Source organism: Humitalea rosea (assembly GCF_003253705.1).
In the GTDB taxonomy this organism is placed as follows: Bacteria; Pseudomonadota; Alphaproteobacteria; order Acetobacterales; family Acetobacteraceae; genus Humitalea; species Humitalea rosea.
Window position 1 is genome coordinate 1 of sequence record NZ_QKYU01000021.1, and the last position, 54,700, is coordinate 54,700.

At 70.8% G+C, this 54,700-nt stretch carries 56 protein-coding genes and 1 pseudogene (1 of these 57 cut by a window edge); 30 read left to right on the forward strand and 27 right to left on the reverse strand.

The genetic code is table 11. The features are described from left to right. Positions 1-75: 75 nt before the first annotated feature. The 8 genes from fliM (at position 76) to speE (ending at position 7,747) form a co-directional block, all read left to right on the forward strand. The gene (gene fliM, locus C8P66_RS16995; protein ID WP_111399480.1) at positions 76-1,182 is read left to right on the forward strand and encodes a flagellar motor switch protein FliM; all 1,107 of its coding nucleotides are present in this window, start codon (positions 76-78) and stop codon (positions 1,180-1,182) included. Continuing rightward, entirely contained in the window at positions 1,179-1,607 is a 429-nt protein-coding gene (locus C8P66_RS17000) for a DUF6468 domain-containing protein (protein WP_111399481.1), read from the forward strand. The genes fliM and C8P66_RS17000 overlap by 4 nt, the downstream gene beginning before the upstream one ends. Then, positions 1,604-2,212 carry a MotE family protein gene (locus C8P66_RS17005; protein WP_111399482.1) on the forward strand — a complete coding sequence of 203 codons (609 nt, stop codon included), beginning with the start codon at positions 1,604-1,606 and terminating at the stop codon, positions 2,210-2,212. The genes C8P66_RS17000 and C8P66_RS17005 overlap by 4 nt, the downstream gene beginning before the upstream one ends. Positions 2,213-2,312: 100 nt before the next feature. Continuing rightward, positions 2,313-2,693 carry a chemotaxis response regulator CheY gene (locus C8P66_RS17010; protein WP_111399562.1) on the forward strand — a complete coding sequence of 127 codons (381 nt, stop codon included), beginning with the start codon at positions 2,313-2,315 and terminating at the stop codon, positions 2,691-2,693. Further along, entirely contained in the window at positions 2,686-3,291 is a 606-nt protein-coding gene (locus C8P66_RS17015; RefSeq protein ID WP_111399483.1) for a protein phosphatase CheZ, read from the forward strand. Before C8P66_RS17010 ends, C8P66_RS17015 begins: the two co-directional genes overlap by 8 nt. Next, entirely contained in the window at positions 3,291-6,125 is a 2,835-nt protein-coding gene (locus tag C8P66_RS17020; RefSeq protein ID WP_111399484.1) for a hypothetical protein, read from the forward strand. The genes C8P66_RS17015 and C8P66_RS17020 overlap by 1 nt, the downstream gene beginning before the upstream one ends. 223 nt (positions 6,126-6,348) lie before the next feature. Further along, a complete protein-coding gene (gene speD / locus C8P66_RS17025) occupies positions 6,349-6,807 on the forward strand; it encodes an adenosylmethionine decarboxylase (RefSeq protein ID WP_111399485.1) in 459 nt (152 codons plus the stop codon). Positions 6,808-6,880: 73 nt separating this feature from the next. Beyond that, complete coding sequence (speE, locus tag C8P66_RS17030) at positions 6,881-7,747, forward strand: polyamine aminopropyltransferase (protein ID WP_111399486.1); 867 nt, start codon at positions 6,881-6,883, stop codon at positions 7,745-7,747. A 6-nt stretch (positions 7,748-7,753) separates the two neighbouring features. On the opposite strand, the gene C8P66_RS17035 is transcribed toward speE, so the two are convergent. Genes C8P66_RS17035 through C8P66_RS17050 form a run of 4 tightly spaced genes read right to left on the reverse strand, consistent with a single transcriptional unit; the run spans position 7,754 to position 10,497 of the window. Then, positions 7,754-9,139 carry a hypothetical protein gene (locus tag C8P66_RS17035; protein WP_111399487.1) on the reverse strand — a complete coding sequence of 462 codons (1,386 nt, stop codon included), beginning with the start codon at positions 9,137-9,139 and terminating at the stop codon, positions 7,754-7,756. A 55-nt stretch (positions 9,140-9,194) separates the two neighbouring features. After that, positions 9,195-9,929: a flagellar type III secretion system pore protein FliP gene (gene fliP / locus C8P66_RS17040; RefSeq protein WP_111399488.1), complete on the reverse strand. Its 735-nt coding sequence runs from the start codon at positions 9,927-9,929 to the stop codon at positions 9,195-9,197. Further along, on the reverse strand, positions 9,926-10,189 hold the full coding sequence (locus C8P66_RS17045) for a flagellar biosynthetic protein FliO (RefSeq protein WP_245903641.1): 264 nt from the start codon (positions 10,187-10,189) through the stop codon (positions 9,926-9,928). The genes fliP and C8P66_RS17045 overlap by 4 nt, the downstream gene beginning before the upstream one ends. A 32-nt stretch (positions 10,190-10,221) precedes the next feature. Continuing rightward, positions 10,222-10,497 (reverse strand): hypothetical protein, encoded by a 276-nt coding sequence (locus C8P66_RS17050; protein ID WP_146422923.1) that lies wholly within the window; start codon positions 10,495-10,497, stop codon positions 10,222-10,224. Positions 10,498-10,595: 98 nt separating this feature from the next. On the opposite strand from C8P66_RS17050, the gene C8P66_RS17055 reads away from it, so the two are divergent. The 6 genes from C8P66_RS17055 to C8P66_RS17080 are packed head-to-tail and all read left to right on the forward strand — an operon-like array spanning position 10,596 to position 13,883. Then, positions 10,596-10,985: a flagellar basal body protein gene (locus tag C8P66_RS17055; protein ID WP_111399490.1), complete on the forward strand. Its 390-nt coding sequence runs from the start codon at positions 10,596-10,598 to the stop codon at positions 10,983-10,985. 38 nt (positions 10,986-11,023) lie between these two features. Next, positions 11,024-11,431 (forward strand): flagellar basal body rod protein FlgC, encoded by a 408-nt coding sequence (gene flgC, locus C8P66_RS17060; RefSeq protein WP_111399491.1) that lies wholly within the window; start codon positions 11,024-11,026, stop codon positions 11,429-11,431. Next, entirely contained in the window at positions 11,431-11,733 is a 303-nt protein-coding gene (locus C8P66_RS17065; protein ID WP_111399492.1) for a flagellar hook-basal body complex protein FliE, read from the forward strand. Before flgC ends, C8P66_RS17065 begins: the two co-directional genes overlap by 1 nt. Before the next feature lie 33 nt (positions 11,734-11,766). Next, positions 11,767-12,054: a flagellar biosynthetic protein FliQ gene (locus C8P66_RS17070; RefSeq protein ID WP_111399493.1), complete on the forward strand. Its 288-nt coding sequence runs from the start codon at positions 11,767-11,769 to the stop codon at positions 12,052-12,054. Then, complete coding sequence (locus tag C8P66_RS17075) at positions 12,051-12,827, forward strand: flagellar biosynthetic protein FliR (RefSeq protein ID WP_111399494.1); 777 nt, start codon at positions 12,051-12,053, stop codon at positions 12,825-12,827. The genes C8P66_RS17070 and C8P66_RS17075 overlap by 4 nt, the downstream gene beginning before the upstream one ends. A gap of 3 nt (positions 12,828-12,830) precedes the next feature. Beyond that, on the forward strand, positions 12,831-13,883 hold the full coding sequence (locus C8P66_RS17080; RefSeq protein ID WP_111399495.1) for an EscU/YscU/HrcU family type III secretion system export apparatus switch protein: 1,053 nt from the start codon (positions 12,831-12,833) through the stop codon (positions 13,881-13,883). Between the two features lie 10 nt (positions 13,884-13,893). On the opposite strand, the gene C8P66_RS17085 is transcribed toward C8P66_RS17080, so the two are convergent. The 3 genes from C8P66_RS17085 to trxB form a co-directional block, all read right to left on the reverse strand. Beyond that, entirely contained in the window at positions 13,894-14,271 is a 378-nt protein-coding gene (locus tag C8P66_RS17085) for a hypothetical protein (protein ID WP_146422924.1), read from the reverse strand. Positions 14,272-14,589: 318 nt separating this feature from the next. Further along, positions 14,590-15,483, reverse strand: a complete 894-nt coding sequence (locus C8P66_RS17090; protein WP_111399497.1) for a LysR family transcriptional regulator — start codon at positions 15,481-15,483, stop codon at positions 14,590-14,592. Further along, positions 15,483-16,457 (reverse strand): thioredoxin-disulfide reductase, encoded by a 975-nt coding sequence (gene trxB / locus C8P66_RS17095; RefSeq protein ID WP_111399498.1) that lies wholly within the window; start codon positions 16,455-16,457, stop codon positions 15,483-15,485. Before trxB ends, C8P66_RS17090 begins: the two co-directional genes overlap by 1 nt. 179 nt (positions 16,458-16,636) lie before the next feature. On the opposite strand from trxB, the gene C8P66_RS17100 reads away from it, so the two are divergent. Both C8P66_RS17100 and C8P66_RS17105 read left to right on the forward strand, forming a co-directional pair. Further along, complete coding sequence (locus tag C8P66_RS17100; RefSeq protein WP_111399499.1) at positions 16,637-17,110, forward strand: Lrp/AsnC family transcriptional regulator; 474 nt, start codon at positions 16,637-16,639, stop codon at positions 17,108-17,110. A 104-nt stretch (positions 17,111-17,214) separates the two neighbouring features. Continuing rightward, the gene (locus tag C8P66_RS17105; protein WP_111399500.1) at positions 17,215-18,204 is read left to right on the forward strand and encodes a hypothetical protein; all 990 of its coding nucleotides are present in this window, start codon (positions 17,215-17,217) and stop codon (positions 18,202-18,204) included. Between the two features lie 9 nt (positions 18,205-18,213). Here C8P66_RS17105 and C8P66_RS17110 read toward each other — a convergent pair whose 3' ends face one another. Next, positions 18,214-19,413: an MFS transporter gene (locus C8P66_RS17110; RefSeq protein ID WP_158537285.1), complete on the reverse strand. Its 1,200-nt coding sequence runs from the start codon at positions 19,411-19,413 to the stop codon at positions 18,214-18,216. A 175-nt stretch (positions 19,414-19,588) separates the two neighbouring features. Between C8P66_RS17110 and ada the strand changes: the two genes are divergently transcribed. Together ada and C8P66_RS17120 are read left to right on the forward strand one after the other, a co-directional pair. Next, positions 19,589-20,659, forward strand: coding sequence for a bifunctional DNA-binding transcriptional regulator/O6-methylguanine-DNA methyltransferase Ada (gene ada, locus C8P66_RS17115; protein ID WP_245903642.1), 1,071 nt, complete (start codon positions 19,589-19,591; stop codon positions 20,657-20,659). Beyond that, positions 20,656-21,348, forward strand: a complete 693-nt coding sequence (locus tag C8P66_RS17120) for a 2OG-Fe(II) oxygenase (protein WP_111399502.1) — start codon at positions 20,656-20,658, stop codon at positions 21,346-21,348. The genes ada and C8P66_RS17120 overlap by 4 nt, the downstream gene beginning before the upstream one ends. Before the next feature lie 75 nt (positions 21,349-21,423). Here the strand turns inward: C8P66_RS17120 and C8P66_RS17125 are convergent, their stop codons facing one another. The 8 genes from C8P66_RS17125 to carA all read right to left on the reverse strand — a co-directional run bounded on the left by C8P66_RS17125 (position 21,424) and on the right by carA (position 29,839). Further along, positions 21,424-22,644 carry a threonine ammonia-lyase gene (locus C8P66_RS17125; protein WP_111399503.1) on the reverse strand — a complete coding sequence of 407 codons (1,221 nt, stop codon included), beginning with the start codon at positions 22,642-22,644 and terminating at the stop codon, positions 21,424-21,426. 2 nt (positions 22,645-22,646) lie between these two features. Beyond that, positions 22,647-23,120, reverse strand: coding sequence for a transcription elongation factor GreA (gene greA, locus C8P66_RS17130; protein WP_111399504.1), 474 nt, complete (start codon positions 23,118-23,120; stop codon positions 22,647-22,649). Between the two features lie 78 nt (positions 23,121-23,198). Then, positions 23,199-26,441, reverse strand: coding sequence for a carbamoyl-phosphate synthase large subunit (gene carB, locus C8P66_RS17135; protein ID WP_111399505.1), 3,243 nt, complete (start codon positions 26,439-26,441; stop codon positions 23,199-23,201). Between the two features lie 12 nt (positions 26,442-26,453). Next, positions 26,454-26,738 carry a hypothetical protein gene (locus C8P66_RS17140; protein WP_111399506.1) on the reverse strand — a complete coding sequence of 95 codons (285 nt, stop codon included), beginning with the start codon at positions 26,736-26,738 and terminating at the stop codon, positions 26,454-26,456. A gap of 4 nt (positions 26,739-26,742) precedes the next feature. Next, complete coding sequence (locus C8P66_RS17145; protein ID WP_111399507.1) at positions 26,743-27,042, reverse strand: hypothetical protein; 300 nt, start codon at positions 27,040-27,042, stop codon at positions 26,743-26,745. A 3-nt stretch (positions 27,043-27,045) separates the two neighbouring features. Further along, on the reverse strand, positions 27,046-27,678 hold the full coding sequence (locus C8P66_RS17150; RefSeq protein WP_111399508.1) for a LysE family translocator: 633 nt from the start codon (positions 27,676-27,678) through the stop codon (positions 27,046-27,048). After that, positions 27,678-28,427, reverse strand: a complete 750-nt coding sequence (locus C8P66_RS17155; protein ID WP_111399509.1) for an SDR family NAD(P)-dependent oxidoreductase — start codon at positions 28,425-28,427, stop codon at positions 27,678-27,680. The genes C8P66_RS17150 and C8P66_RS17155 overlap by 1 nt, the downstream gene beginning before the upstream one ends. Before the next feature lie 32 nt (positions 28,428-28,459). Then, complete coding sequence (gene carA, locus C8P66_RS17160; protein ID WP_111399510.1) at positions 28,460-29,839, reverse strand: glutamine-hydrolyzing carbamoyl-phosphate synthase small subunit; 1,380 nt, start codon at positions 29,837-29,839, stop codon at positions 28,460-28,462. A gap of 110 nt (positions 29,840-29,949) precedes the next feature. On the opposite strand from carA, the gene C8P66_RS17165 reads away from it, so the two are divergent. Then, entirely contained in the window at positions 29,950-30,402 is a 453-nt protein-coding gene (locus C8P66_RS17165; protein ID WP_111399511.1) for a GatB/YqeY domain-containing protein, read from the forward strand. On the opposite strand, the gene C8P66_RS17170 is transcribed toward C8P66_RS17165, so the two are convergent. Then, entirely contained in the window at positions 30,399-30,608 is a 210-nt protein-coding gene (locus C8P66_RS17170; RefSeq protein WP_111399565.1) for a DUF3126 family protein, read from the reverse strand. The two genes, C8P66_RS17165 and C8P66_RS17170, sit on opposite strands and share 4 nt — an antisense overlap. Before the next feature lie 65 nt (positions 30,609-30,673). Here C8P66_RS17170 and dnaG point away from each other — a divergent pair, with 65 nt between their 5' ends. The 3 genes from dnaG to C8P66_RS17185 all read left to right on the forward strand — a co-directional run bounded on the left by dnaG (position 30,674) and on the right by C8P66_RS17185 (position 35,133). After that, on the forward strand, positions 30,674-32,479 hold the full coding sequence (gene dnaG / locus C8P66_RS17175; protein ID WP_111399512.1) for a DNA primase: 1,806 nt from the start codon (positions 30,674-30,676) through the stop codon (positions 32,477-32,479). A 133-nt stretch (positions 32,480-32,612) separates the two neighbouring features. Then, complete coding sequence (rpoD, locus tag C8P66_RS17180; RefSeq protein WP_111399566.1) at positions 32,613-34,541, forward strand: RNA polymerase sigma factor RpoD; 1,929 nt, start codon at positions 32,613-32,615, stop codon at positions 34,539-34,541. 16 nt (positions 34,542-34,557) lie between these two features. After that, positions 34,558-35,133, forward strand: a complete 576-nt coding sequence (locus tag C8P66_RS17185; protein ID WP_408882168.1) for a GNAT family N-acetyltransferase — start codon at positions 34,558-34,560, stop codon at positions 35,131-35,133. Here C8P66_RS17185 and C8P66_RS17190 read toward each other — a convergent pair. The 10 genes from C8P66_RS17190 to C8P66_RS17235 all read right to left on the reverse strand — a co-directional run bounded on the left by C8P66_RS17190 (position 35,063) and on the right by C8P66_RS17235 (position 47,358). Then, positions 35,063-36,004: a hypothetical protein gene (locus C8P66_RS17190; protein WP_211314181.1), complete on the reverse strand. Its 942-nt coding sequence runs from the start codon at positions 36,002-36,004 to the stop codon at positions 35,063-35,065. The two genes, C8P66_RS17185 and C8P66_RS17190, sit on opposite strands and share 71 nt — an antisense overlap. Positions 36,005-36,057: 53 nt before the next feature. After that, positions 36,058-36,792 (reverse strand): sulfite exporter TauE/SafE family protein, encoded by a 735-nt coding sequence (locus C8P66_RS17195; protein ID WP_111399514.1) that lies wholly within the window; start codon positions 36,790-36,792, stop codon positions 36,058-36,060. Between the two features lie 28 nt (positions 36,793-36,820). Further along, positions 36,821-37,075, reverse strand: a complete 255-nt coding sequence (locus tag C8P66_RS17200; protein WP_111399515.1) for a type II toxin-antitoxin system RelE/ParE family toxin — start codon at positions 37,073-37,075, stop codon at positions 36,821-36,823. Then, entirely contained in the window at positions 37,066-37,335 is a 270-nt protein-coding gene (locus tag C8P66_RS17205; protein WP_158537286.1) for a CopG family ribbon-helix-helix protein, read from the reverse strand. The genes C8P66_RS17200 and C8P66_RS17205 overlap by 10 nt, the downstream gene beginning before the upstream one ends. Before the next feature lie 100 nt (positions 37,336-37,435). Further along, positions 37,436-39,565: a sodium-translocating pyrophosphatase gene (locus C8P66_RS17210; RefSeq protein ID WP_456303647.1), complete on the reverse strand. Its 2,130-nt coding sequence runs from the start codon at positions 39,563-39,565 to the stop codon at positions 37,436-37,438. A gap of 104 nt (positions 39,566-39,669) precedes the next feature. Beyond that, the gene (locus C8P66_RS17215) at positions 39,670-43,338 is read right to left on the reverse strand and encodes a translocation/assembly module TamB domain-containing protein (RefSeq protein ID WP_111399517.1); all 3,669 of its coding nucleotides are present in this window, start codon (positions 43,336-43,338) and stop codon (positions 39,670-39,672) included. Then, complete coding sequence (locus C8P66_RS17220) at positions 43,335-45,206, reverse strand: autotransporter assembly complex protein TamA (RefSeq protein WP_111399518.1); 1,872 nt, start codon at positions 45,204-45,206, stop codon at positions 43,335-43,337. The genes C8P66_RS17215 and C8P66_RS17220 overlap by 4 nt, the downstream gene beginning before the upstream one ends. A gap of 122 nt (positions 45,207-45,328) precedes the next feature. Further along, positions 45,329-46,069: a pyridoxine 5'-phosphate synthase gene (locus C8P66_RS17225; protein WP_111399519.1), complete on the reverse strand. Its 741-nt coding sequence runs from the start codon at positions 46,067-46,069 to the stop codon at positions 45,329-45,331. Beyond that, the gene (gene pdxA, locus C8P66_RS17230) at positions 46,054-47,076 is read right to left on the reverse strand and encodes a 4-hydroxythreonine-4-phosphate dehydrogenase PdxA (RefSeq protein ID WP_111399520.1); all 1,023 of its coding nucleotides are present in this window, start codon (positions 47,074-47,076) and stop codon (positions 46,054-46,056) included. The genes C8P66_RS17225 and pdxA overlap by 16 nt, the downstream gene beginning before the upstream one ends. Positions 47,077-47,139: 63 nt before the next feature. Continuing rightward, positions 47,140-47,358 carry a hypothetical protein gene (locus C8P66_RS17235; RefSeq protein WP_111399521.1) on the reverse strand — a complete coding sequence of 73 codons (219 nt, stop codon included), beginning with the start codon at positions 47,356-47,358 and terminating at the stop codon, positions 47,140-47,142. A gap of 180 nt (positions 47,359-47,538) precedes the next feature. On the opposite strand from C8P66_RS17235, the gene C8P66_RS17240 reads away from it, so the two are divergent. The 8 genes and pseudogenes from C8P66_RS17240 to C8P66_RS24820 all read left to right on the forward strand — a co-directional run. After that, positions 47,539-47,982, forward strand: a complete 444-nt coding sequence (locus C8P66_RS17240) for a MarR family winged helix-turn-helix transcriptional regulator (protein WP_111399522.1) — start codon at positions 47,539-47,541, stop codon at positions 47,980-47,982. A 218-nt stretch (positions 47,983-48,200) separates the two neighbouring features. Beyond that, positions 48,201-49,517 carry an MFS transporter gene (locus tag C8P66_RS17245; protein WP_111399523.1) on the forward strand — a complete coding sequence of 439 codons (1,317 nt, stop codon included), beginning with the start codon at positions 48,201-48,203 and terminating at the stop codon, positions 49,515-49,517. A gap of 104 nt (positions 49,518-49,621) precedes the next feature. After that, entirely contained in the window at positions 49,622-50,767 is a 1,146-nt protein-coding gene (locus C8P66_RS17250) for an acyl-CoA dehydrogenase family protein (RefSeq protein ID WP_111399524.1), read from the forward strand. A 49-nt stretch (positions 50,768-50,816) separates the two neighbouring features. Beyond that, positions 50,817-51,137 carry a hypothetical protein gene (locus C8P66_RS17255; RefSeq protein ID WP_111399525.1) on the forward strand — a complete coding sequence of 107 codons (321 nt, stop codon included), beginning with the start codon at positions 50,817-50,819 and terminating at the stop codon, positions 51,135-51,137. A 78-nt stretch (positions 51,138-51,215) separates the two neighbouring features. Continuing rightward, on the forward strand, positions 51,216-52,619 hold the full coding sequence (locus C8P66_RS17260; protein ID WP_111399526.1) for a M20/M25/M40 family metallo-hydrolase: 1,404 nt from the start codon (positions 51,216-51,218) through the stop codon (positions 52,617-52,619). 132 nt (positions 52,620-52,751) lie between these two features. Continuing rightward, positions 52,752-53,342 carry an EF-hand domain-containing protein gene (locus tag C8P66_RS17265; RefSeq protein ID WP_158537287.1) on the forward strand — a complete coding sequence of 197 codons (591 nt, stop codon included), beginning with the start codon at positions 52,752-52,754 and terminating at the stop codon, positions 53,340-53,342. A 114-nt stretch (positions 53,343-53,456) separates the two neighbouring features. Further along, a complete protein-coding gene (locus C8P66_RS17270; RefSeq protein ID WP_111399528.1) occupies positions 53,457-54,431 on the forward strand; it encodes a Bug family tripartite tricarboxylate transporter substrate binding protein in 975 nt (324 codons plus the stop codon). Between the two features lie 7 nt (positions 54,432-54,438). Further along, a pseudogene (locus C8P66_RS24820) lies at positions 54,439-54,700 on the forward strand (NAD-dependent epimerase/dehydratase family protein); its annotated part runs 230 nt beyond the window's last position; the annotation flags it as partial.

Here is a 54,700-nt window from a genome sequence, read left to right on the forward strand (position 1 = left end):
GGGAATGACCCCCAAGCGTCTCGCGGCGACCCTCTCCCAGCTACCGACGCGCAACCTTAGCCAGGAGGCGCGGCGATGAGTGGAGGAGTTACAAGCGACGCCGGCAATGAGGACGACGACCTTGCCGCCGCCTGGGGCGCCTCGCTGGAGGAGGAGCCGGCGCCGGATGCCCCGCCCTTGCAGGTCGATGCCGCCAAGGTCCTGAACCAGCAGGAGATCGACAGCCTGCTCGGCTTCGGCGGCGGGGATGCCGGCGGCGACAAGACGGGGATGGAACGGATCATCCAATCCGGCCTCGTCTCCTACGAACGCCTGCCGATGCTGGAGATCGTGTTCGACCGGCTGGTGCGGCTGCTTTCGACCACCTTGCGCAACTTCACCTCGGACAATGTCGAGGTGTCGCTGGATGGCATGTCCTCGCTGCGCTTCGGCGACTATCTGGATTCGATCCCGCTGCCGGCGATGCTGGCGGTGTTCAAGGCCGATGCCTGGGACAACCACGGGCTGCTCGTGGTGGATTCCGCCCTGATCTATTCGGTGGTGGACGTCCTGCTCGGCGGCCGCCGGGGCACCGCGGCGATGCGGATCGAGGGCCGGCCCTATACCACCATCGAACGCACCTTGGTGGAACGCCTTGTGGTGGTGGTGCTCGCGGATCTGAGTGCGGCCTTCGCGCCCATCGCCAATGTCACCTTCCGCTTCGAGCGGCTGGAGACCAATCCGCGCTTCGCCGCGGTCAGCCGCCTGTCCAACGCGGCGGTGCTGTCGCGCCTGCGCGTGGATATGGAGGATCGCGGCGGCAAGATCGAATTGCTGATGCCCTATGCGACCCTGGAGCCGGTGCGCGACCTGCTGTTGCAGCAGTTCATGGGCGAGAAATTCGGCCGCGACAGCATCTGGGAAAACCATCTGGCGGAGGAGCTGCGCTCGACCGAGGTCGCGCTCGACATCGTGCTCGACCAGCAGACCATGCCGCTGTCCGACATGCTGAACCTCAAGGTCGGCGACCGGATGCTGCTGGCGGCGATGCCCGGTGCGCCGGTGCGGCTGCAGTGCGGCGAGATCGCGCTGTTCGAGGGCGAGCTTGGCCGGCGCGACGCCCGGATCGCGGTGAAGATCGGCCGCGAATTGCCGCGCCGCAAGGATGGCGCGGCGGGTGCCGCGTTGCGGGAGGTGGCATGACCGCGCTCGAATGGGGGGTGCAGGCGCTGCTGCTGGGCCTGCTCGGGGTGGCGCTGCCCTTCCTGTTGCGGCTGGAGCGGCAGCTTCGCGCGATCCGCGCCGAACGCGGCGCCATGGCCGATGGCGAGGCCGGGCTGCGGCAGGCGAGCGAGGCGGCCGAATCCGCTGCGCTGCGGCTGCGCGCGGTCGCCGATGGCGCCGGGCGCGGGCTGGCGGAACGGGTCGCCAAGGCCGAGCCGCTGCGCGACGACCTCCGCTTCCTGACCGAACGCGCGGAGGCGCTGGCCGATCGGCTGGATGGGCTGGTCCGTGCGGCGCGTCCGCTTGCGCCGGCGCGGGCTGTGGCCGCGGAGCCACCGCAGGCCGAGCGCGTGCCCAGCCAGGCGGAGCGCGACCTGATGCGCGCCCTCGGCATCACCCGATGAGGCCGCGATGGCGGCCGCGGCTGCTGCCGCTGGCGATCGCGGCGACGGCGGGGCTCTTGCTGGTCAAGGCCGAGACGCTGCTGCGCGGCGGCGCGTCCCAGGCGCCGATGGCGGCGCTGGCCTCGGAGCCCGCGCCCGCGCCGGCCGCGGCGCCGCCCCCGCCGCCTGCCCCCCCCGCCGCCCCGGACCCGGAGCAGATCGCCGAACGCGCCTTGCTCGAATCGCTGCGCGCCCGCCGCCTGGAGCTGGACCGGCGCGAGGCCGCGATGGCGGCGCGGGAGGCGGTGCTGGCCGTGGCGGAACGGCGGCTGGACACCCGGATCGAGGCGATGGCCGAGCAGCAGCGCCAATTGGCCGCCATCGAGCGCAGCCGCACCGAACGCGAGGACGGCGCCTGGCGCAGCCTCGTGAAGACCTATGAGGGCATGCGCCCCACCGCCGCCGCCGGGATACTGGAGGGGCTGGAGATGTCGGTGCTGGTCGAGATCATGGACCGCATGGGCGAACGCCGCGCCGGCCCGATCCTGGCCGCGATGCGCGCGGAACGGGCGCGGGAGGTGACGGGCGAGCTCGCGCGCCACCGCATGCCGCGACCGCAACGCTGATGCTCAGGAAGTCTTCACCATCGGCATGGTCCATTGGCCAGCCGGACTCGCGCTGGCGGAGCTCCGGCGGCGGAGCAGCGTGGGGCCACAGGAGCATGCGATGGACAAGAACCTGAACGTACTGATCGTCGATGATTACAAGACGATGCTGCGGATCATCCGAAACCTGCTCAAGCAGCTCGACTTCGACAATGTCGATGAGGCATCGGATGGCGCCGAGGCGCTGGCCAAGCTGCGCGCGGGCAATTTCGGCCTGGTGATCAGCGACTGGAACATGGCGCCGATGACGGGCCTTGATCTGCTCAAGGAAGTTCGCGCCGACACCCGTCTGAACAAGACGCCCTTCATCATGATCACCGCCGAAAGCAAGACCGAGAATGTGGTCGCGGCGAAGCAGGCGGGGGTGTCGAACTACATCGTGAAGCCCTTCAACGCTGAAACCCTGCGCGAGAAGATCGAGAAGGTGCTGGGCAATGCCTGACGGTGCTGCATTGGGCGGCGTTTCGCCGCAGATGGTCGAGGCCGCGGTACGCGAGGTCCTCGGCACGATGAACGGCGACCTGACGGTCAAGGAAGCCGCGCTGCTGGCCGAGCTGGAAGCGCTCGGCCGCACCGTGCGCCGCGCCAAGGCGGAGATCGCGGCACTCAGCCCGCAGGACCTGGGCGCCAGCCACATCCCCGCCGCCTCGGATGAGCTGGACGCCGTGGTGAGCCACACCGCGACGGCGACCAATGAGATCCTGGATGTCTGCGAGGGGCTGGAACGGCTCCAGGCCGGGCTGACGGGTGCTGCGGCCGAGGCGCTGGGCACCGCCGTCACCCGCATTTATGAGGCCTGCTCCTTCCAGGACGTCACCGGGCAACGCATCGCCAAGGTCGTCACCGCGCTCAAGACGATCGAGGCGCGGATCAATGCGGTGCAGACCGGATTCTCACCCGCGCTGCCGGTCGCGGCAGCGCCACCGCCGCCACCGCCCGCCGGCCGGACCGAGGGCGAGCGCCTCGCCAACGGGCCGCAGCTTCCCGGCGCTGGCGTGTCGCAGGACGAGATCGACCGCCTGCTCGCGAGCTTCGACTGATGCGCCGGCTGGTCGCGCTGCTGCTGCTGCTGTCGGGGCCGCTTTTGGCCGAGACGCCGGATCGCATCGCGGTCCGGGTCGGGGACCATCCCGGACATGGCCGCATCGTGCTCGACTGGCCGCGCCAGGTGGTCTTCCGCAGCGAGCGTGACGGCACGGCGCTGCGCCTGTTTTTCACGGCACCCGAAGCAGTGGATGTCGCCGGCGCCCGGCGCCCGCCGCGCAATGTGCGGGCGGTGGCGACGATCCCTGGTGGCGTCGAGATCACCCTCGCCCCGGGGGTTGAGCCGCGGGTGTTTCGCCTCGGCGGGCGGATCGTGATCGATGCCCTGAATGCGTCGGCCACTGATGCCGCCCCTGCCGTGGAGGCCCCGGCCCCGGCCCCGGCGCCGCCCGCCCGGCGCCTCGCACGGGCACCGGCCGCCCGGCCGGCACCTGCCATTGTGCCCGTGGCGGCCGAGCCGGCGCCCGTGCCTGTGGTGACCGCCACGCCGCTGCCGCCGCCCGGCCCCGTTTCCCCGGCGCGGGTCGCGACCGTCGAACCGCCGCCAGCGCCACGGTCGCCGGCGGCGATCCCGCTCGGGCATCCCGCGCCGGGCGTCTTCCTGCTTACCCTCACGCCGCCGCCCGCGGTCGCGGTGCTGCGTCGGGGGGGCGAAATGCTGGTGCTGTTCGACCGCGCGCTGCCGCTCGACCTCGCCGCGCTGCGCGCCGATCCGCTGCTGGAACCGGCCGTGGTCGCCCCGTTGCCGGGGGCGGTGCTGCTGCGGCTGCCGGTGGCGGAGGGCGCCGGGCTGCGCGCGACGCGGGCAGGGGATGAATGGCGTTTCGAGGTGCTGCCGGTCGCGGCGGCGCCCGCGCCGATGCGGCTGGATGCGGCGCCGGGACCGCCGGCGCGCCTGGCATTGCAGGCTGCCATGGCCGGGCGGGTGGTGGCGCTGACCGATCCGTTGACCGGGCTGCCGATGCTGGTGGGCACCATGCTCGGCACCGGCGAAGGCCCCGGCCAGGGCATGCCGCAAGGCCGCCGCCTGCCTGAGGCCGAGATGCTGCCGAGCCTGCTTGGACTCGCTGTGCTGGCGCGGGCCGAAACCGTGACGCTGGTCGCGCTGACCGACCGCTTCCTGCTGGGCGCCGGCCCTGATGGGTTGCGCCTCGGTCCCGCCGCAGGGGAGGGCCCGCCGGCCGCCGCCGCCGCCATGACCCGCAGCTTCGACATTCCCGGCGGCACCGCCGCAAGCCTGTCCGAACGCCTGCGGGCACAAGGCGCGGGGCTGGCAGTGGCGGCACCGCTCACGCGCGGGCCGCTGCGCCTCGCCGCCGCCGAGACCCTGATGGCGCTGGGCCAGCCGCAGGAAGCCCAGGCGATGCTGGCGATCGCGTTGCAGGAAGACCCCCGTGCCGGTCGCGACGCCCGCATCATCGCCTTGCAGGCCGCCGCGGCCCTGCTGTCCGGCCGGTTGAGCGAGGCGGCCGCGCTGGCGACCACCACCCTGGCCGCTTCCGATGAGGCGACGCTGTGGCGCGCCGTGCTGGCGGCGGCGCGGGGGGAGGCGGCGACCGCAGCGCCCGGCATCGCCGCGAGCCTGCCGCTGCTCGCGGCCTATCCGGAACCGCTGCGGCTGCGGCTGCTGCCCCATGCCGCCGAGGCGCTGGTGGAGGGCGGCGCCCCCGCCGCCGCCGAACGTCTGTTGCAGGACGCGCCGGACCTGCCGGCGCTGCGGCTGGTCCGCGCCAGGCTGAACGAGACCCAGGGCCATCTGGCCGAGGCGCTGGCGGGTTATGACGAGGTGGCGCGTGGCCGTGACCGTCTCGCGCGGGCCGAGGCGCTGCGCCGCTCGGTCGAGCTGCGCCTGCAAACCGGGGCGCTGGACGCCGCCGGGGCGGCGGCGGCGCTGGATGCCGCGCTCTTCGCCTGGCGGGGCGATGGTCGGGAGATCGCGGCGCGGGAGCGGGTGGCGGCCTTGCAACTCCAGGCGGGCGCGCCCCGCGCGGCACTGGCGCTGTTGCAGGAGAGTGCCACGCTCTTCCCCGATCGCGCCGAGGCGTTGCGTCCGGCCATCGCCACCGCCTTCCTGGCCGCGCTGGAGGCCGAGCCGGCCCTGGCCGCCGCCGCCCTGTTCGAGACGGAGCGCGCGCTGCTGCCGGACGGGCCGGCCGGCACGCGGGCGCTCGCTCGCCTGGCCGGGCGGCTCGCGGCCATGGAACTCGGCGATCGCGCCGGGGCCCTGCTGATCCAGGCGATGGCGCGGGCGGATGCGCCGGCCCGGGCGGCGCTGGGGCTGCGCCTTGCCATGCTGCGGCTGGAGGATCGCGATGCCGCCGGCGCGCTGACGGCGCTGGAAGAGTCGCGGGCCACGGGCCTCGATCCCGTGCTGGTTCTGGAGCGCGCCCGAATCCAGGCGCGTGCCCTGGCGGCGCATGCCGATCTGCCGGGGGCGCTGGCGCTGCTGCGCGGGCTTGGCCTGCCGGGGGCGGATCTGGTCGCCGAATTGCTGGCCGAGGCGCAGGACTGGCCGGGCGCGGCCACAGCCCTGGGCGATCTGGTCGCCGCCCTGCCGGCCGGGCCGCTGGGCGCGGAGCCGCAGCGCCTGCTGTTGCGCGCCGCCGCCGCCGCCCTGCTGGCCGGCGAGGAGGCGCGCACGGCCGCCCTGGCCGCGGGCTTTGCCGAGCGGATGGCCGAGACGCCTCTGGCCCTTGCTTTCGCGCGGTTGACCGGCGATCCCGCCACCGCCCTGCTGGAGCTGCCGCGGCTGACCCGCGAACTCGATCTTTTCCGAAATCCCCCCGCTCGACTGGAGGCATTGCGGGCTGGCGGCCCGGTTGCGCGGTGAGTGTCGCGTCCGGCACGGGGGACACCCGCGTTTTTTTCGGTGAGCTTGGGGCAATATTCACTTGCGTCCCACCCCCCCCTGCTTCATACGACCGCTCCGCCGCTGATGGCGTTTTCTCAACCGACCGAACGCGACGACGAACAGCCTGATCACCCGGGTTCATGGGGGGTCTAGGGGCCAAGACGACACGCGGGGGGTCATCTACTGGTGGAAAGGGGTCCTGATGGACACTCTCATGTCTCCGCTGGGGATGGTCTCGGGCTTCCCGAGCGACACCCACGTTTCCCAATCTGACGAGCAGAAGGACTGGTTCGTCCAGAAAGACGGCATGAAATTTGCCGGCACGCATCTGATCATCGACCTCTGGGGCGCCACCAACCTTGGCGACCCGGCGCATATCGATGCCGTGCTGCGTGAGGCCGCGATCAAGACCGGCGCGACCATCCTGCACGGGCATTTCCACCACTTCTCGCCCAATGGCGGGGTGTCGGGCGTGCTGGTGCTGGCCGAGAGCCATGTCTCCATCCACACGTGGCCGGAGCGCGATTTCGCCGCGTTGGACATTTTCGTCTGCGGCGATTGCGATCCCTACAAGGCGATCCCGGTGCTCAAGCGCGGCTTCCTGCCGGAGCGCGTGACGCTCGGCGAGCACCGCCGCGGGATGACCATTCTCGAAGACTGACACAAGTCTGTAGCGTGACGAACCGGGGGCGGGCCGTGCAAAGGTCCGCCCTCTCTTTGTGTGGAACCGTGCGATGACTGATTCCTGGGTCAACGAAACCCTCTACGAGGCCTGGGGCCAGCGCTTCAAGGTTAAGCGCGAGTTGGCGCGGGTGCAGTCCGAATTCCAGGACATCATGATCTTCGAGTCCTACAGCCACGGCCGCGTGATGCTGCTGGACGGCGTGGTGCAGATCACCGAGGCGGATGAGTTCGTCTACCAGGAGATGCTGACCCATGTGCCGCTGCTGGCGCATGGCGACGCGAAGCGTGTGCTGATCATCGGCGCCGGTGACGGCGGCGTGCTGAAGCGCGTGCTGCAGCACCGCAACGTCGAACGCGCGGTGATGGTCGAGATCGACGGCGAGGTCATCCGTCTCTGCAAGGAACACATGCCGGGCATTTCGGGCGATGCCTGGAACGATCCGCGCGCCGAGGTCATCGTCGGCGACGGCATCGACTATGTGCGCCGTGCCGAGGCTGGTTCCTTCGATGTCGTCATCGTGGACAGCACCGATCCGATCGGCGTGGGTGAGGTGCTCTTCACCGACGAGTTCTACGCCAATGCGGCGCGGCTGCTGTCGGATCGTGGCGTCATCGTCAACCAATGCGGCGTGCCGGCGATGCAGGCCGAGGAACTGGCCGAAACCTCGCTGCGCCGGGGCCGCGTCTTTGCCGACATCTGGGCCTATGTCGCCGCGGTGCCGACCTATGTCGGCGGCTACATGACGCTCGGCTGGTCCGCCAAGGATGCATCCATGCGCGAAGCCTCGGCCGAGACGATCAAGGCGCGGGCGGAAGCGGCCGGCATCCTGGGGCTGACGCGCTACTGGACGCCAAAAATCCATGTCGCGGCCTTCGAACTGCCGCCCTATATCGCCGAGCATCTGCCGAAGGCGTAGCGCCCGTCAGGCAATCGCGCGGTCGCCCGGCTGCAGCCCGCGCAGCCGGGCCTCGCGAAAGCGTTCGCCGAAGACGTCGAACAGCGAACTGCCGAGCCCGTTGCGCGCGGTCTCGAAGGTCTTGATCGCGACCGCGTCGGCGGGATCGGCCAGCGCCTTGGCCTCGGCGTCGCGGATGGTGCGGACTTCCTCGTTCAGCCGTTTCGCGGCCTCGCGCGGCAGCGCCTTGCCGGCGACATAGACCACCTGGCTGATCCCGATCAGGTAGTTGAGCTGTTCGGGAATCCGGAAATTCTCCAGATCCCCGGTGCCGTAGATCACCAGCGCCGCCGCGGCGAAAAGGCTGAAGGCCAGCGCCTGCACCCGGGTCACGTCGATCTCGCCCTCGGCCGCCAGCAGATCCTGCCAGTGCGGCTGGCGGGGCGAGGAATCCAGCACGCCGGTGCCGAGCAGCCAGAGCCGGTTGGGCGTCTCCAGCACCGGCCCGTCGGTCACCCGCGCCAGGGTCGAGCCGGTCAAGGTGATGCCGAGCAAGGTGAGCACCGTGGGCGAGAGATTGGGCAGCGCCCCCGTCCGCACCATCACATAGGCATAGACCCCGGCGATCACGAGCGTGAACAGAAGCACCTGGAACCGCGACAGGCTGCAGACGCCGAAGGCATCCTGCGAGATCACCGTGGGCATCAGCGCGAACCACCACCCCGGACGCTGGCTGCCATCCTCGGCGGGCTGGCGCATCAGTTCGATCTGGCGCGCATGGGTCCTCCGCGCCGTCAGCGCGAGGATCACATAGAGCGCCGCGAAGGCGCCGAACCCCAGCGCCGCCGAAAGGTTGAGGCTGGAGATGTAGAGCGGCACCCGGCCGAAGGCGCGGATCTGGCGGCGATCGTCGCGGCCGGGGTTGGCGCCGGTATCGGGATCGACGCAGACCAGGATCGCGACCTCCCAGCGTGAGGGCAGCCAGCCGATGTCGGTGTCCGGGATTTCGACCATGACCGTGGTGGTGGTGTCGGTGGGCGAGGGCGGCAGCGGGCGGCCGAGGCGCAGGTTGCGGGCATCGATGCCGGTGCGGGGCAGCGCGCTCGAATGGATCACCGCCTCGAACCAGGCGGCGCGCCAGTCGGCGGCGGAAATGGCCTCGGGGCGTGAGACGGTGAATTCCACCGTCGGCACCGCCTTGGCGGTTTGCTGCACGCCCTTGATCGCCAAGGTCGGGGCATTGCCGTTCAGGTAGCCCGCGACCTCATCGGCGAACATCCAGGGCCGTGGTGGATCGGCCGGCGGGGTGGGGCCGCAGCGGATGAACACATCCGTACCCGACGGCTGCGCCAGGACGGCGGCGGGCCACAGCACCAGCGCGATGATCGCAAGACGGAACAGGATCGGCCACATCGGCTCCCCTCCCTCGCGAACATGCTAGTGGCGTAACAATCAATATGTCCAGGACTTATGGTGCCAGGGCAAAGCCTTGCACGAGGCTGCCAGCGACCAGCCGCCAGCCATCGACGATCACGAAGAACACCAACTTGAACGGCAGCGCCACCACCGAGGGCGGCAGCATCATCATCCCCAGCGACATCAGGATCGAGGCGACCACGAGGTCGATGACGAGGAAGGGCAGGAACAGCAGGAAGCCGATCTCGAAGCCGCGTTTCAACTCGCTGACCATGAAGCCGGGCACCAACGCCCGCCAGGGGGCGGTGGCCGGGTCCTCGACCGCCGGCAGATGCGCCATGTCGAGGAACAGCGCGAGGTCGCTGTCCCGCACATTCGCCGCCATGAAGCGCCGGAAGGGTTCGGCGGCGGCGGTCAGCCCGTCCATCTCGCCGATGCGGCCCTCGGCCAGCGGCAGCAGCCCCGTCGTCCAGGCCTGTTCGAAGGTGGGCTGCATCACGAAGAAGGTCAGGAACAGCCCGAGCCCGACGAGCACCGGATTGGGCGGGATGCCGGGGGCACCGATCGCCGAGCGCAGCAGCGACAGCACGATGATGATCCGCGCGAAGGCGGTGACCATCACCAGCAGCGAAGGCGCCAGCGACAGCATCCCGATCAGCGCCGTCAACTGCACGAGGCGCGAGGTGGTGCCCGCCCCGCCGGCGGCCCCCATGTCCAGGGTCACGCTCTGCGCCAGGGCGGGGTCGGCGAGGCACAGGAAGGCCAGCGCCAGCAGCAGCGCCCTCATGGCAGCCAGCCCACCACCTGGTCGGTGGCGCCGCCGGTCAGCAGCACAACCTCTCGCCCGTCGCAGCGCACCAGCAGCAGCCGGCGCCTGGGGTCCAGCGCCAGGCTGTCCTGGATGGCGAGCCGTCGCGGGCCGCTGCGTGGCGCGGCCTGGCCGAGGCCGAAGCGCCGCGCGGCGCGGCCCAGCAGCAGCAGCAGCGCCACCATCCCCGCCAGTGCCCCGGCGGCGAGCAGCCAGGGCAGGGTATCCATGTCGGTCATCGGCAAAGGCCCTTTTGGCCAGGGTGGCGGGATCAGTCGGGGCGTAGCGCCATGCTCAGCGTGTCGAGCCGCGGCAGTAGTGCTGCCAGGGCGCCGCGAAGCTGCGGCACGGTCTCGGCCGGGCAGATCGCGGCGGCGGCGCAGAGCCGCGCGGCCTCCTGCTCCAGCCCGGCGAGATCGACGCGCCGGCCGGCGACGACGAGGCCGAGGGCGATGCTCAGCATGGCATCCAGCGTTTCGGCGGCGGCCAGCACCGCCGCCGCGGGGGTGTCGCGCCCGGAGTTCGGGGGAGGGTCGTCTCTCGGCATGGGCGGCAGTCTCTGCCGGGTATGGTTGACACTTCCTTGCCGAGACCGGCGGCGGGGCATCAACCCTTTCTTCACCCGGGGCCGCCAAGGTGGCCGCCATGCAGACCGCGAGCCCCGCCGCCGATCCGATCGCCCTGGCCGAATCCCGCCTGCGCTGGCTGGACCGCCGCCAGACGGTGCTGGCCCAGAACATCGCCAATGCGGATACGCCAAACTACGTCCCGCGCGACATCGCGCCCTTCGCCGCCGCCCTGGCGCGCAGCGGGGTGGAGCCGGTGCGGACTAATGCGCGGCACCTTGGCCCGACCCGGGGTGCCAATGGCGCCCGGCCGGACCGGAGCGCCGAGCGCGAGCCCAATGGCAATGCCGTCTCGCTCGACCAGCAGGCGTTGCTGGTCGCGGAAACCGACCAGGCGCATGCGCTGGCCTTCACCCTGCACCACCGGATGATGGGCCTGTTCCGCATCGCCCTGGGCCGGCAGGGCTAACCGGCAAGGCTAACCGGCAAGGCTAACAGGAGCAGCACATGGATCTCGATCGCGCCCTGACCATCTCCGCCGCCGGCATGCGCGCGCAATCCGCGCGGCTGCGCGTGGTGGCGGAGAATATCGCCAATCGCGAAAGCACCGGCACCACCCCGGGGGCCGAGGCCTATCGCCGCAAGACCGTCACCTTCGGCAACCGGCTGGACCGGGCGCTGGGGACGGAGACGGTGCGCGTCTCCCGCGTCGGGCGGGACCGGAGCGAGATGCCGACGCGCTTCGACCCCTCGCATCCCGCCGCCGACGCCAATGGCTATGTCAGCCTGCCGAATGTGGACAGCATGGTGGAGACGATGGACATGCGCGAGGCCCAGCGCTCCTACAACGCCAACCTTGCTGTGCTGGACATCACCCGCGGCATGCTGTCCCGCGCGATCGAGAGCCTGCGCTGATGGCGATCACCGCGGCGGGGGCGGCGGCGCTCTACCGGGCGGCGGCGAATCCGGCCGGGGGCTCGGTCGGCGAAAGCGGCGGCACGCCTTCCTTCGGCCAGGCGATGAGCCGGGCGATGGAACAGGGGGTGGAACTCGGCCATGGCGCCGATGTCGCGGCGAGCCAGGCGCTGACCGGGCAGGGCAGCGTCACCGATGTGGTGCTGGCGGTGGGGCGCGCGGAGCTTGCGTTGCAAACCGCCGTCGCGGTGCGGGACCGCGTGGTCGGCGCCTATCAGGAAATCATGCGGATGCCGGTCTGACCCGACCGGCCTGCCGCAGGAGGCGGCGCGGCCATGTTCAGCGAATCGACCGGGGATGCGCTCGCCGCCAGCACGCGTGAGGCGATGTGGGTGCTGTTGCAGATCGCGGCCCCCCCGTTGCTGGCGTTGCTGGCGATCGGGCTGGTCGTCTCGGTCTTCCAGGCGCTGACCCAGATCCAGGAAGCCTCGCTCGCCTTCCTGCCGAAGCTGGTGGCCACGGGGGCGGTGCTGCTGCTGATGGGCCCCTTCATGACCGGCGTGCTGCGCGCCTATACCGAGGGGCTGTTCGACCGGATCATCGCGATCGGCGGGGCCGGGTGATCGAGGCCGCCTTCCTTGCGGAGCTGCCGGTCCTCGCCTTCCAGGCGCTGCTGGTCTTTGCCCGGGTGGGGGCGGCGGTGATGGTGCTGCCGGGCCTCGGCGAACAGGAAATCCCGGGCCCGGTCCGGCTCGGCATCGGGCTGTGCCTGGTGCCGCTGGTGCTGGGGCCGATCGCCGGGACGCTGCCTTCCGCACCCGATTCGGCGGTGATCGCGGTGCGGCTGGTGGCGATCGAGGTGCTGATCGGGCTCTGGCTCGGCGGCATCGCGCGGCTGCTGGTGATGGCACTCGCGATCGGAGGCCAAGTCGCCGCGGCGATGATGGGGCTCGCCTCGGTGCTGGTGCCGGATGCCTCCTTCGGCGCGCAATCCTCGGCGCTGTCGCGGCTGATGGGGCTACTCGCGGCGGTCATGATGTTGAGCAGCGGGCTTTTCGCGCTGCCGCTGATGGCGCTGGTGAACTCCTATGCGGTGCTGCCGGCCGGCACCGGCTTCCCGGCCGGGCCGGCCGCCGAGGCCCTGGCCGCCGCCGGCTCCGCCAGCCTGGAGCTGGCGCTGCGCCTGGCCGCGCCCTTCATCCTGGGCGGTGTGGTGCTGAATATCGCGCTGGGGCTGCTGGCGCGGCTGGCGCCCTCGATCCAGGTCTATTTCGTCGCCGCACCGGGGCAGATCCTGGCGGGAATCGCGCTGGTCGGGCTGCTGCTGCCGGCGATGCTCGGGGTCTTCGCCGAGGCGCTGCGGGCCGGCTTCGCCGATTTGCCCGGGGCAGGCTGAGCCATGGCCGAGGGGGAGGGCGCCGACAAGACAGAAGCCCCCTCGCAACGCCGGCTCGACCGGGCGCAGGAGGAAGGCCAGGTCGCGCTGTCGAAGGAGGCGGTGGGCTTCCTCGGGCTGCTGTTCGGCGCGATCGCCGCGGCGACGGTGCTGCCGGGATTGGGGCAGGATCTGCTGAAGGGGCTGCGCGGCATCCTCGCCCGCAGCCATGAACTGGGTTGGCAGCAGGCGCTGCCCGAACTCGCCTGGCTCGCCTTCCTCGCGGTGGCCCCGATCGCGGGGCTGGCGTCGCTGGGGGCCGTGGCCGCGACCCTGGCGCAGACGGGGGGCGTGGTCTCGGCGCGGAACATGGTGCCGAGCCTCGGCAAGCTCTCGCCGCTGGCCGGGCTGGGGCGAATCCTGGGGCCGAATGGCGCGCTGGAACTGCTGCGCACGGTGCTGAAGCTCGCGGTGGTGGGTGGCGCGCTTTGGTATGTCGCGGGGGACAGCGCGCCGCTGCGCGCGGCCATGCAATTGGGCGCGGGGGCGCTGCTGGGGCTGGTGGGCGACCTGGCGGTGCGGCTGGTCGCCGCGGCCCTGGTGGTGCTGGCCGCGATCGCCGTGCTGGATGTGGTGCTGGTGCGGCTGCGGCATGTGAACAAGCTGCGGATGAGCCGCCAGGACCTGAAGGAGGAATCGCGCGAGAGCGACGGCGACCCGATGGTGAAGGGGCGCCAGAAGGCGATCCGCATGCAGAAGGCGCGGCAGCGGATGATGACCGCGGTGCCGCGCGCCTCGGTCGTCATCACCAACCCGACCCATTACGCGGTCGCCCTGGCCTATGACCCCGGCGAGGGCGCGGCACCGCGCGTGGTCGCCAAGGGCGCTGATGCCGTGGCCGCCCGGATCAGGGAGATCGCGAAGGAGGCGGGCGTGCCGCTGGTCGCCAACCCGCCCTTGGCCCGCGCCTTGTTCCGGATCGAGTTGGACCAGGAAATCCCCGCCGAACACTACCAGGCGGTGGCGGAGATCATCGCCTTCGTGATGCGCGCCCGTGGCGGCGGGGCCGCAGGCTAGAGCATGGTTCCTAGGCTGGCATGGTGTCAGCGCGGTCCCGCGCGCGCAGCTTGCGGCTGGCGGAGCGCAGCCGGCCGGCGCTTTCCCGCAGGCCTTCGCCGTCCAGCCGGTGGGCCGCGGCCTCGATTTCCGCCACCTCCTCAAGCGAGATGGCGACAGCCCAGGCCAAAGGCGTCGGCCCCAGCCGCCAACGCTTCTCGCGCTCGGCGCTCGGCACCTGTTCGAGGCTTCGGCAGACCTGATCGATGGCTTTGAGCAGGCGTTCGATGGTGCGGCGGCCACACCCCTGTATCGCCATCATCTCACGAACCGTGAGCCCGCCTTGGCTGGTGCTGAGCGAGAGTATGAGGCTAAGCGCCTGTGATAATTTTTCGTGCCGCGCTGGCATCCAAACTCCTCTCGCGCGAACAATGCTCCACTATGCCAGCATTGCGTGCAGCAAACCCAACGACGAAGTGTAAGGTGAATTCTTGCGGCATCGCAACATGATCCGCGCGGAAATCCAGGCAGACAAAGAAAAGCCCGCCAATCCAAGGGATTGACGGGCGAAGTTCAGGGAGGCTTCACGTCTGGGAGACGAAGGGTCCTAAGACCCTCATCCGGCTCATCACCGGATGGCTACAACCTATCCCGCCGTGCCGCGGTGAACAGCCGCCCAATGCCGCTGCCCGCCATGCGGAGATCGCATGACCTGGGGGAATGCCCCTCAGGATTGCAGGTTGGCGAGTTCCGTCACCAGGAAGTCCCGGAAGACCGAGACGCGCTTGGAATGCCGCATCTCCTCCGGATAGACGAAATAGGCCTCGACCTTGGGCGCCTTCAGATCCGGCAGCACCTGCACCAGATCGGCCAGCTCCGCCTCCATGTAGTCGGGCAAGGCGGCGAGGCCGAGGCCGCTGCGCACCGCCTGGAGCATCGCCGGCAGGCTGTTCACCTCGACCGCGGCGCGGCGGGGGGAATTGGTGCGGCGCCCGGCATCGGCCAGCCAGTTGATGTCCTCGACCGGCGGGCGATAGTCGCCATAGACGATCAGCCGATGGGCATCGAGATCCTCGGCCCGGAGCGGCATGCCGGCGCCCTTCAGATAGGAGGCCGAGCCCACGATCTTCCAGGAGAAGGTGGCGACATGGCGCTGGATCAGGTCGGGCTGGCGCGGCGGATGCATGCGAATCGCCACATCGGCCTCGCGCATCGCCAGATCGAGATCGGCATCGTCCAGCAGCAGCGTCACCGTGACATCCGGATTCGCGGCCATGAACTTCTGCAGGCGCGGGGCGAGCCAGGTGCTGCCGAAGCCGGTGGTGGTGGTGACCTTCAGCCGCCCCGCCGCGCGTTCGCGGCTTTCGGTCAGCAGCGCCTCGGTCATCGCGAGCTTGGCGAAGACCTCGCGCACCGTGCGGTTCAGCGTCTCGCCCTGTTCGGTGAGGATCAGCCCGCGCGCATGGCGGTGGAACAGGGGAACCGCGAGGCTCTCCTCCAGCGCCTGGATCTGCCGTGAGACGGCCGATTGCGACAGGTTCAGCGTTTCGCCCGCATGGGTGAAGGAGCCCGCCTCGGCGACCGCGTGAAAGACGCGAAGCTTGTCCCAGTCGAGCGGCATCAGGCGGCCTTTGCGTCTTGGTGGGTGGCGGCGGCTTCCAGAAACTTTTCCGCATCCAAGGCGGCCATGCAGCCGGTGCCGGCCGCGGTCACCGCCTGGCGGTAGATGCGGTCCTGCACATCGCCGGCGGCGAAGACGCCCTCGACACTGGTGCGGGTGGTGCCGGGGGCGGTGACGATATAGCCCTCGGCATCCATGGCGATCTGCCCCTTGAACACGGCGGTCGCGGGGTCGTGGCCGATGGCGACGAAGACACCCTCGATCGGGAATTCACGCCGCTCGCCGCCCTCGCGCGGACGCAGCGCCAGGGCGCGCACCGCCTGGCCGCGGCCGCGGGTCTCGCCCAGCACCTCCTCGACCACCGTGTCCCAGACCACGGTGACATTCGGCTTGGCGAAGAGGCGCTGTTGCAGGATGCGCTCGGCGCGGAACTGGTCGCGGCGGTGGATCACGGTGACGTGGGCGGCGAGGTTCGACAGGTACAGCGCCTCCTCCACCGCCGAATTGCCGCCGCCGATGACGGCGACGTTCTTGCCGCGGAAGAAGAAGCCGTCGCAGGTCGCGCAGGCGGAGACGCCGGAGCCCGACAGCGCCTGTTCGCCGGGGATGCCGAGCCAGCGGGCCTGGGCGCCGGTGGCGATGACGACCGATTCGGCCTCCCACCGGTCGCCCGAATCGCAGAGTGCCACGAAGGGGCGGGCGGAGAAATCGACCGAGGTCACGATGTCATGGGCGATGCTGGCGCCGACATGCTCAGCCTGGGCCTGCATCTGCTCCATCAGCCACGGGCCCTGGATCGCCTCGGCGAAGCCCGGGTAGTTCTCGACGTCGGTCGTGATGGTCAATTGCCCGCCGGGTTGCAGCCCTGCGAGAACCGCAGGTTTCAGCCCCGCCCGCGCGGCATAGATTGCCGCCGTGTAGCCGGCCGGACCGGCACCGATGACGAGAAGACGGGTGCGGTGTGTCGCGGCCACGGCAATTGGTTTCCTAAAACGTCGGCAATCTCAAACATATCGGGCAGAGCCATCACCATCGCAACCCGGGAGCCTTGAAGAGGCCCCTCAATGCAATGATATTGCGCCACTGGTGGAGTCCGCGCAATGAATCGTGATACTGGTGTCGCCGAACCTTCGCAACCGCACCAGGAATCTTGATGCGCCCCGAGTCGCCCGACGCGCTGGACGAGACCGACCGGCAGATCCTCGCGGAACTGCAGGCCGATGGCCGAATCACCAATGTCGAATTGGCCCGCCGGGTCGATCTTTCGGCCCCCCCCTGCCTGCGCCGCGTGCGCCGGCTGGAGGAGGCGGGGATCATCCGCGGCTACCACGCCGAGGTCACGCCGGCGGCGCTCGGATTCGAGATCACCTTCTTCGCCCTGGTCGGGCTGGAGACGCAGAAGCAGACCGTGCTGGACCGCTTCGAGGCGCTGGTCTGCGAATGGCCGGAGGTGCGCGAGTGCCACATGATCCGCGGCGGCGGCGATTTCCTCCTGCGCCTGGTCGCGCGCGATACCGCGCATGAGAATGAGCTGACCGGTCGCCTCACCTCCGCCGATACGGTGCAGCGGGTGCAGACCTTGCAGACCATCCGCACCGCCAAGGATGAGGCGGGCGTGCCTATCTGAGCACCTATCCGGGCGATAGAGGCGGCGCCCCTAGGCAAAGCCCCGGCGGTCGCCCAGCCTTACTCGTCCGGCGGTTCCCGCAACGACCCGGGCGGGAGGACGACATGTTCGACAATGCCTGGATCGTGGTGCCATCGCAGCAGACGGCGCTGATTGCCGACACGCCGGGCCTCACCGGCGCCTGTTTCGGCCTCGTCCGGGTCTGGGCCCAGCGGGTCATCGAGTTCCCGAATGAGACACCCCTGGTCCGGATGACCTGGCTGACGGGGCATGTCGCCGAGGCGATCGCCTACCAGCGGGAGTATGCCGCGATCAAGCACACGGCCGTCGCCAATTCCGTGGCGCTTGGGCTGCGGGAGCAGCGCGCGGTGGATGCCTATGGCGCCAGGATCGCCATGGCCGATGCCGAACTTCTGGTCGTGACCGATGCGCAAAGCCAGATCGTCTTCCACTCGCTGGAGCATTATTCGCCCCAGCCGACGCCGACCGGCGGCTATGCCGAGAACCGGAAATGGTTCTTCGAGAATGAGGAGGGCGAGATCAAGGCCAACACCGTCTATTTCTGGGACGTGGCGATGAACCCGCCGGGCGCGAATGACATGCAGCTCCATGCCTGCGTCAGCCGGCATCTGACCAATATGGGCGGGCCTGGCCGCTTCGCCTTCTACGATCCGAACCTGGGGGAGATGTCGATCCCCTGCGACGACTTCGACGAGTTCCTCAAGGGCTGGGTGATTCGCTACACCGAGGGCCTCACGGCGATGTTCATCGACCGGCTGACGCTGTTCCCGATGCGCCGTGCCTATCCCAGGCCCGCCGACGCCATCCCGCTGATCGCCGCCGCCTGGAATTCCAAATGGGGCCTCTGGCGGACCAAGAGCGCCGCCAGCATCCATGCCATGGCGCGGTTGCAGACGCTGGCGGGGAACCCCGCGCAGGCGGCGGTGCTGCGCGAGGCGATCCGCTGGTATGGCGGCCGCATCGCCGCCGATCCGGGGGGCACCCTGGCCACGCGGCATGGCGCGGCACCGGCCGCGGGGTCGAAGCTGCGGTCGCTGCTGGTCGCGCGCTTTGCGACCTACAGCTTCTTTTAGGGCCTGATTTTAGGGACTGGCCGCGGCCAGCGGCATCGCCCGCAGCCGCGCCAGCGCCGAGCCCGCCGCCACCGCGAAGGAGGCGAGGAAGACGAGCCCCGCGAGCCCGATCGCGGCCCCGGGGCCGAAGCTCGCGGCCAGCGCGCCACCCGCCAGCGCCCCCAGCGGCCGCACGCCGTAGAGCGCGACCTGCATCGTCGCCGCGACCCGCCCCTGCAAGGCGGCGGGCGTCAGCAATTGCCGGATACTGGTCTGCGTCACCAGCCAGAGCATCGGCCCGAAGCCGAGCATGAGCTGCGCGAGGAAGCCGCCCGCCACCCCCGGCACTGTCACCAACAGCAGCGGCGCCAGCAGCGACAGCCCGGGCCCGGCCAGCAGGATGACCCGCGGCGCCAGCCTGGCCAGCAGCGCGGGGGCCGCGGCCGCGCCCAGCAGCAGCCCCGCGCCATAGCCCGCCTGGGCCAGCCCGATCTGTTCCGCCACCAGCCCCAGGGTCGCGACCGTATAGGGCACGAAGCCCGCGAGCCAGGCGAAGAAGGCGAAGTTCCAGCACACCGCGCAGAGGAAGATCGCCCGCAGCAGCGGCTGCGCGGCAACGAAGCCCGCGCCCTCCCGCAGCAACAGGCTCAGCGCCGGCCGCGTGGCCGGCTCTGGGGCGCCGCCCTCCGGCAGGCGCCAGGCGGTCGCGGCGGCGGCCAGCGCGGCCACCGCCGCCAGCCCGTAAACCCCCGCGCCGAGCCCGGCGCCGACCAGCCCGCCCGCCAGCAGCGGTGCCGCCAGCGTCACCAATGCCCGTGCCAGCTCCAGCCGCGCATTGGCCGCCGGCATGGCGCCGGGTGCCACCAGCACCGGCACCAGCGCCCCGGCCGACAAGGCAAACACCACCGTCCCGCAGGAGCCCGCGGCGGCCCCCAGGCCCAGCAGCACCAGCGATCCGCCGAGCGCCCCCGTCAGCGCCAGCGCGGCACCCGCCGCCGCGACCAGCATCGCCGCGACCAGCAGCCGCCGCCGGCGCGTGTGATCGACCAGCACCCCAGCCGGCAGCGAGCACAGCAGCCAGGCCGCGCTCTGCGCGGCGATGAGCCAGCCGACCTCCCGCGCCCCGGCGCCGAGCGCCACCACCGCCGTCAGCGGCAGGGCCGCCAGCGCGAGCTGGTCGGCGGCATGGGCGCCGGCATTGGCGAGGAAGAGGCGGGGGAAGGGGCGCATGGTCCGGCTCCGGCAGGGGAGCCGCCTCATGCCGCCCTGCCGGCGCCGCCGCGCCCCGCTTCTTGCGCTGCTACCCGGCGCAATTCGACCGCAAGCGCCGGGATGCGGCCATCCCGGCACCGCGCGAAAACCCCGGGCATCGCAATCCGACCTGCCAGGGACCATCCTCATGGCCATGACCAAGCTGTTTCCGACCGAGGCCGCGCGCTGGGACGCCGTGGCGAACCGCGACCCCACGGCCGATGACGCCTTCTGGTATTCCGTCGCCACCACCGGTGTCTATTGCCGCCCCTCCTGCGCCGCGCGGCTGGCGCTACGGAAGAATGTCGCCTTTCACCTCTCCTGCGCCGCCGCCGAGGCGGCGGGGTTCCGCCCCTGCAAACGCTGCCGTCCGAACGAGGCCTCGCTTGCCGCGCGCCAGGCCGATGCCGTGGCCGCCGCCTGCCGCAGGATCGACGCGGCGCTGGCGGCGGGCGAGCCGGTGCCGGGGCTGGAGGCGCTGGCGCGGCCAAGCGGGCTCAGCCCCTTCCATTTCCACCGGGTGTTCCGCGCCATCGCCGGGGTGACGCCACGCGCCTTCGCCGCCGCCCGCCGCGCCGGGCGGGTGCGGGCCGGGCTGGCGGCGGGCGCGAGCGTGACGGCGGCGCTGTATGACGCGGGCTTCAACGCCAGCAGCCGCTTCTACGCGGCCACGCCAGACATGCTGGGGATGACGCCCTCGGCCTATCGCGACGGCGGGCGGGCGCAGCGCATCCGCTTCGCGATCGGGGAATGCTCGCTGGGCAGCATCCTGGTCGCGGCGACCGAGCAGGGGGTCTGCGCCATCCAGTTCGGCGACGACCCGGCGGCGTTGCTGGCCGATCTGCAATCCCGCTTCCCCAAGGCCGAACTGCTGGGCGGCGATGCGGCGTTCGAGACCATGGTTGCCCAGGTGGTCGGGCTGGTGGAGGCGCCGCATGCGACCCAGCGCGCGCTGCCGCTCGACCTGCGCGGCACCGCCTTCCAGCAGCGGGTCTGGCAGGCGCTGCGGGCGATCCCGCCGGGCGGCACCGCGACCTATACCGAGATCGCCGCCCGGATCGGCGCGCCGCGCGCGATCCGCGCCGTCGCCTCCGCCTGCGCCGCCAACCCCGCCGCCGTCGCCATCCCCTGCCACCGGGTGGTGCGGAGGGATGGGGATCTGGCCGGCTATCGTTGGGGCATCGAGCGCAAACGCGCCTTGCTGGCGCGGGAGAGTGCGGCGTGACCGGCCGCATCGCCGGGCTGGACTGGGCCGGGATCGCGGCGTCGCTGGATGCGACCGGGGCCGCGACCACCGGCCCGGTGCTGAGCCCGCAGGACTGCGCCGGGCTGGTCGCGGGCTACGACCAGCCGGGGCTGTTCCGCAGCCATGTCGTCATGGCCCGGCACGGGTTTGGCCGCGGCGAGTACCGCTACTACGCGGCCCCCTTGCCGGGGCTGGTGGGGGCGCTGCGGGCGGCGCTCTATCCGCGCCTCGCGCCGATCGCCAATGCCTGGGCCGAGACGCTGGGGGAGGCGGTGCGCTTCCCCGCCGAGCATGCCGCCTTCCTGGACCGCTGCCATGCGGCGGGGCAGAGCAAGCCGACGCCGCTGCAATTGCGCTACGGGCCAGGCGACTACAATTGCCTGCACCAGGATGTGTATGGCGAGCACGTCTTCCCCTTGCAGGTGGTGTTCCTGCTCTCGACGGGGTTTTCGGGCGGGGAATTCGTGCTGACCGAACAGCGGCCGCGGATGCAGTCCCGCGCCGAAGTGGTGCCGCTGGCGCAGGGCGAGGCGGTGATCTTCGCGACCCGCCACCGCCCGGTGCGGGGCAGCCGCGGCGCCTATCGGGTCACCCTGCGCCATGGCGTGAGCCGGGTGCGGGAGGGTGCGCGGCACACGCTCGGGATCATCTTCCACGATGCTGCCTGAGATGGGCTGCCTGAGATGGGCTGCCTGAGATGGTCCGCCTGAGATGGTCCGCCAGAGGTGGTCAGCCTGAGGTGGTCAGCCCCGGCGGATGACGTAATCCCCGGCTTCCAGCGCCGCGACGATGCGGTCGCCTTGCGCGGAATCCCGCACCTCGACCATCAATTCCAACTCCGCCGTCTGCACCGAGGGCGCGGCGAAGAGACGCTGGTGGCTGACCTCGATGACATTGCCGCCGGCGGCGGCGACGCGCGTCGCGATATCGGCGAGCACGCCCGGACGGTCGGGGATGTCGAGGTGCAGCCGCAGGATGCGCCCGTCCCGCAGCAGGTTCCGCAGCAGCACATTGGCGAGGATCCGCGGATCGATATTGCCGCCGCAGACCGGGGTGCCGATGCGCTTGCCGGCGAACCGCTCGGGGAAGGCCAGCACGGCGGCGAGACCGGCGGCCCCCGCGCCCTCGGAGACGATCTTCGCCCCCTCGGCCAGCAGCGCGATCGCCTGTTCCACGGCGCGTTCGGGCACCACCAGAACCTCGATCCCGCGCGCCCGCAGGATCGCGAAGGGCAATTCGCCGACATCGCGCACGGCGATGCCCTCGGCGATGGTCGCACCGCCGACCTTCACGGGCAGGCCCGCCAGGCGCTGGGCCATGGCCGGATAGCCCTCGACCTCGACGCCGAAGACCGGCAGGCCGGGGGCGACGCCTTCCGCGGCGATGACGCAGCCGGCGAGCAGCCCGCCGCCACCGACCGGAATGATCAGCGCGTCGAGCGCCCCGCCATCCTCGATCAGTTCCAGCGCCAGCGTGCCCTGGCCCGCGATCACGCCGGGATCGTCATAGGGGTGGACGAAGACCAACCCTTGCTGTGCGGCAAGCAGGTGGGCGTGGCTCGCGGCCTCGGCCAGGGTATCGCCATGCAGCACAACACTCGCGCCGAACCCCTCGGTGCGCAGCACCTTGGTCGCCGGGGTGAAGCGCGGCATCACGATGGTCGAGGCGATCCCTGCCAGGGTCGCGTGGCGCGCGACCGCCTGGGCATGGTTGCCGGCGGACATGGCGATGACGCCGGCGGCACGCTCGGTCGGCGTCAGCAGCGCGATGCGGTTGGCCGCCCCGCGCTCCTTGAAGGCGCCGGTGACCTGAAGATTGTCGAGCTTCAGCACCACATCCGCGCCGCTCGCCCGCGCCACGGCGGCGGGGGCGATGCAGGGCGTGCGCAGCACCTGGCCGGCGATACGGGCCGCCGCGGCCCGGATATCCGCAAGACCGAGAGAGAGGGACGGAAGCGAATCCATGGTCAGAGGTAGCGGACGGCCGTGATTTCCACCGACCGCGCCCCGCCAGGGGCCGGAACCTCCACCGTGTCGCCGATGGTCTTGCCCAGCAGGGCCTTGGCCAGCGGCGAGGAAATGGAAATCGAGGCATTCTTCATATCGGCTTCGTACTGGCCCACGATGCGGTAGGATTTCTCCTCCTCCGTCTCCTCGTCCAGGATCGTCACATGTGCGCCGAAGCGCACCTGGTCGCCGGTGATGCGCGCGATGTCGATGACCTCGACGGAGGGGATCACCGATTCCAGCTCCGCGATGCGGCCCTCGATGAAGGACTGGCGCTCGCGGGCGGCGTGGTATTCGGCATTTTCAGAGAGATCGCCATGCTCCCGCGCTTCCGCGATCGCGCGGATCACGGCTGGACGCTCCTCGACCTTCAGCATCCGCAACTCATCTTCGAGCCGCGTCAGCCCTTCCGGCGTCATCGGGAACTTCTGCACGTGCGGACACCCCTCCTGTCCCCATTCCTGGGGAATATACGGCTCAACCCGGCGGGAGGTCAGCCCCCCGCCGGTTGGTCAAGACTGTGCAAAGTAGGACTGCAAAGGTGCCACATCAAGCGTGCCGGCGCGAAGGGCCGCGATCGCATGCACCGCGGCCCGGGCGCCGGCCATGGTCGTGTAGTGCGGAATCCCGTGGGTGAGGGCGCTGCGACGGATATCGAAACTGTCCGCGACCGACTGCCCGCCGCCGGTCGTATTGATGACCAACTGAATTTCACCCGATTTCATGCTGTCCACACAATGCGGACGCCCTTCGGCAACCTTGTTCACGACGGTGCAGGCAATGCCCGCGGTGCGCAAACGTGCGGCCGTCCCGCGAGTCGCGAGCAGGGAGAACCCCATCTCCACCAATCGCCGCCCCAGGGTCGCGACCACCGCCTTGTCGCCATCCTTGACCGAGAGGAAGGCGGTGCCGGCGATCGGCAGGTTCACCCCGGCCCCCATCTGGGCCTTGAGGAAGGCGCGCTCGAAGGAGGCATCGAGGCCCATCACCTCGCCGGTGGACTTCATCTCCGGCCCCAGGATCACATCGACGTTCGGAAAGCGGTTGAACGGGAAGACCGCTTCCTTGACCGCGACATGGCCCGAGACCGCGTCATCATCCAGGCGGAATTCGGTCAGAAGCGCGCCCGCCATCACCCGCGCGCCGATCTTGGCAACGGGAACGCCCGTCGCCTTGGCGACGAAGGGGACGGTGCGGCTGGCACGCGGGTTCACCTCAAGGACGAAGATCTCGCCGTCCTTGACCGCGTATTGCACATTCATCAGGCCGACGACCTTCAGCGCGCGGGCCATCGCCTCGGTCTCGGCACGGAGCTCCGTGATGATCGAGGGGGGCAGCGAATAGGGCGGCAGCGAGCAGGCGCTGTCACCGGAATGGATGCCGGCCTCCTCGATGTGTTCCATCACGCCCGCGACATAGACATTGCCCTCGCGGTCGGCGATGCAGTCCACATCCACCTCGATGGCATCGGCCAGATACTGGTCGATCAGGATCGGGTTCTCGCCCGAGACCTTCACCGCCTCGGCGCCGAACCGCATCAGCTGTTCGCGGTTCCAGGCGATTTCCATCGCGCGGCCGCCGAGCACGTAGCTCGGGCGCACGACGACGGGGTAGCCGATGCGCTCGGCTTCCACCGCGGCTTCCTCCAGGCTGCGCGCGGTGCCGTTCCGCGGCTGCATCAGCCCGAGGCCCTGCAACAACCCCTGGAAGCGCTCGCGATCCTCGGCGATGTCGATGGCCTCCGCGCTGGTGCCGAGGATCGGGATGCCCGCCTTGTGCAAAGCCTGCGACAGCTTCAGCGGAGTCTGCCCGCCATATTGCACGATGCAGCCGAGCAGGGTGCCGTTCTCCTGCTCCTTGCGGATCACGGCGACGACATCCTCGGCGGTCAGCGGCTCGAAATACAGCCGGTCGGAGGTGTCGTAATCGGTGCTGACCGTCTCCGGGTTGCAGTTGATCATGATGGTCTCGAAGCCGGCTTCCTTCAGCGCATAGGCGGCATGGACGCAGCAATAATCGAATTCGATACCCTGGCCGATGCGGTTCGGCCCGCCGCCCAGGATGATGATCTTTTTCGCGTCGGTCGGGCGGCTTTCGCAGACCGGGGGGCCAAAGCCGCCCTCGAAGGTGGAATACATGTAGGAGGTATCGGCGCCGAATTCGCCGGCGCAGGTGTCGATGCGCTTGAACACCGCATTGACGCCGAGCGCCTGGCGCGCGGCGCAGACCGCGGCCTCGGTGCTTTTGGTCAGGGTCGCGAGGCGGGTGTCGGCAAAGCCCATCGCCTTCAGCGCGCGCATGGCCGCGGCCTCGGTCGGCAGGCCGTGGGCGATGACCTCGGCCTCGGCGCGGACGATGTCGCGGATCTGTTCCAGGAACCAGGGATCGAAGCGGCAGGCCTCGTGGATTTCCGCAACCGTCAGCCCGGCGCGGAAGGCCTGGGCGACGACCAGGCTGCGGTCGGGGCGGGGGATGGCCAGGGCGGCGAAATACGCCTCCTTCGAGCCATTGCCCGGCACCGGGAACTCATCGAGGCCGGTGAGCCCCGTCTCCAGCGAACGCAGCCCCTTCTGGAAGGCCTCGGAGAAGCTGCGTCCGATGGCCATGGCCTCGCCGACCGACTTCATGCTGGTGGTCAGGGTCGCCGGTGTGCCGGGGAATTTCTCGAAGGTGAAGCGCGGGATCTTCACGACCACATAATCGATGGTCGGCTCGAAGCTCGCGGGCGTCACGCGGGTGATGTCGTTCTGCAACTCGTCCAGCGTATAGCCGACGGCGAGCTTGGCGGCGATCTTGGCGATCGGGAACCCTGTGGCCTTGGAGGCCAGGGCGGAGGAGCGCGAGACGCGCGGGTTCATCTCGATCACCACGACGCGGCCATCCACGGGGTTGATGCCGAACTGCACGTTGGAGCCGCCGGTATCGACGCCGATCTCGCGCAGGCAGGCGATCGAGGCATCGCGCAGCCGCTGGTATTCCTTGTCGGTCAGGGTCAGCGCCGGGGCGACGGTGACGCTGTCGCCGGTATGGATGCCCATGGGATCGAGGTTCTCGATCGCGCAGACGATGATGCAGTTGTCGTTGGTGTCGCGCACCACCTCCATCTCGAATTCCTTCCAGCCCAGCACGCTTTCCTCGACCAGCACTTCGCTGGTCATGGAGGCGGCGAGGCCGGAGGCAACGATCTGCTCGAATTCCTCGCGGTTGTAGGCGATGCCGCCGCCGGTGCCGCCGAGGGTGAAGGAGGGGCGGATGACGCAGGGCAGCTTGACGATCTCAAGCCCGGCGCGGGCCTCGTCCATGGTGTGGGCGATGACGCTCTTGGGGCTCTCGATACCGATCTTGCTCATGGCGTCACGGAACTTCAGGCGATCCTCGGCCTTGTCGATGACCTCGGCCTTGGCGCCGATCAGCTCGCAGCCGTATTTTTCCAGGATGCCGGCCTCGGCGAGCTTCAGCGCGGTGTTCAGCGCGGTCTGGCCGCCCATGGTCGGCAGCAGCGCGTCGGGGCGCTCCTTGGCGATGATCTTCTCGACCATCTCCACGGTGATGGGCTCGATGTAGGTCGCATCCGCCAGGCCCGGATCGGTCATGATCGTGGCGGGGTTGGAGTTGACCAGGATGACGCGGTAGCCCTCCGACCGCAGCGCCTTGCAGGCCTGGGCGCCGGAATAGTCGAATTCGCAGGCCTGGCCGATGACGATCGGGCCGGCGCCGATGATCAGGATGGATTTGATGTCAGTGCGCTTGGGCATGGAAAAATCCGGTCAGCCCTGGCGGGCGAAGAAGGGCAGGATGGGCAAGGCGAGGCCCTGAAGGATGGCGGAGCCGAGCAGCGTGAACAGCGCCGTCTCCTCCATGCCGGTCTGCATTGAGACCGGCAGTGCGAGCAGCCCCGCGAGGCCGGCACAGCCGAGGTTGGTCGCAAGCGAGCGTGGCCAGCGCCGCAGCGGCCGGGTCAGCCGCCACAGCAGCGGCGTGCCGAGCACCGCGACCAGCAGCGCGATGCCGGCACCGGCATAGAGTTCGGAGAAGTCGAGCGTGATCCACATCGGCTCAGCGCTTCGGACGCGGCACGGTGTAGTGCACCCAGGCGAGCAGCATCACGATGAGGAAGGCGGTGATGCCGACGAGGAAACCGAACAGCGTGCCGAGGAGATTGTCGTTGAAGACCTGCTCCGGCCGCGACCGCATGAACAGGAGCTGCGACAGCACCAGGGCGAATAGCAGCAGCAGCGGCGCGGCCACCGCCGCCCGCACCCGCGGCATGAAGCGCGCGGCCACGGCATAGATCGGCACGCAGAGCACGAGCATGGCGAAGGTGGCGCTCAGCACCATCCCGATCACCATCGCCATGGCTCACCGCCGCCCGTCGAGGGCGAGCTTCGCCGCAAGCAGGGTCAGCGCCGCGGCCATCACCCAGCGCTGGGTCGCGAGCCAGAGCGGCCGCACCGAGAGGAAGCGCGCCACACCGCCCGCGCCCAGCACCAGCGCCGCATCGAAGATGGTGCAGATCACGACCTGGATGCCGCCGAGCAGGATCGCCTGCCAGAACAGCCCGCCAAGTGCGGGGTCCATGAAGGGCGGCAGCACCGCCACATAGAACAGCGCGACCTTGGGGTTCAGCACCGCCGTCGCGATGCCGACCGAGACCAGCCGCGCATCGCTTTCCGCCGGCATCGGCCGGGGCAAGAAGATCGGCTGCCCGCCGGGCTTCACCGATTGCCAGGCGAGCCAGAGCAGATAGGCCGCCCCGCCGAGGCGCATCGCGTCATAGGCCAGCGGCACCGCCAGCAGCGCCGCGGTCACGCCGCCGGCGGCCCCCATCATGATGATGGCGCTGCCCGCCTGGCAGCCGGCCAGCGAAACCATCCCGGCCCGGCGCCCCTGCGTCAGCGTGCGGCTGACCAGATAGAGCATGTTCGGCCCCGGGGTGATCGCGAGCCCGACCGACAGCGCGGCGAAGGCCAGCAAGGTGGTCGCGGTCATCATCAGCCCTGCACCGAGAACCCGCCGTCAACGGCGATCGCCGTGCCGGTGACGAAGCTTGCCTCGTCGCTGGCGAGAAACGCCGCGATGCCGGAGAAATCCTTGGGGTCGCCCCAGCGCTTCATCGGCGTGCGGGTGGTGACCATGTCGTTCAGGGTCGGCACGTCGCGCCGCGCCCCTTGGGTCAATTCGGTGTCGATCCAGCCGGGCAGGATCGCGTTGACGGTGATGCCGTCACCGGCCCAGGCGATGGCGCAGGATTTGGTATATTGCACGACCGCGCCCTTGCTCGCGCCATAGGCCGGGCTGACGGCCATGCCGAAGAGCGAGAGCATGCTGCCGATGTTCACGACCCGGCCATGCCCGCTCGCGGCCAGCGCCGGATGCGCCGCCCGCGTCATCCGCATCAGCGCGGTGAGGTTGAGGTCCAGCACCGCCGCCCAATCCTCGTCGGTGACGATCTCGGGGCGGATGCGGCGGTTGGTGCCGGCGTTGTTCACCAGGATGTCGAGCCGCCCGGTGCGGTCCAGCACCTGGGCCACCAGCCGCTCGGCGGCGCCGGGGGCGACCAGATCGGCATGCAGGGCGAAGGCGGGTTCGCCCAGGGTCGCGACGGCGGCGGCGTTCTTGGCCTCATCGCGCGCGGCGATGACGACCCGCGCGCCGCAGGCGGCAAGGCCGCGCGCCATGCCGAGCCCGATGCCGCCATTGCCGCCAGTCACCAGGGCCACGCGCCCCGTCAGATCGAACATGCCGCTTCCCCCCAAACGTTACGCCCTGATGGCTAAGCCTTGGCTTGCATCATATCGACGAACCGGCCGAACAGATGGTGGCTGTCGGTCGGCCCCGGGCTTGCCTCGGGATGGTACTGCACGCTGAAGGCCGGGAGCGAATCGCTGGCGATCCCCTCGTTGCTGCCATCGAACAGGCTGGTGTGGGTGACCCGCACGCCGGCGGGCAGGCTGTTCGCATCGACGGCAAAACCGTGGTTCTGCGAGGTGATCTCGACCCGCCCCGTCGCCAGCTCCTTCACCGGCTGGTTGGCGCCGCGATGGCCGAGGGCGAGCTTGTAGGTCTTGGCCCCGAGCGCCAGGGCCAGAAGCTGGTGGCCGAGGCAAATGCCGAAGACCGGCACGCCCGCCGCCAGCACGGCCTTGATCGCGGGCACCGCATAGACGCCGGTCGCGGCTGGATCGCCGGGACCGTTGGAGAGGAAGACGCCATCCGGCTTGCGGGCCAGGATCTCCTCGCCCGTCGCGGTGGCGGGCAGCACCATCACCTCGCAGCCGGCGGCGGCGAGGCAGCGCAGGATGTTCAGCTTGGCGCCGTAATCCATCGCGACGACCCGGAACCGCGGGGCGGTCTGGGTGGGGTAGGTGTTGGTGGCCCAGTCCCAGGCGCCCTCGGTCCAGCCATAGGCCTGGCGGCAGGTGACCTCGCGGGCGAGGTCCATGCCCTCCAGCCCGGGCCAGGCGGCGGCCTTGGCGGTCAAAGCGGCGAGGTCGAATTTCCCATCGGCCGGGAAGTGGATCACCCCGGTCGGCGGGCCGCCGTCGCGGATGCGGATGGTCAGGGCGCGGGTATCGATGCCGGCGATGCCGGGGATGCCGTAGCGCACCAGCCAGTCCCGCAGGTCCAGCGTCGCGCGCCAGGAGGCGGGGGCGGTCGGGTCGGCTTTGACGATCAGCCCGCGGGCGGCGGGGGTCACCGCCTCCAGGTCATCCGCGTTGCAGCCGGTATTGCCGATATGGGGGAAGGTGAAGCAGATCGACTGCCCGGCGTAGGAGGGGTCGGTCAGGACCTCCTGATACCCGGTCATCGCGGTGTTGAAGCAGATCTCGGCGACCGTGGTCGCATGGGCGCCGAAACCGCGACCCCAGAACACCGTGCCATCGGCCAGCACCAAAGCGGCGGTCGCACCGGCGGGGGGGGAGGGGGGCATGCTGCTATCCTTCGTCGCGGGCTGGGCGGGGGCGGTGGTTTCGGCCGGGCGCGGCATGTCGGCCAGCGTAAGCCCCGTCGCTTCCAATACCACTGGCCAGTGCTTGGGGGGGATGGCGCGGGACTGGCGCCATTTGCGGATCGCCTCGGTGCCGACCTTGCAGCGCGCAGCGGCCGCTTCCGGGCCGCCCAACCGGGAAATGATGTCTTCGACACTGGTCATGCCGGGATAATGTGGGAATTTTCTTCCCAGTTCAAGCCGGAAGCGGCGCGGCCCTTGGGAATTTCCTTCCCAATCTTTCCAAAATCGGGGTGGCGTGCCAGATACAAGCCATGACCGATACGCGCACGCGGCTGACCGCCGACCTCAAGACCGCCATGCTGGCCCGCGACGCCGAGCGTGTCGGCACGCTCCGCATGATCCAGGCCAAGATCAAGGACGCCGACATCGCCGCCCGCCCCGGCCCGCCGCTGGAGGAGGCCGCGCTGACGCCGGTCTTCCGCAGCATGGTCAAGAGCCGGCGGGAGTCGATCGAGCTGTATCGCCAGGGCAACCGGCCGGAGCTGGTCGCCAAGGAGGAGGCCGAGATCGCGGTGATCGAGGCCTATCTGCCGCAGGCGATGGATGATGCGACGCTCGCCGCCGCGGTCGATGCCGCCATCGCCAGCAGCGGCGCGACCTCGGCCAAGGAGATGGGCAAGGTCATGGCCGCGCTGAAGGCGGCCCATGGCGCGGCGCTGGACATGGGCCGCGCCGGGCCGCTGGTGAAGGCGAAGCTCGCCTAAACCAGGTCCTCCGCGAGCACCACCAGGGTCACGGTGTAGGACACCTCGCCATCCTCGGCCTCGCGGTCGACGGTGCCGAGGCATTCCCCATTGACGTGCAACTCGACCGAGGCCGATTTTTGCGGCGGCTGGGTGAGGATAAGGTTCTTCGCCCCCAGGACTTTCTGGAGATAGGCCTGAACCTTCTGTCGCTCGACAGGCGTCATATGCTGTTCCAATCCGATTTCGCAGGGCGTGTTACGCGCGGTCGCCCCCAGGCGCAAAGGGTCCGATGACACTTCCCCCCGCCTTCATGGACACGCTGCGGGCCCGCATCGCCATGCCAGGGCTGGTCGGGCGACGGGTGCGCCTGATGAAATCCGGGCGCAACTGGAAAGGCTGCTGCCCCTTCCACAACGAGAAATCCCCAAGCTTCTATGTGTATGAGGACGGGTTCCACTGCTTCGGCTGCGGCGCCCATGGCGATGCCATCGCCTTCGTGATGCGGACCGAGGGCGCGACCTTTCCCGAGGCGGTCGAGCGCCTGGCCGCCGAGGCCGGGCTGGAGGTGCCGAAAGCCTCCCGCGAGGAAGCGATTCGCGAAACCCGGGCGCGGGATCTCTACGCCGTCATGGAGGCGGCCTCCGACACCTTCATCCGCCGCCTGCGCCTGCCCGAGGGCCGGGCGGCGCTGGACTACCTCCGCCGCCGCGGGCTGACCGAGGAGACCATCCGCGCCTTCGGCCTCGGCTGGTCGGGGCCGGGGCGGGGCTCGCTGGTCGCCGACCTCAAGGACAGCGGCATCACCACCGAGCAACTGCTGGACTGCGGGCTGCTGAAGGAGCCCGACGACGGCCGCCCGCCGCGCGAGGCCTTCTGGGACCGGGTGATGTTCCCGATCCGCGACCGTCGTGCCCGGCTGATCGCCTTCGGCGGACGGGTGCTCGGCGATGGCCATCCGAAATACGTGAACAGCCCGGAGACCTCGCTCTTCTCCAAGCGGCGCAACCTCTATGGCCATGATCGGGCGCGGCACGCGGTGCATGACGGCGCGCGGCTGCTGGTGGCCGAGGGCTACATGGACGTGATCGCGCTGCACCAGGCCGGGTTCGGCGGCGCGGTCGCCCCCTTGGGCACCGCGCTGACCGAGGAGCAGATGGCCGAGCTTTGGCGCATGGCGCCCGAGCCGGTGCTGTGTTTCGACGGCGACAGCGCCGGCCAGAAGGCCGCCTTCCGCGCCGCCGAGGGCGCGCTGCCGGCGCTGACGCCGGAGCGGTTGCTGCGCTTCGCCAGCCTGCCGCCGGGCGAGGACCCGGATACGCTGATCACCAAATCGGGCCCCGAGGCCTTCCGCCGCATCCTGGACGCGGCCGAGCCGATCGAGGCGGTGCTGTTTCGCCTGGCGCAGACCGAACACCCGGGCGAGGGCCCGGCCCCGCGCGCCGCGCGCAAGACCCGGCTTGCCGCCATGGCGGCGGCGATCGCGGACAAGAACCTCGCCGATACCATGGGGCGCGAGTTGCTGCACCGCTGGTACGGCCCGCGCCGCGCCGCCCCCGGCCCGCGCGCCCCCTGGAAGGGCCGCGCCCCCGCCGGCCGCGACTGGGGCCTGCCGCCGCGCCCCGAGATCACCGCGGCCGCGGTGCGCAACGAACAGACCCGCTGCCTCATCGCCCTGCTGCTGCATCACCCCAGCCTGCTGCCGGAGGTGGAGGAGGCCCTGGCCCGGCTGGACCTGCCCGAAGGCCCGGCGGCGCGGCTCCGCCCCGTCCTGCTGGCATGGCATGATGACATTCAGATGCTTGACCCGAAGGGCCTGCTCGCCCACTTGGGGAAGTTGGGGTTGGCCGAGGATGCGGCGGCGGTCCTGGTGCGGAACGGTTTGCCGGCGGAAGCCCTGCCGGACGCACAGGACGCCGAAGCCTTGGCGGCCTTCTGGCATTGGCATGGCTTGCTGCAAGGGCGGGCGGAGATCGAGGCGGCGCTGACAAGCGCCATGGCGGCTTTCGTCGCTTCCTCGACCGCCGCGACCCAGGCGCAGGTCGTGGGGTTGCGCCGGGCGGCGGAAGCGCTGTTCGGCCAGATTGAAGAGGATTGACGCGGCGTGACCTCCCAAGGCTGGGGGTGTCGCGGGCGTCGCCTATATATAGGGGGGTAATGTTTGCCCCCGATAGATGAAACCGGTGCGCGGGCCAGGTCGGCCCAGCCCCAACAAGACGGAGCGGATCGGCATGGCGACCAAAGCAGCGGGCGGCACCGACACCATCGAAACCCGCGATGAAGCGGTGGAAAGCGTCATGCTCGACACCCTTACCGCATCGGTCAAGAAGCTGGTCGCCCGAGGCAAGGAGCGCGGCTACGTCACGGTCGATGAGCTGAATGCGGCACTCCCCTCGGAACAGGTCTCCTCGGAACTGATCGAGGACACCATGGCGATGCTGAGCGAGATCGGCATCAACGTGGTCGAGAACGAGGAAGCCGAGGAAGGCGAGGCCCCGGCCGCGGTGGACAAGAAGCCGGCCGAGGAAAAGGAAGAGTCCGAGGACGAGGAGAGCAGCGGCGGCAACGTCAACGAGGAGACGATGGGGCGCACCGATGATCCGGTGCGCATGTACCTGCGCGAGATGGGCTCGGTCGAGCTGCTGTCGCGTGAGGGCGAGATCGCCATCGCCAAGCGGATCGAGGCCGGCCGCGACATGATGATCGCGGGCCTCTGCGAGAGCCCGCTGACCTTCCAGGCGATCCTGCGCTGGCACGAGGCCATCAAGGCCGAGAAGATGCTGCTGCGCGACGTCATCGACCTTGAGGCCACCAACCACGCCGACAGCCCGGAAGGCGCGCAGCCCGCCGAGCCCGAGGAATATGAGGAAGGCGAGGAAGGCGAGGGCATCGGCCTGTCGCTCTCCGCCCTCGAAGCCAAGCTGAAGCCCGAGGCGCTGGCCGCCTTCGAGGCGATCGAGGAGGTCTATGGCCGGCTGTCCAAGCTCTCGGTCAAGCGGATGGACACCTATACCTCCGGCGGCGAATTGGGCGGCCGGACCGAGAAGACCTATGAGAAGAGCCGCGTCGAGCTGGTCGGGCTGGTGCAGAAGGTGCACCTGCACAACAACCGGATCGAGGAGCTGGTGGACCATCTCAAGGGTCTGAACCGGCGGATGACAAACCTGGAAGGCCAGGTCCTGCGCCTCGCTTTGGCGCAGAAGATCAAGTCCGAGGATTTCGTCGCGCAATGGCGCGGCAGTGAGCTGGATCCCGCCTGGTTCGACCGGCTCGAAAAACTGCCGGCCAAGGCCTGGAAGAACTTCGTTGCCAAGGCGCGGCCGGATGTGGAGGCGATCCGCCTCGACATCACCAAGGTCTCGGCCGAGGCCGGGCTGCCCGTCGTGGATTTCAAGCGCGTCCATGCCGTGGTCAGCCGCGGCGAGCGCGACATGACCCAGGCGAAGAAGGAGATGATCGAGGCGAACCTGCGCCTCGTGATCTCCATCGCCAAGAAATACACCAACCGCGGGCTGCAGTTCCTGGACCTGATCCAGGAGGGCAACATCGGGCTGATGAAGGCGGTCGATAAGTTCGAATACCGCCGCGGCTACAAGTTCTCGACCTATGCCACCTGGTGGATCCGCCAGGCGATCACCCGCTCGATCGCCGACCAGGCGCGGACCATCCGCATCCCGGTGCATATGATCGAGACGATCAACAAGCTGGTCCGCACCTCGCGCCAGATGCTGCACGAGATCGGCCGCGAGCCGCAGCCCGAGGAACTCGCGGAAAAACTCGGGATGCCGCTGGAGAAAGTGCGGAAGGTGCTGAAGATCGCCAAGGAGCCGATCTCCCTCGAAACGCCGATCGGCGACGAGGAGGACAGCCACCTCGGCGATTTCATCGAGGACAAGGCGGCGATCATCCCGCTGGATGCCGCGATCCAGTCCAACCTGCGGGAGGCGACGACCCGCGTGCTGTCCAGCCTGACGCCGCGTGAGGAGCGGGTGCTGCGGATGCGCTTCGGCATCGGCATGAACACCGACCACACGCTGGAGGAGGTCGGCCAGCAGTTCAACGTCACCCGCGAGCGCATCCGTCAGATCGAGGCGAAGGCGCTGCGGAAGCTGAAGCATCCGAGCCGCTCGCGGAAACTCCGCAGCTTCCTGGAAACCTAGCCGAAGGAACCAGTCCGTGAGCGCACGGGTTCACCCGATCGAGGAAGTGCGGGAGGTGACGGTGGACGTCACCTTCCTGCGTATGGACCAGGCCCCGGCAGCCGGGCCGGAGCCGCTGCCCAAGGGCTGCCAGATGGTGCGGCTGCGGGAATGCGCGGTGCCGTATTACCGCTTCCTCTACGACACGGTGGGCGGGCCGCATCTGTGGTGGATGCGGCGGATCGCCCATGATGGGGAGATCGCCGCGGCCTTGGCGCATCCCTCGATTTCCGTGCATGTGCTCTATCGCGGCGGGCAGCCGGCGGGGTTCTACGAGTTGGAACGGCGCTCCGGGCGCAGCACCAACCTCGCCTATTTCGGGCTGATGCCCTTCGCCATCGGGCAGGGGCTGGGCCGCGCCTTCCTCGGCCATGCCATCGCCACCGCCTGGTCCGAGGGCTGCCAGAGCCTGAGCGTGAACACCTGCACCGCCGACCACCCGCGCGCGCTGCCGGGCTATCTCGCGGCGGGGTTCGAGACGATCAGGGTGGTGCGGGAGGTTTGGCCGATCCCGACCCGGCTGGGGCTGAAGATCCCGGCGCATCTCGCCTGATCCCGGCCCGGACCAGCCGCCGCAGCAGCAGCGGCGCGAGGTAGATCGGGAACTGGCACATGGCGAAGTAGAGCCAGGCCGCCCCCGGCAGCGCCCCATCCGTCGCCGCCAGCATCAGCCCCATGTTGCGCTGCGAGGCCATCAACGCGAGCGATAGCGCCGCCTGCCGGCCCGCGCGGCGGAACAGCAGCGCGGTCGCGCCAAACAGCACGAGGAAGATCGCCAGCGCCAGCAGCGCCATCCAGGCGACGCCGAGCGGATCGGCCAGGGTCTGCCCCGCCACATCGCCCATCACCGCCGAGACGAAGACCAGCAGCACCAGGATGTTGAAGCCGTTCACCGCCTCGCGGTGCCGCTCCAGCGCCGGCACCCCCGGCCAGCGGCGCACCGCCAGGGCCAGGGCCAGCGAGCCCAGCAGCATGGCCGCGAGCTTCAGCCCCATGGCCAGCGGCGAGAGCGGCAGCGCATCGCCGAGGAAGATCCAGGCGAAGAGGGGGGCGGTCAGCGGCACCAGCATCGTCCCGCCGACCAGGGAGATCAGCACCAGCGTCGCATCCAGCCCCATCAGCGCCGCCAGCGCCGGGGCCGCCATCATCGGCGAGGCGATGCCATGCAGCATCAGCCCGAGTGCCAGCCCAGGCGGCGCCCCCATCAGCGCCAGCCCCACGCCATAGAGCAGCGGCACCGCGATGGTGGTCCAGCCGATCGCCGCCAGCACCAGCCCCGGCCGCCGCAGATGCCCCCGCAGCGCGACGAGATCGACCCGGGCGAAGGAGACCACCAGCAGCAGGAACACCGCCTCGGTCACATAGGGCCGCAGCACGGCGCCGAGCGGGGGCAGGCCGATGCCCACGACCAGCAGCGCCGCCACCGCGCGCGCGCCCTGCCGTCCGATCCAGGCCAGCAGGCGATAGGGTGATGTGGTCAGGACAGTCCCCGCCAGGCGATCTCCGCCCCCAATGCCAGCAACCCGAGGAAGAAGCAGCGCCGGAAGGTCTCGGGCGAGACCCGCGCCCGCAGCCAGCCGCCGAGCGCCATCCCCGCCAGCGCCGGGGCCAGCGCCAACAGCGAGCCCCCGAGCGCCGCCACCGGCAGCGCCCCATGCGCGGCAAGGCCCGCCGCCAGCGCCAGGGTCGAGACGGTGAAGGACAGCCCCAGCGCCTGCACCAACTCGTCGCGGGACAGCCCGAGGGCGGCGAGATAGGGCACCGCCGGCAGCACGAAGACGCCCGTCGCCCCGGTGACGAGGCCGGTCGCGATGCCTACCACCGGCCCGGCCCAGGGCTCGGCCCGCGCCGGCACATGCAGCCGCAGCCGCGACAGCCCGACCGCCGCATAGGCGATCAGCGCCAGCCCCAGGGCCGCGACCGGCAGGCGGGAGGCGCTGCCCGCGATCAGCCCCGCGCCCGCGAGCGTGCCGATCAGTATGCCCGCCATCATCGGCCCAAGCCGCCGCGGCAGCCGCCCCAGCCCCGGCCCCGCCAGCAATTGCCAGATGTTCGTGACCAGCGAGGGCACCACCAGCAAGGCGGCCGCCTCCACCGGCAACATCACCAGCCCGAGCAGCCCCATGGCGATGGTGGGCAGGCCGAGGCCGATCACCCCCTTCACCACGCCGGCGAGGAGGAAGGTCGCGCCGATGAAAATCAGGTCAGCCATTGCCGCCCTCTCGACCGTGCCAGGGACATCACCTCTGGACCCCATCGGGCCGACGCTGGCGCCCGTGCAGCACGCGCAGGAGTTCGACGGCATCGCCCCGCACGCGGTAGGGCACGATGTAGGGCGTCCGAGGGACGACCAATTCCCGCGTCCCGCTGCGCCGGCCCGGTCGGCCTGTTCCCGGAAATTCCGTGAGGGCGGCGACAGCGGAGAGGACAAGCTGCATCTGTTCGCTCGCCGCGCCCAGGTCGCGGATGGCCGGTTCGGTCCAGATTATCCGCATTTGGGGGCCGGGCGTTCGGCGGGGCTACCCCACGACCGAACCCAAGCCTCTACATCCTCATGCGAAGCAACCCGGCCATCCTCCGCCGCCTTGATCCCTTCGTCGATGGCCGCGAGATGCCACGTCTGCAGCGCGACATAGTCCTCGACCGCCTGCTCGATGATCCAGGATTTTGGACGATCCAGGGCGGCGGCGAGGGCGCCGACCTGTTCGTTCAGTGTCGGCGTCAGGCGAACGCTGACCGGCTGGCCCTTGCTCATTTTGGTGTCTGTCACAGCCATTCGCTTATCATGCACTACGCCGCACTACAGTGTAAACGAGATCGAGGGGTGCTTGTCGCCAAGCACCCCCGCCCCGCCGCTACTGATGCGCCAGCACCGCCAGCAGCAGCAGCGCCACGATGTTGGTGATCTTGATCATCGGGTTCACCGCCGGGCCGGAGGTGTCCTTGTAGGGATCGCCCACGGTGTCGCCGGTGACGGCGGCCTTATGGGCATCGCTGCCCTTGCCGCCATAATGGCCTTCCTCGATGTATTTCTTGGCATTGTCCCAGGCACCGCCGCCCGTGGTCATCGAGACCGCGACGAAGAAGCCGGTGACGATCACGCCCAGCAGCATCGCCCCCAGCGCGGAGAAGGCCGCGGCCTTGCCCCCCACCGCCAGGATCACCCCGTAGCAGACGATGGGCGACAGCACCGGCAGCAGCGACGGGATGATCATTTCCCGGATCGCGCTCTTGGTCAGCATGTCCACCGCCCGGCCGTAGTCGGGCCGGACCTCGCCGGTCATGATGCCGGGGTTCTCGCGGAACTGGCGGCGGACTTCCTCCACCACGCTCATCGCCGCGCGCCCGACCGCCGTCATCGCGATGCCGCCGAACAGATACGGCAGCATGCCGCCGAACAGCAGCCCGACCACGACATAGGGATCGGAGAGCGAGAAGGTCAGCGGCGGGATCCCCGCGAAATACGGGTACTGCGCCGAATTGGCGATGAAGTAGTTCAGGTCCTGGGTATAGGCCGCGAAGAGCACCACCGCGCCGAGCGCCGCCGAGCCGATCGCATAGCCCTTGGTCACCGCCTTGGTGGTGTTGCCGACCGCATCCAGCGCATCCGTGGTGTGGCGGATTTCCGGCGGCAGCCCAGCCATTTCGGCGATGCCGCCGGCATTGTCGGTGACCGGCCCGAAGGCATCGAGCGCCACGATCATGCCCGCGACCCCCAGCATCGTCGTGGTCGCGATGGCGATGCCATAGAGACCGGCGATGTTGAAGCTGAACAGGATGCCCGCGATGATGATCAGCGCGGGGATCGCGGTCGCCTCCATGCTGATGGCCAGGCCCCGGATGACATTGGTGCCATGCCCGGTCTGGCTGCTTTCGGCGATCGCCCGCACCGGCTTGTACTGCGTGCCGGTATAGTATTCGGTGATCACCACGAGGCAGGCCGTCACCGCGATGCCGACGACGCCGCAGAGCCAGAGCCCGAGCGGCGTGAAGCTCACCCCCTGGGCCGTGATGATGTTGGTGAAGCCGCCGAAGATGATCGCGGTCAGCGGCAGGGTCGCCACCAGCGACAGCACCGCCGTCACGATCAGCCCGCGATAGAGCGCCGACATGATGTGCTGGCTGGCCGGCAGCTTCACGAAATAGGTGCCGGCGATCGAGGTCACGACGCAGACGCCGCCCACCGCCATCGGATAGAGCATGCCCGCAAGCCGCTGCCCCGGATCGACGAAGGCGATGGCCGCCAGCACCATGGTCGCGACCAGGGTGACCGCATAGGTCTCGAACAGATCCGCCGCCATGCCGGCGCAATCGCCGACATTGTCGCCCACATTGTCGGCGATGGTGGCGGGGTTGCGGGGGTCGTCCTCGGGGATGCCGGCCTCGACCTTGCCGACCATGTCGCCGCCGACGTCAGCGCCCTTGGTGAAGATGCCGCCGCCGAGCCGCGCGAAGATCGAGATCAGCGAGGCGCCGAAGCCGAGGGCCACCAGCGCATCGATGACGACGCGCGAATTCGGCGCATGGCCGCCGAGCACGACCAGGATGAAGAAGTAGCTGGTGACCCCGAGCAGCGCCAGGCCCGCGACCAGCATGCCGGTGATGGCGCCCGACTTGAACGCCACATCCAGCCCCGCCGCCAGCGAGGTGGCCGAGGCCTGGGCGGTGCGGACATTGGCCCGCACGCTCACGTTCATCCCGATGAACCCCGCCGCCGCCGAGAGCAGCGCCCCCAGCAGGAAGCCGATCGCGACGGTGATGCCGAGCAGCCAGACCACGATGACGAACAGCACGGCGCCGACGATGGCGATCGTCGTGTATTGCCGCTTCAGATAGGCCTGGGCCCCTTCCTGGATCGCCTGGGCGATCTCCTGCATCCGGGCCGAGCCCGCATCGCGGGCCAGCACGTCCTTCGCCGTAACAACGCTGTAGGCGATGGCTGCGCCCCCCAGCAGAATGACCAGCAGCAATGAAATCGTCAGCAAGTCGGAGTCCCCCTTTTCCAATCGTTCTTAGCGCGACAGGTGCCGGCGCTATGCGCCGGTTGGGGGAAGGCTGGCAGGACGGCGAGCGGCCTGCAAGGCGGCTGTCAATACTCGAATTCGTAGCCGAGCCCGACCCGTTCGCCGGCCTCCCCGCGCGAGGTCTCGGCCTCCAGCCGCAGCCGGGGCGTCAGCTCCCATTGCGCCGAGACGCCGGGGGCGGCGCCGGTGGTGCCGGGGCGGATGCCGAGGTAGAGGCCCGGCGCCAGATAGCGCCCGGCCTCGACGCCGGTATTGCCGTTCTCCCCGGTCGCGACCCCGAGCCGGTCGAGCCCCAGCGAACGGCCAAGGCGGGAGAGCGCGCCGCCGGTGCCCTCGCCGCCGGTGCCGGAGAGCCGGGCCAGCGCCTCCACCGCCTGCACCGCCTCGATGCCCGACAGCTTCTGCCCGCTGCGACCGAACAGCAGCTGCGCCATGGCTTCCTCCGGCGGCAGTTCGGGGGCGGAGGTGATGCGGATGTCGGGTTTGTTGGCCGGGCCGGTCACCTCGATGGTCACGCGGTAGCTGCCGGCGTCCGAGGTCGCCGAGAGGTTCAACGTGGGGATCAGCTCCCCGGCGAAGCGCATGGTGCCGCGCTGGAAGGTGAGCCTCCGCGTCGGCAGTTCCAGCGAGCCACGCCGCAGGGTCAGCTCGCCTTGCGAATCCGGCGCGGTCAGCGTGCCGCCCACGGCCAGGCTGCCGCCCAGCTCCGCATCCACGCCACGCCCCTGCACCAGCACCCGCGGGGCGTTGATCTGCAAGGCCAGGACCCAGGCGGGGCCGGAGCCCCCGGGCGGGGCCAGGGGCCGGCGCACCAGCGGTGCGGCGCCGCTGGGCCTGGTGCCGCGCGACTCGACGCCCGCGAGCAGCGGCACCGAGCCGGAGAGGGTTTCCGGCACCCGCAGATCGGCCCGCGGCACGTCGATGCGCCCGGCCAGCCGTGCGGCGCCCAGCAGCGGCCCGACCAAGGTGAGGTCGGCATTGAAGCTCGCGCTGCCGAAGCCGCCGGCCAGCGGCCGGGCATTGCGCGCGGTCAGGCGCAGATCGGCGGGGATGCCCTCGGCCAAGGGGTCAAGGCTGCCCGTGATGCCCAGCGTGCCGCCACCGGCGGTGCGCCCGGCGAGGCTTTCGATCCGCAGCCGGTCATTGGCGAAGCCGAGCCGCCCGGTGAGGTCGGTGACCGCGCCGCCAAGTGCGGCATTGCGCCAACTGCCGCCCGAGAGCGTGGCCCCCCCCTCCGGCCGTGGCGCGCCCAGGGTGCCGCCGATGCGGACATCGAGCGCGACCTGCCCGGCGACCCGATCCGCCCCCCCGTTCAGGAAGGGCGCCAAAGCGCGGTTGAGGTCGAAATTGCCCCGCAGCGCCGCCTGCATCGCCGAGGAGTCCGACCAGCCCGCGAGGCTCGCGGTGCCAGTGACCCGCCCGGTCTGCCCCGCCTCGGCCGAGAGGCTGACGCGGCCGCCGGCGGCCGAGGCCTCGCCCTCCGCCTGCGCCGAGACCGGCGGCAGGCCGGAGACGCCGGGGCTGCCGAGCCCGGTCGCATTGAGGCGGAAGCGGGCGCGCTCGGCCTTCTCGATGGTGACGGTGCCATCCACCCGGCCGGTCACCGGGCCGGCCAGATCCAGCGGCACCGCATGCAGCGCGACCTCGACGCGGTTCATGATCGCACCCGAGGCCTCGATCCGGCCGGAGCCGATGCCCAGTGCCAGACCCTCCAGCACCGGCCCCGCCTCGGCATTGCGCAGCCGGGCCGGGCGCAGCAGCCGCAACAACTGGCCGGGGCCGCGGAACACATCAAGCGCGGCGAGGTCCAGCGCCTGTTCGGCCGGATGCGCGGTGCCGCGCAGGGTGGCGCGGACGCCGGAGGCGGCGGCATTGGCCTCGATCGCCAGCGCCTCCAGCCCGCCTTCCGCCGTGACGCGCGCGGTGGTGCCGTCGGGGCGGCTCGCATCGATCCGGACCTTCACCCGCTGCACATCCGCAGGGGTGGTCGCCTCCACCGTGGCTTCGATGCGTCCGGGCGTGCCGGGCAGCAGAACGGCGAGGTCGGGGACCAGCAAATGCGCGCCGCCGGTGGCGAGCCGCCTGGCCGGATCGACCAGCCCGCTGGCCTCCAGCCTGGCGGTGCCGAGGCTGACCTCGGCCGCATGCAGCCGGATCAGCGCGCCCTCGGGGCTGGCGCGCAGGGTCAGCGCCAGCGGCAGGTCGCGGTAGCGGCCGCTGCCCTCGGCGGTGGCTTCGACCGGCAGCCCGGCGGCGAGGCGGATGGTGGCGGTCAGGCGCGGCGCCTCGACGCCCGCGAGCCCGGCTTCGACGCCCTCCGCGAGCAGGGTCACGCGGCCATCGGTGATCCCGCCGTCCAGGGTCGCCTCGACATGGGCGGGGCCGGCGAGGCCGAGCGGGGCCAGGTCGCGCAGGTCCAGCACCACCTTGGCGGTCTGCGGCATGCCGGCGGGGGTCAGGGTCGCCTCCGCCTGGGCCGCGAGCTTGTCGGCATCGAGGGTCGCGGTCACCGCCTCGCCAGTCTCGGCCAGGGTGCCGGCCAGGGTGCCGGTGACCGTGTTGCCGAGCAGCGCATCGGCCTGGGCGACGCCGCTGCGGGGTTCGGTCACGCGGAAACGCGCATCCAGCCGAGGGGCGGCGAGGCTGCCGAGGATGCGGCCCTCGGCCCCGGCCTCGGCGAAGCCGGTGCCGGGCGGCAGCAGGGCGCGGGCCGGGGGCGCGGCAGCGGCCCGGAACGCCAGCGCCAGCGCGCCGTCGCCGGCGATATCGCCCGAGAGGTCCAGGGTGCCGGCCGGCACCGCGGCCTTCACCCCGGTCAAGGTGATCGCGCCATCCGCGGCCAGGGCCAGCCTGCCGGACAGGTCGAGCTGTTCCGCCGCCGGGGGCAGCAGCCCGGGGCCGCGCGCCGCCGCGGTCAGGTCGAGCTGCGCGCCGCCTGCGGCATCCAGCCCGACGGTGCCGCTGGCGGTCAGGCTCACATCGGCGCCGAGCCCCGCGCTCAACCGGAAGGGGGCGGCGGCGACCGGCCCGTCGAGGCTGAGCTCCACCCGCCCCGGCAGATCGGCGCGCCCGGCGAGCAACTGGCCGAAGGCCCCGGCCGGATCATCCAGCCGGATCTGCGCCGCGAGCCGGCCGGTGCCCGGGCGCCAGTCCAGCGCGACGGTGCCGGTGCCCGCCGCATCCAGGCGCTTCAGGTCGAGGTCGGCGGTCAGCCCGGTGCCGGGCACCAGCGCGGCCGAGCCGGTCGCGGCGAAATGCGCCTCCTGCCCGGCGACCGCCTCGCCGATGATGACCTCGTCCAGCGCCAGGGCGCGGATCTCGATGCTGACCGGCAAGGACGGCAGTTCCGGCAGCAGCGGGCCGGGCGGCGGCGGTTCGGCGGCGGGCGTGCCCGGGGGCAGGCGGTCGAGGCGCAGCCGGGTCGCGCTGACGCGCTCCAGCCGGATGATCCGATCGGCCAGCGCCGCCCAGTCCAGCGAGATCTCGGCGTTCCGAAGGTCGAGCCAGACCCCCGCGTCATCGGCCATGGCGATGCGGTCGGCGTGGAAGCGGCCGGGGAAGGGGCCGGACAGGCCCTCGATGGTCAGCCCTGGCACGGCGCCCATGGCGGTCTTCTCAAGCAGCCGGCGCCCCGGGCCGGTATCGGCCGCCCAGAGCAGCCCCAGCACCAGCAGCGGGATCGCGACCAGCAGCGCCAGGACCAGACGCAGCCCCCAGAGCGCCAGGCGCCTCAAAACGCCTGCCCCAGCCCGATATAGATCCCATAGGCGGAGGAGCCGGTCTGGCCCACCAGCGGCACCGCGACATCGACGCGGATCGGCCCGATCGGGGTATTGTAGCGGACGCCCGCACCGGCGCCGAAGCGCAGCTCGCCGAAATCGGGCGTCGCGCTATCGCCGACCGAGCCGCCATCGATGAACACCGCCGCCCCCCAGGGGCCGGAGATCTGCTGCCGCCATTCGACCGAGGTCTCGACCAGGCTGGCGCCGCCGCGGGCGCGGTTGCCGGCGGTGCGGGGGCCGATCGACTGGTAGTCGTAGCCGCGCACCGAGCCGCCGCCACCGGCGAAGAAGCGCTGCTGCGGCGGCACCTGCGCCGGTTCCGCCCCGGCCAGCGAGCCAAGCACGCCACGCAGCGCCAGCACCCCGCGCCCCTCGCCCAGCAGGTCGAGATAGACGCTGCCGCTCGCCTTCATCACGGCATAGGCCTCGGCCGCCTCCATCTCGTAGCTCGGCGCCACCGCCAAGGTGATGCGGCTGCCGCGGCGCGGGTCGAGCAGGCTCGTGGTGTCGTCCCGCCGCGCGACCAGCGGCACCGAGAACAGGGTGTAGGTGCGGAAGGGGCCGGATTCCTCGGCGGCCCGGCCGGTTTCGGCCGAGAGCCCGCCCGAGACGGTCCAAAGCTCGGTCAGCTTGCGCTCCAGCCCCAGCGTGCCGAGCACGGCATCGCGGGAATAGGCATCCAGCCGCTCGCGCAGCACCGCGATCTCGCTGGTCAGGGTCAGGTTGGGGGTGCCGAAGATCTCGGGCTTGCGCAGGGTCGCGGAGAGCCTGGCGTTGGTATTCTCCGTGCCGCCATCCCCGAGGCGGGAGACGTCCGCCTCGATCCGGAAGCGCTCGGCGCGGCCGAACAGGTTGCGGTGTTCCCACCAGAGCCGCGCCGAGGGGCCGTAATTGGTCTCATAGGCCGCCGAGGCGCCGATCGCATGCACCGGGCGTTCCTGCACCGTGAAGGTGACGGGCAGGCTGTTGCCGGGCCCGAGCCGCGAGCCCGGCGCGGCCCGCACCGCCGCGAAGACGCCAAGTGCCGAGAGGTCCCGCCGGCTGCGTTCCAGCGTGGCCGGCGAGAAGGGCTGGCCCGCGAGCCGCCCCGCCACGCGTTCGAGGAAGGCGCGGTCGGTGCGGGTCGCGCCCTCCACCACCGGCGTGCCGAAGACGGCGGCGGGGCCGGGCTCGATGCGCCAGGCGATGTCGAGCACATGGCGGTCGTAATCCACCACCGCCTCGCGCCCGACGACGCTGGCCAGCGGATACCCGGCCTCGCGCAATCGGCGGATCAGCCCGGCCTCGGCCGTCAGCACGGGCTCGATCCGGGCGGGATCGCCCGGGGTGAGGCCGAGTTCGGCCCCGGCGGCCGCGACCGCCCCGGGCGCCGCATCCCCGGCCGGGCGGAGGGTCAGCACGCCATAGCTGTAGCGCGGCCCCGGGCGGGGCAGCAGCCGGACCGGGACGGGTGTTGCGGGCGTGGTCAGCAGCGATACCGTCTCGGCGGGGCGGCCGGCGACCTCGGCCCCGATGCCGCCGCCCCAATAGCCCTCGGCGTGGAAGACCTCGGGCAGGCGGCCCAGATCCTCGGCGACGCGGGCCAGCAGCCCGGCCATGTCCTGCGGCGGGGCGCCGATCAGCGATTGCAGGCGGGAGGCGGCGAGCAAGGCGGCATCCAGCGCGTCATCGCCGCTCGGCGCGATCTCCAGCGTATAGGCGAGCCCGGCCACTTCCGCCTCGGCGGGGGCTTCGGCGGGGGGGGCTTCCTGGGCAGGCGATGGCAGGGTCCAGGGCAGGGCCACCAACAGGGTGGCGACGGCCGCCAGGACGCGCGGCAAGGCCCGGGGCCATGAAAAAACGGTCACATGTACAATCCTAGCCTCTCCGCAACCCTAACGCGAACGTGGGGCGTCCGCTTTGGCTGCGAAGGGCCGGAGTCTTCACGCGGACGTGTGCGGGGTCATTCCGCGGCGGGGCGCTGGCGGAGGCCCTCGGCGATGGCGGCGCGCATATGGGCGACGGCGGCGGGCAGCCCCTCCATCAACGCCGCGCCGATGAGGAAATGGCCGATGCTGACCTCGGCGATGCCCGGGGTCGCCGCGATGGCGCCGACGGTCGCATAGGTCAGCCCGTGCCCCGCGTGGCAGGCGAGGCCGGCGGCGGTGGCGGCGCGTGTGGCGGCGCGGATGCGGGCCAGTTCGGCGCCGCGGGTGGTGTCATCGGCGGCCTCGGCATAGCGGCCGGTATGCAGCTCCACGGCCTGGGCGCCGATGGCATGGGCGCGGGCCACGGCCTCGGGGTCGGGCTCGATGAACAGCGAGACCTCGATGCCCCGACCGGCCAGATGCGCCACGGCCTCGCGCAGCGGCTGCCCGCCGGCGGCGATGTCCAGCCCGCCCTCGGTGGTGAGTTCGGCGCGCTTCTCCGGCACCAGGCAGCAGGCGGCGGGGCGGTAGCCGGCGCAGAGGGCGACCATCTCCGGCGTCGCCGCCATCTCGAAGTTCAGCCGCGCCGGCACCTCGGCGAAGAGCCTTGCGACATCCGCGTCCCGGATATGCCGCCGGTCCTCGCGAAGGTGGAAGGTGATGCCATCCGCCCCCGCCGCCAGCACGGCATGGGCGGCGGCGATGGGGCAGGGGTGGCTGCCGCCGCGCGCGTTCCGCAGGGTCGCGACATGGTCGATATTCACGGAGAGACGCATGCGGGGTCCTTTTCGACGGCGCGATGGGCGGCAAGCCGGGCCGCGAGCCGAAGTGCGGCGACAAGGCTGGAGGGATCGGCCCGCCCGGTGCCCGCGAGGTCGAGTGCGGTGCCATGGTCGGGGCTGGTGCGGATGATGGGCAGGTTGAGCGTGACGTTCACCCCGCCCGCCATGTCGATGGTCTTCACCGGGATCAGCGCCTGGTCGTGGTACATGCAGATCGCCGCGTCATAGCTCTGGCGGGCCTTGGGCGTGAACATCGTGTCGGGCGGCCAGGGGCCGGTGGCGGCGATGCCGGCGGCGCGCAGCGCCGCGATGGCCGGGGCCACGATCTGGATATCCTCCAGCCCCATGGTCCCGGCCTCGCCCGCATGCGGGTTCAGCCCGGCCACGGCGAGGCGCGGGGCGGCGATGCCGAAATCCCGCGCCAGAGCGGCGGCGGTCGGGATGGCGATGGAGAGGATCAGCTCCGGCGTGAGGCGCGCGATCGCCTGGGCCAGCGGCTCATGGATGGTGACCGGCACGGTCCGCAAGCCCTCGCAGGCCAGCATCATCACCGGCGGGCCGCCGCCGGTCAGTTCGGCGAGGTATTCGGTATGCCCGGGGTGGCGGAAGCCCGCGGCGGTCAGGCTCGCCTTCTGGATCGGGTTGGTGACGACGCCGCCGACGCGCCCGGCCATGGCAAGCGTGGTGGCCTCCTCGATCGCGCCGAGCACCCGGGGCGCATGGGCGGGATCGGGCAGGCCGGGGATGGCGGGGTGCGGCAGCGGCCGGTGCAGCACGGGAAGCGCGGTCGGGAAGACGGCGCCGGCCTCCTCCGGTGCGGCGATGCGGATGATCGGCGGCGCGCCGGGCAGAGCGGCGATCCGGTCGGCATCATCGATCAGGAAGAAGGCGGGGCCGGTCGCGTGCAGCAGGCCCCAGGCCAGGATCGCGATCTCGCCGCCGATGCCGGCCGGCTCCCCCATGGTGAGCGCGAGCGGCAGAGGCTGAGAGGGGAGAGTCATGGCCGCCAGGGTAGCGGTTGCGGCGCAGGGCGGAAGGCCCTGGCCTGGAAGAACCCTGGCCTGTCAGGGACGGAAGCCGGTGATCCAGAGCAGCGCCAGCGCCGCCAGCATCGGCAGCAGGATGCCCAGCACCTCGCGCCCGATGCGGCGCCCCAGGCGGCGCCATAGTGGCGGGCGGGGGATCAGCTCCGGCGGCAGCCGCGGCCGTTTGGTGCGCGGCGGCAATACCCGCCAGCGGGTGACCGGCTCGGGCGCTGGGCGGGGGGGCGGGTCGCGGGTCATGGCGGGATGGCGTGTCTCGGCGCGCGGCAATGCCGCCAGAGATAGACGCCCGGATGGCGCCAGGGGAACCCCCAGGCTGTGCCGAAACTTGTTCGCAGGATCAGCTCCTCGCCGATCAGTCTTGAAAATATCGACAGGTAAACTTGCCAGTTTTTCTGTTTATCTCTATCACGGACAGACATGAGCGACACTCCCGACGCACCGCCGGAGCTGGAAACGGCCGTCACCGAATTCAGGTTGGCGGTTGGGCAGCTCGTGCGCCGGCTGCGCACGGAGGCGAACCCGGGCGACCTGACCTTGTCGCAGAACGCGACCCTGGCGCGGCTGGAGAAAGCCGGTGGGGCGACCACGGCGGAACTCGCCCGCGCGGAGTCGGTGAAGCCGCAATCGATGGCCGCCATCCTCACCGGCCTGGAGCGGGATGGGCTGGTCGAGCGCCGCCCCCATCCGACAGATGGTCGGCAGGTCCTGTTCTCGCTGACGGGTGACGGCGCCGAGGCGCGGCGCAAACGCAACATCGCCAGGAATGATTGGCTCCTGGCCGCGATGGCACGGCTCGACCCCGGCGAACAGCAGACCTTCATCTCCGCCATCGCCCTGATCAAACGCCTGGGCGAGGCCTGAATGCCGGCCGGCCAGAACCGGCAGCGATCCGGAGTTGCCCCCACCAGCAGGCCCATATCGCCAGGAAGACCCCGCCATGGCCGTCACCGCGCCTGATCCGAGGACAGCCGCATCGTCATCGACCTGCAAAGGCGCCCTGCCGCTGCCGCCGGGCCGGGCGTGCTTCTGATGGCGCGGATGTTCGGCCGGTTCAACGGCGGCAATGCGCCTTGCAAGACATGAGCGGCCCCCAAAAAGGCGTCTTCCGGTCGCTGCGCGGCGTGAACTACCGGATCTGGTTCGGCGGAGCGCTGGTCTCCAACATCGGCACATGGATGCAGCGCACCGCCCAGGATTGGCTGGTGCTCACCCAGCTCACGCACCAAAGCGCATCAGCCGTTGGCGTGGTGATGGCGCTGCAGTTCGGGCCACAGCTTTTCCTGCTGCCCTGGACCGGCTTTGCGGCCGATCACTTCAACCAGCGCAAGCTCCTGATCGCGACCCAGGCGACGATGGGCGCCCTCGCCCTGGGATTGGGGGTGCTCACGGTCACCGGCGTCGTCCAGCTCTGGCACGTCTATGTCTTCGCGTTCCTCTTCGGCTGCGCGACCGCCTTCGATGCGCCGGTGCGCCAGACCTTCGTCGCGGAACTGGTGGGCGAGGGGGATCTGTCGAACGCGATCGCGCTCAACTCCACCTCGTTCAACGCGGGGCGGATGATCGGACCCGCCGCGGCGGGCCTTGCCATCGCCTCGGTCGGCACCGGCTGGGCCTTCCTGCTCAACGGCGTCTCCTATGTCGCTGTCCTGATCTCCCTGTGTTTGCTGCGCGTCCATTTGCTGCAGCCGAACGCGCGGGCGCATCGTTCGAGGGGAAGCTTCGTCGAAGGCTTTCACTACGCCTGGTCGCGTCCCGACCTGAGGGCCATGCTGGTCATGCTGTTCCTGATCGGCACCTTCGGACTGAATTTTCCGATCTTCATCTCGACCATGGCCGTCCGCGTCTTTCACACTGACGCCGGCGGCTACGGGACCTTGTCGTCGATCATGGCGGTGGGAACCCTCGCCGGCGCGCTGCTCGCCGCGGGGCGAGAGAGGCCGCGATTTCTGTTCCTGCTGGTCGGCGCCGCGATCTTCGGACTGGGCTGCACCCTCGCCGCGGTCGCCCCCGGCTATTGGTGGTTCGGGGGCGCGCTTGTCGTGATCGGCGTGGCGACCTTGACCTTCATGAACTCGACGAACAGCCTGATGCAGCTATCGACCAAGCCGGCGATGCGGGGGCGGGTGATGGCGCTTCGCCTCGCGATCGGCCTGGGCGGCACACCGATCGGCGCGCCGATCGTGGGGTGGGTCGCGGACAGCTTCGGCCCGCGCTGGTCGCTCGCGGTCGGCGCCGCCGGGGGGTTCGCGGCGGCGGTCGTGGCACTCCGCTATCTGGTGAAGCACCGCCATCTGCGCCTGCGGATTCAAGACGGTCGTCTCCGGTTCCACATCGAGGACGACGATCCCATATCGACCGCGGATCGCTCGGCGCCGATCGCCGAGAAGGTTGTGTAGCCGGAGGGCCTGGATCGCGTCGCCGCGCTGGCGCGCCGGCCGGTTTGCGGCGAGACTTGGGCCCGATGCGGCCAAGACCGCCGCCCCCGGGGAGGAGCGCACCCATGCCATTCGACCTGCCCGAGGACACCCTGGCGCTGCAAGCCGTGGCGCAGGCGTTCGCCCGCGACATTCTCGGCCCCAAGGCGCTGCAATGGGACGAGCAGAAGCACTTCCCCATCGCCGAGATGCGGCAGGCGGCGGGGCTCGGCATGGCCGGGCTCTATGTGCGGGAGGAGTCCGGGGGGGCGGGGCTGAGCCGGCTCGATGCGGCGGTGGTGTTCGAGGCGCTGGCGACCGGCTGCCCCACCGTCTCCGCCTTCCTGTCCATCCACAACATGGTCGCCTGGATGGTCGATCGCTTCGGCGATGACGCGCAGCGGGCCGCCTGGCTGCCCGGGCTGCTGACCATGGAGAAGATCGGCGCCTATTGCCTGACCGAGCCCGGCTCCGGCAGCGATGCCGCGGCGCTGCGGACACGGGCGCAGCGCAGCAATGCGGGCTGGGTGCTGAATGGCTCCAAGCAGTTCATCTCCGGCGCCGGGGCCGCGGATCTGTACCTGACCATGGTCCGCACCGGGGATGAGGGGCCGGGGGGGATCTCGGCCATGCTGGTGCCGGGCACCACGCCGGGCCTGTCCTTCGGCGCCATGGAGCGGAAGATGGGCTGGAACGCCCAGCCCACCCGCATGGTGGTATTCGAGGATGCGCTGGTGCCGCATGACGCGCTGCTGGGCCAGGCCGGGCAGGGGTTTCGCTTTGCCATGGCCGGGCTGGATGGCGGGCGGCTGAACATCGCCGCCTGTTCGCTCGGCGGCGCGCAGCGGGCGCTGGATATCGCGCTCGCCTATGTGCGGGACCGCCGCGCCTTCGGCCGCGCCATCGCCGATTTCCAGGCGACGCAGTTTCGCCTCGCCGATATGGCGACGGAGCTGGAGGCGGCGCGCAGCCTGCTCTGGCGCGCCTGCGGCAAGCTCGACACCAAGGCCGCCGATGCCGGCGCCTTCTGCGCCATGGCCAAGCGCTTCGTCACCGACACCGGCTTCCGGGTGGCGGATGAGGCGCTGCAACTGCTCGGCGGCTATGGCTACCTCGCCGATTACGGGGTGGAGAAGCTGGTGCGGGACCTGCGCGTGCATCGCATCCTGGAGGGCACCAACGAGATCATGCGCGTCATCATCGCCCGCCAGATGCTGGGGGCGGCACGGTGATCCGAATAATCCCATTGCGTTCCGATCAACGCGCTGGCCAAATCGGGCGATGCGCCGCGCCAGCCTCCTCTGCCTTGCCGTCCTGCTCGCCGCCACGCCGGCGGCGGCGCAGTTGAGCCGCCTTGTGGTGCCCGGCGATGGTGGGCCGGTGATCGCCCCGCGCGGCCAGCCCAGCCCGCGCCTGGCGGCACGGCCCTTGCCCGCGCTGCCTCCGGTCGCGGACGGCACGATCTTCATCCCGGCGGGGGCGGCGACCCCGCTCGCCGCCCCCGCCATGGCCTTGCTGCCGATGATCGCGGCGGCGGTGCTGGGCGGCAGCCTCGCCGGGAGCAGCAGCGGCGGCAGCGGCGGGCCCGTCCGCACGCGCTGATCGCCTGGCCCCGTCTGGACGGTTCGGCCCGTGCCCGCCAAGGTCGCGGCCTCAGCCTGATGACGGAGTCACTCCCCCATGCCCGACCGCGCCGGCGCCCTCAAGCGTGCCGAAACCGCCTTTGACAGCGGTGCCTTCCGCGACCTGCTCGGCCGCCTCGTCGCCATCCGCTCGACCAGCCAGGACCCGGGGCATGAGGCCGACTGCGAGGCCTATCTGGACACCGCGATCCGCCCCTGGGCCGAGCGCCTGGGGTTTTCCGTGGCCATCCATCCCAACCCGGAACCCGGCTTCGGCCCGATCCTGACCGGCTCTCGCATCGAGGCCCCTGGCCTGCCGACGGCGCTGCTCTATGGCCATGGCGACACGGTGCGGGGCTTGGAGGACCAGTGGTCGCCCGGCCTTGAGCCCTGGGCGCTGACCGAGCGCGACGGCCGCTGGTACGGCCGCGGCACCGCCGACAACAAGGGCCAGCACGCGCTGAACCTCGCCGCCCTTGAGGCGGTGATCGCCGAGCGCGAGGGAAAACTCGGCTTCAACATGAAGCTGGTGCTGGAGATGTCGGAGGAACGCGGCAGCAAGGGGCTGCGCGCCTTCGTCGGCGCCAACAAGGAACTGCTGGCCGCCGATGTGCTGATCGCCTCGGACGGGCCGCGCGTCGCCCCCGGGGTCGCGACCATCGCCACCGGCACCCGCGGCACCTACCACTTCGACCTGGTGCTGAAGCTGCGCCAGGGTGGCGTGCATTCCGGCCATTGGGGCGGGCTGACCACCGACCCCGCCGTGGTGATGGCCCATGCCATCGCCAGCATCATGGACCGGCACGGAAAAATCCTGGTCGATGGCTGGCTGCCGGCCGGGCGGGTGGTGCCGAATTCGGTGCGCGCGGTGCTGGCGGGCTGCCCGGTCGAAAGCGGTGGCGAGGGGGCCACCATCGATGCGGACTGGGGCGAGCCCGGCCTGTCGGCGGCGGAGAAGATCTACGGCTGGAACTCCTTCATCGTGCTGGCGATGGTCTCCGGCCGTCCGGAGAACCCGGTGAATGCGGTCGCCCCCGAGGCGCGGGCGCATTGCCAGATCCGCTACACCGTGGACACGGACCCCGAGACCTTCGGCGACGCGGTACGCAAGCATCTGGACGCGCAGGGCTTCCCCGAGGTCGCGGTCGAGAACGCCTTCGTCCGCATGGCCGCGAGCCGCACCGACCCCGCCAACCCCTGGGTGCAATGGGCCAGGGCGAGCATGGAAAAGAGCCTCGGCGCCCCGGTGCAGGTGATCCCCAATTCCTCGGGCGGGTTGCCGGGCGATGTCTTCATCGACCATCTCGGCACGCCGCTGGTCTGGGTCCCGCATTCCTACAATGGCTGCAAGCAGCACGGGCCGGACGAACATCTGCTGCCCGCCACCGCGCGCGAGGGCATCCGCGCCTTCGCCGGCATGTGGTGGGACATGGGGGAGCCCGGTTCGCCCGCGCGAAAGTGACGTTGCGGTAACTCTTGCTTACTGCATGAGACCTATCCCGTCATTCGGGCGTTACTCCTCTGCGGCATGTTTCGTCCCACGGGGGGCGTAATGGTCCTCGGATACCGGCCCCGGAAGCCGGATGGAGACACGATGATGCGGAACACGATCTGGACCTTGATGGCGGCGACCTGGCTGGCCGGGGGCACTGCCGCGATGGCCCAGCCGGCCCCCGTGCCGGTGGATGCCACCCCGGGTGGCGCGCGGCACGGGATGCAACATCGCGGTGGCCCCGGCGATGAGGGCGGGATGGCGTTCGAGGCGGGGCGGATGTTCGCCACGGCCGACGCCGACCACAATGGCCAGGTGACGCGTGAGGAATTCACCGCCGCTTTGGCCGCCCGTTTCGCCGAGATCGACGCCAACCGCGACGGCAACGTCTCGCTGGATGAGTTCCGCGCGATGCGTCATCCCGGCCGCCCGGCCGGCCGCCCCGACCGCCCGATGCCGCAGCGCGGGGTGGAACGGATGGATGGGATGTTCCGGGCGCTGGATGCCGACGGCAACGGCGGCGTGAGCCTGCCCGAGGCGACCGTGCTGGTCAGCGCGATGTTCCGCGCGATGGACCGGGACGCGGATGGCCAGCTTTCGGCCGCCGAGGCCCGCCCGCGCGGCGGCCATGGTCCGCGCATGGGCCGCCACCCCGGCGAGCCGGGCCGCCCGGAGACGCCCCGCCCCGGCTGATGCTGGCGGGGCGGCGGGGTCAGATCCGCCGCCCCATCGGCCCCTCCTATATTTCCCCCGCATCCGATCCATGGCACCGATGGCGCCTGGACAGGATTGCGGGGGAAACCACCAATGATCGAACGTCGCCACATGCTGGGCCTCGCGGCCGCCGCCGCGCTGGGCCCCGTCGCCGCCCGCGCCGAATGGGTGCCGGGCCGCGCCGCCACCATGGTCGTGCCCTATCCCGCCGGCGGGCCGACCGACCTGATCGCCCGGCTGCTGGCGCAGGAGATCTCGGCGACCCTCGGCCAGCCCATGGTGATCGAGAACCTGCCCGGCGGCGCCGGCTCCATCGGCACCCGCCGCGTCGCCCAGGCGCCCGCCGATGGGCTGACGCTGGTCTTCGGCACCAACCAGACCCATGCGACCAATATCTCGCTGATCCCCCAGGGCGGCGGCTATGATCCGGTCAAGGATTTCACCGCCATCGCCGGGGTCGCCGACCTGCAGCACATCCTGGTGGTGCGCAACGAGTTGCCGGCGGCCAATGTCGCGGAATTCCTGGCGCTGGTGCGGCGGGACCCGGGCAAGATCACCTGCGGCTCCACCGGGCAGGGCTCGGCCTCGCATCTCGCGCTGGAGTTGTTCAAGACGCGGACCGGCACCGAGATGGTGCATGTGCCCTATCGCGGCTCGGCGCCGCTGTTGCAGGACATGATGGGCGGGCATGTGGATGCGAGCTTCGCCACCACGCCGACCATCCTGACCCAGGTGCAGGCCGGGCGGCTGCGGCCGCTGGCGGTCGCCTCCCCCAACCCCTCGCCGCATCTGCCGCAACTGCCGACCCTGGCCGCCGCCGGGGTGCCGGGGGTGGAGGCCGATGCCTGGCTGGCCCTTTTCGCGCCGACCAACATCCCCGCCCCGGCGCTGGAGCGCTACCGCGCGATCGTGGCCGAGGTGCTGGCGCGGCCGGCGGTGAAGGCGCGCATCGCCGACCTCGGCATGGCCGCCAATGCCAAGACCGGCCCGGCCATGAACGCCTTCCTGGTCGAGGATGTGCGCCGCTGGGCCGAGGTCATCCGCGCCGCCAACGTCCGCGTCGAGTAGCCCCGCGATGCGTCTGCTGGTGACGGGCGGGGCGGGGTTTTTGGGCGCCCGGCTCTGCCCGCTGCTGGCGGCGCGGCCGGAGGTCTCGGCGGTCACGGTGTTCGATGCCGCCGCGGGGCCTGATGGCATCCGCGGCGACATCGCCGATTTCGCGGGCCTGGTGCCGCGGGGGGGCGCGGATGTCGTCATCCATGCCGCCGCCATCACCGCGCTGGCGAGCGAGGCCGATCCGGACCGCGCCTGGGCGATCAATGTCGAGGGGACGCGCG

Excerpts from the sequence above, each read along its gene's own strand:
- carB (WP_111399505.1), bottom strand. The coding sequence starts at position 26,441 with ATGCCCAAGCGCACTGACATCAAATCCATCCTGATCATCGGCGCCGGC.
- C8P66_RS17110 (WP_158537285.1), bottom strand. The coding sequence starts at position 19,413 with ATGCGCCCCTTCCCCCGCCTCTTCCTCGCCAATGCCGGCGCCCATGCC.
- speD (WP_111399485.1), top strand. The coding sequence starts at position 6,349 with ATGGACACTCTCATGTCTCCGCTGGGGATGGTCTCGGGCTTCCCGAGC.
- C8P66_RS17170 (WP_111399565.1), bottom strand. The coding sequence starts at position 30,608 with ATGACGCCTGTCGAGCGACAGAAGGTTCAGGCCTATCTCCAGAAAGTC.
- C8P66_RS17150 (WP_111399508.1), bottom strand. The coding sequence starts at position 27,678 with ATGATGACCGCGACCACCTTGCTGGCCTTCGCCGCGCTGTCGGTCGGG.
- C8P66_RS17035 (WP_111399487.1), bottom strand. The coding sequence starts at position 9,139 with ATGTGGCCGATCCTGTTCCGTCTTGCGATCATCGCGCTGGTGCTGTGG.
- C8P66_RS17080 (WP_111399495.1), top strand. The coding sequence starts at position 12,831 with ATGGCCGAGGGGGAGGGCGCCGACAAGACAGAAGCCCCCTCGCAACGC.
- ada (WP_245903642.1), top strand. The coding sequence starts at position 19,589 with ATGACCAAGCTGTTTCCGACCGAGGCCGCGCGCTGGGACGCCGTGGCG.
- C8P66_RS17240 (WP_111399522.1), top strand. The coding sequence starts at position 47,539 with ATGAGCGACACTCCCGACGCACCGCCGGAGCTGGAAACGGCCGTCACC.
- flgC (WP_111399491.1), top strand. The coding sequence starts at position 11,024 with ATGGATCTCGATCGCGCCCTGACCATCTCCGCCGCCGGCATGCGCGCG.
- C8P66_RS17225 (WP_111399519.1), bottom strand. The coding sequence starts at position 46,069 with ATGCGTCTCTCCGTGAATATCGACCATGTCGCGACCCTGCGGAACGCG.
- C8P66_RS17050 (WP_146422923.1), bottom strand. The coding sequence starts at position 10,497 with ATGCCGAGAGACGACCCTCCCCCGAACTCCGGGCGCGACACCCCCGCG.
- C8P66_RS17000 (WP_111399481.1), top strand. The coding sequence starts at position 1,179 with ATGACCGCGCTCGAATGGGGGGTGCAGGCGCTGCTGCTGGGCCTGCTC.
- C8P66_RS17140 (WP_111399506.1), bottom strand. The coding sequence starts at position 26,738 with ATGTGGATCACGCTCGACTTCTCCGAACTCTATGCCGGTGCCGGCATC.
- C8P66_RS17100 (WP_111399499.1), top strand. The coding sequence starts at position 16,637 with ATGCGCCCCGAGTCGCCCGACGCGCTGGACGAGACCGACCGGCAGATC.
- C8P66_RS17245 (WP_111399523.1), top strand. The coding sequence starts at position 48,201 with ATGAGCGGCCCCCAAAAAGGCGTCTTCCGGTCGCTGCGCGGCGTGAAC.
- speE (WP_111399486.1), top strand. The coding sequence starts at position 6,881 with ATGACTGATTCCTGGGTCAACGAAACCCTCTACGAGGCCTGGGGCCAG.
- C8P66_RS17105 (WP_111399500.1), top strand. The coding sequence starts at position 17,215 with ATGTTCGACAATGCCTGGATCGTGGTGCCATCGCAGCAGACGGCGCTG.
- C8P66_RS17045 (WP_245903641.1), bottom strand. The coding sequence starts at position 10,189 with ATGACCGACATGGATACCCTGCCCTGGCTGCTCGCCGCCGGGGCACTG.
- C8P66_RS17005 (WP_111399482.1), top strand. The coding sequence starts at position 1,604 with ATGAGGCCGCGATGGCGGCCGCGGCTGCTGCCGCTGGCGATCGCGGCG.
- C8P66_RS17165 (WP_111399511.1), top strand. The coding sequence starts at position 29,950 with ATGACCGATACGCGCACGCGGCTGACCGCCGACCTCAAGACCGCCATG.
- C8P66_RS17010 (WP_111399562.1), top strand. The coding sequence starts at position 2,313 with ATGGACAAGAACCTGAACGTACTGATCGTCGATGATTACAAGACGATG.
- C8P66_RS17085 (WP_146422924.1), bottom strand. The coding sequence starts at position 14,271 with ATGCCAGCGCGGCACGAAAAATTATCACAGGCGCTTAGCCTCATACTC.
- rpoD (WP_111399566.1), top strand. The coding sequence starts at position 32,613 with ATGGCGACCAAAGCAGCGGGCGGCACCGACACCATCGAAACCCGCGAT.
- C8P66_RS17205 (WP_158537286.1), bottom strand. The coding sequence starts at position 37,335 with ATGAGCAAGGGCCAGCCGGTCAGCGTTCGCCTGACGCCGACACTGAAC.
- C8P66_RS17270 (WP_111399528.1), top strand. The coding sequence starts at position 53,457 with ATGATCGAACGTCGCCACATGCTGGGCCTCGCGGCCGCCGCCGCGCTG.
- dnaG (WP_111399512.1), top strand. The coding sequence starts at position 30,674 with ATGACACTTCCCCCCGCCTTCATGGACACGCTGCGGGCCCGCATCGCC.
- fliM (WP_111399480.1), top strand. The coding sequence starts at position 76 with ATGAGTGGAGGAGTTACAAGCGACGCCGGCAATGAGGACGACGACCTT.
- C8P66_RS17090 (WP_111399497.1), bottom strand. The coding sequence starts at position 15,483 with ATGCCGCTCGACTGGGACAAGCTTCGCGTCTTTCACGCGGTCGCCGAG.
- C8P66_RS17125 (WP_111399503.1), bottom strand. The coding sequence starts at position 22,644 with ATGGATTCGCTTCCGTCCCTCTCTCTCGGTCTTGCGGATATCCGGGCC.
- C8P66_RS17065 (WP_111399492.1), top strand. The coding sequence starts at position 11,431 with ATGGCGATCACCGCGGCGGGGGCGGCGGCGCTCTACCGGGCGGCGGCG.
- C8P66_RS17015 (WP_111399483.1), top strand. The coding sequence starts at position 2,686 with ATGCCTGACGGTGCTGCATTGGGCGGCGTTTCGCCGCAGATGGTCGAG.
- C8P66_RS17020 (WP_111399484.1), top strand. The coding sequence starts at position 3,291 with ATGCGCCGGCTGGTCGCGCTGCTGCTGCTGCTGTCGGGGCCGCTTTTG.
- C8P66_RS17195 (WP_111399514.1), bottom strand. The coding sequence starts at position 36,792 with ATGGCTGACCTGATTTTCATCGGCGCGACCTTCCTCCTCGCCGGCGTG.
- C8P66_RS17235 (WP_111399521.1), bottom strand. The coding sequence starts at position 47,358 with ATGACCCGCGACCCGCCCCCCCGCCCAGCGCCCGAGCCGGTCACCCGC.
- carA (WP_111399510.1), bottom strand. The coding sequence starts at position 29,839 with ATGACCAGTGTCGAAGACATCATTTCCCGGTTGGGCGGCCCGGAAGCG.
- C8P66_RS17155 (WP_111399509.1), bottom strand. The coding sequence starts at position 28,427 with ATGTTCGATCTGACGGGGCGCGTGGCCCTGGTGACTGGCGGCAATGGC.
- C8P66_RS17070 (WP_111399493.1), top strand. The coding sequence starts at position 11,767 with ATGTTCAGCGAATCGACCGGGGATGCGCTCGCCGCCAGCACGCGTGAG.
- C8P66_RS17250 (WP_111399524.1), top strand. The coding sequence starts at position 49,622 with ATGCCATTCGACCTGCCCGAGGACACCCTGGCGCTGCAAGCCGTGGCG.
- pdxA (WP_111399520.1), bottom strand. The coding sequence starts at position 47,076 with ATGACTCTCCCCTCTCAGCCTCTGCCGCTCGCGCTCACCATGGGGGAG.
- C8P66_RS17265 (WP_158537287.1), top strand. The coding sequence starts at position 52,752 with ATGATGCGGAACACGATCTGGACCTTGATGGCGGCGACCTGGCTGGCC.
- fliP (WP_111399488.1), bottom strand. The coding sequence starts at position 9,929 with ATGAGGGCGCTGCTGCTGGCGCTGGCCTTCCTGTGCCTCGCCGACCCC.
- C8P66_RS17255 (WP_111399525.1), top strand. The coding sequence starts at position 50,817 with ATGCGCCGCGCCAGCCTCCTCTGCCTTGCCGTCCTGCTCGCCGCCACG.
- C8P66_RS17055 (WP_111399490.1), top strand. The coding sequence starts at position 10,596 with ATGCAGACCGCGAGCCCCGCCGCCGATCCGATCGCCCTGGCCGAATCC.
- C8P66_RS17145 (WP_111399507.1), bottom strand. The coding sequence starts at position 27,042 with ATGGCGATGGTGATCGGGATGGTGCTGAGCGCCACCTTCGCCATGCTC.
- C8P66_RS17200 (WP_111399515.1), bottom strand. The coding sequence starts at position 37,075 with ATGCGGATAATCTGGACCGAACCGGCCATCCGCGACCTGGGCGCGGCG.
- C8P66_RS17260 (WP_111399526.1), top strand. The coding sequence starts at position 51,216 with ATGCCCGACCGCGCCGGCGCCCTCAAGCGTGCCGAAACCGCCTTTGAC.